Source organism: Polaribacter litorisediminis, from assembly GCF_019968605.1.
GTDB classification, from domain to species: Bacteria; Bacteroidota; Bacteroidia; order Flavobacteriales; family Flavobacteriaceae; genus Polaribacter; species Polaribacter litorisediminis.
On sequence record NZ_CP082966.1, the window covers coordinates 1,179,383 to 1,237,053 of the forward strand.

Here is a 57,671-nt window from a genome sequence, read left to right on the forward strand (position 1 = left end):
TGCAGTGGATGCTTTGTTATCCGGAAAAAAGATACAGAAAACCGAAACTAGAGCAATAGGCTGTTCTATTAAAGTGATCTAATGGTATGCTATTTATTTCAATTTTTTTGCAAATATAAAACCCCAATTTTTTAATTTGGGGTTTTATATTTTATTACGTTTAATTTAAAAATTTAACCATATATTTTGGTATACAAATCTTGGTATATCTTCTTAATAACTGCTCGTTTCATTTTCATGGTTGGGGTTAAATGTCCGCCATCTATAGACCATTCATCTGGAGTTAATTCAAAACGTTTAATTTGTTCCCATTTTCCAAATTGAAGATTACAATCGTTTATTGCTTCTTGAATTTTTGCAATTACTTTTTCGTTAGTTGTTAAATCTTTATTTGAACTAAAAGCAATGTCATGATCTTTTGCCCAATCTCTTAAATATTCAAAATTTGGCTGAATAATAGCTGCAGGCATTTTTTCATTCTCACCAACGACCATTACTTGTTCTATAAATAAAGATTGTTTTAGTTCTCCTTCTAGTAAAGGTGGAATTACATATTTACCTCCAGAAGTTTTAAACATTTCTTTGGTTCTACCCGTAATTTTTAGGAAGCCATCTTTATCCAATTCCCCTTTATCTCCGGTATGAAAATAACCATCTTTGATAACTTCGGCTGTTTTTTTAGCATCTTTATAGTAACCTTGCATTACATTAGGTCCTTTTACTAAAATCTCTCCATTATCTGCAATTTTCACTTCAACATTACTAATAACTCGACCAACAGTTCCCACTCTAAATCCTCTTTTACCATTTTGTTCAACAAAATTTACAGAAGTTACTGGCGATGTTTCCGTTAAACCATAACCTTCCATAATGGGCATTCCTGCTGCTGCAAAAATTCGTGTTAACCTTTGCTGTAAAGCAGAAGCTCCAGAAACCATCAGTTTAAGTTCTCCTCCTAGAGCAGCTTGCCATTTAGAAAAAATAAGCTTCCGTGCTACACCTAGTTGCTTTTCATACCACCAACCATTTGCACCATAAGGTTCATATCGTAACCCCAAGTTTACAGCCCAGAAAAATAATTTCTTTTTTATTCCTGTTAGATCTTCTCCTTTTAAAATAATTTTGTCATAAATTTTTTCATACAAACGCGGAACAGCCGTCATCACATTTGGTTTAATGTCCTGAGCATTTTCGGTTAATTTATCAAGACCTTCAGCAAAGTAAATTTCTGTTCCACAATATTGATACAAATACAAAATCATACGTTCAAAAACATGACAAACAGGTAAGAAGCTTAACGCTTTATCTTTTCCTTTCTCTAAAGGAACACTTTCTTCACTTGTAATAACATTAGAAACAATGTTTCCATGAGATAACATTACTCCTTTTGGTTTTCCAGTAGTTCCGGAAGTATAAATTAAAGTAGCTAAATCTCCTGATTTTACAGCTTTTTTTCTAATTTCTACTTCCTTTTGATTCTGAGTATCTTTTCCTAATTCTAGAATTTCTTTCCAACTTTTTTCTCCAGCAATATCATCAAAAGTATAAATTCCTTTAAGTTTTGTGTTTCCTTTAATCTGGTTTAACTTTTCTATGATGGTAATGTCCGATACAAAACAATAAATAGCTTCAGAATGATTCAATACATATTCATAATCTTCTTTAGAAATTGTTGGGTAAATGGGCACTGTTTGTGCACCTGTTTGCAGCGCACCAATATCACAAATATTCCATTCTGTTCTATTGGTAGTAGAAATTATTGCAATTTTATCATTGGGTTGAATACCAAGTTTTAGCAAACCTCTACTTAATTGATTGGACTTATCTACATATTCTTGAGAAGAAATAGATTCCCATGTACCATTATATTTGGTTGTAAAAGCTTTTTTAAGGTTATACTTTTCTAATTGATAATATGGAAAGTCAAATAACCTCGTAATTTCTGTTGGCATATTGTCTGTTTTTGTGTTTGCAAAATAGTGAAATTACTTTAATTTCACAAATACTTATGAATAGACTTTATATTTTATGAATTAGATATTTATTGGTCTTATTTTTTGTGTTTTTCTTTAGATGGCTGTCTTTTTAATTTAATAACCACAACTGATTTTAAGCTTTCCTAGATCCTTATTAAAGTTTGATTTTCAATTGTTTTTTTAGGGATTTTTATAAATATTGTGGTGTAAGAATTTAGTAAAAAGATTTAGCTTAATTGACTGTTTTTTAAAAATAACATACTTTTTTGAACAAAAAAAAGGTTGATATAAAATCAACCTTGATGAAACCATGTGTAATTCCTTTTAGTCGAAATCTTTTAACAAATATTTATTAAAACTTCTACCATTTATTTTGGTGTATTTTGAATCGATGTCAAACCCGACTTTCATACCAGTGATATTAAAATTTCCAGAAACCTCCATGTACTTAATATTTAAATCTTCTTTAAAATTGGTATTTTCAAAAGAAACACCATCATTAAATTTGGTGTATTTAAATACAGCTGAATCTTCAAAAACGGCATCAGCAAAACTTACATATTTTTTAAAAGTAGCGTATTTAAAAGTGGAAATTTCAGTAAAACGAGTATTAGAAAACCCAATTTCTTTATCAAACTTGGCATATTTAAAGGTACTGTCATCCTCAAAATTAGTGCCAGTGAAGTCTGTATTTCTCTCAAAACGAGAGTACTTAAACATCGCTTTTCCCTCAAAATTACAGTTCTTAAAAATCACTTCATCTTTAAAACTAGCGGTAAAAGTATAACCAGAATCTTCATCCGGAATATATGCTAAAACATCATCTTTAAATGTGCAGTTTACAAAAGAAATTTTTTCTTCGATTAATTTTTTTATGGTATTACCGGAGTCTCCCATATTCCACCAGCTATTTTTTTTCTTTCTTGGTAATTTCTCTAAAGCCTCCTCCATAAACGTAAAATCGAGAATTCCAACAATTGTTGCATTCTTATAAGATACGGTTTTGCCTGCTTTTAGATCTTTCATGATATTGGAAGCTTCAATATTTTTTTGTGAATAAGATAGTGTTGAAGCAAAAATAAAAAAGAGTAGTGAAGTAATTTTAAGTTTCATTTTAGTAAGAGTTTATATGTTTTTATTTAAAGACAAAAGGAAAGTTAAAATGTGACAGTTAGAAACAGAAAAAGGCCAATTTAAAAAAATTAGCCTTTTGTATATTAATTATTAGTTTCCCCCAAAACCATGAATATAATTAACTGCGCAAATATACAAAATTTAATTAAAATTTAATTAAAACTTACTATGTTTTTAATTCGTTTAACATATAAATGACAACGCTATTTAAACTTCCTAGTAATTTTGTTACTAATTTTCTTAAGTCGCTTTGTTAAAAATTCCTTTTAATTTTAATTCCATTTCTAAAAAGGTTAAATACTTTAAAGAAGAGTGTCATCTTTCAGTATTATACCAATCAATATGGTCTTCAATCGGTTTATATAATTGAGTGTAAGAAATAAATTCTCCATAATTTAATCGAAAAGAATTCCTCGATGGGCTGCGTAGGGTTTCCGTTGAAATTGTCATTCCCGTGAAAACAGAAATCTAAATAATAGAATTTTGGTTTTTGACCTTTCTAGGTCAAAGCTTGTACTCAACTTGATTGAGTATGAAACGAGCGAAACATGCCTACCGTTAGAGTACCTTTATGGGGCTGCCTCGAGGATAGTTGGTTTCAAGAAATTCTTTATTTTGATGAAAAAAACCAGAAGTGTAATGATTTTGGATTTTATTTTTTACAAGAAAGCTTTTTAAACAATAACCATTAATTTCTTTAATGATGTAAAAATAAAAAGATCAAATAATTAAATTTGATCTTTTTAAACTTCATAGCAAATAATATAATTATTATTAATAACAATATCAAGCCCCCCAACTCAATGCAATTATATCTTAATTATAATACTGCAAATGTAATTGTGCTACAAATAAAAATGTTGTAAAAAAACGTAAAAATTTACTTTTTTAAGTATTTCTTTATTAACGGGTAATCCTGTTTAAAAAATGATTTGAAATCTTGATTCATAAACAATCTAAAATCTTTATAAAAATGAGAAGAATCATAATAGTTGTAATTATAGATTAAATCAGATAGTTCAATCTCATTAAAAAAGTATTTTCTCATTAAATTAAGAAAACGAAATTGTCTAATATACCTTCCTGGGGTTAAACCTACTATTTTTTTAAAATGTATTTCTAATGATTTTTGTGAAATCGATATTTCATTTACGATGTCTAATACAGTCAATAATCCATCTTTTTCTCTAATTAAGGAAATAGCGTGGTCAATTTGTTTCGTGTTTTTATCAATATGTAGCGGTATGTTAAAAAAAAACGAATTTAAATTAAGAATCAATTCATTAAAATCTTTAGATTCTTCGAAAATTGGTAAAAGTTTATGATGAAAAGTATTATTAATTTGTGCTAAAGGGGTGTGTATATTTTCTAATTCTGAAACATCAATATTTAATAATTTATGAAGCGCTGTTGGATGTAAATTAGCACCTATTGAAGTTGTAATAGAATTGGTTGTAAACTTAAATGACCTAAAGTATTGACCAGAAACCATTAGACCTTTTAACAATGTTTCATCACCATTAACAAAAACTTTTTGTGTGCCAGTTCCGATATAAAATATATGTGCTAATCCAATAGGTAAAATGGCGGATTTAAATGGGATATCTTCTTCATCAAAAGAAAGGTAAAAATATCCTTCAATTAAATGAGGTACTTCAGTGCCGGAAAAATATGTGTAATGCATAGCGAGCCAAATATAGCGCTGATATCATCTAATTAATTGTAAAAAATCGTAAATGATTCGTTTTCACCCTTTATTATTAAGAACTTTAGATCATAAACATTTTGTGATTTACTCGCTAAAATTGCTCTTTAAATTTTTATTAGGTAAATAATTACATGTGGAGTTTAATAACTCAGAAACACAAATATTTTGTTGAAATCGCTATTTGCTGCTCCGAAAAACATTTTTATTAGAAAACTGTAACAAACAGAAAACCTGCTTGTCTTTATAACAGTTCTCAATATCTTTGAAACAAGATGCTATGCATACACACTAACTTAAAACAACATTATTATGAAATTTAAAAGTATTATTTTCTTGATGTCTTTACTCTTTTTAAATAGTAACCTAAATGCACAAAAAACAATAAAGTTAGAGGCAGACTTTGATAAAATCATTGTAAGTCCGCACATAGAGGTGATTTTTAAGAAAGGAGACAAACCAGCTATTGAAATTATGGATATAAATATACCCATTGAAAAGTTTCATTATGAATTAAACAAAGGTACATTACAAGTATATTTGGAAGGTGCCAAAACCTACACTAAAAACAAAAAAATAGTCCTTAGAGAAACTGAAAGAAAGGTGCCTTTATATAAGGGTACGGTGGCTAAGATAATTATGACGTATACAGATGTAAAAATATTTTCTTTAAGAGGTGAAGAAAAAATTATGTTTCAAACGCCTTTAATTCATAGAGAATGTGTTCTACGTATTTACGGAAAATCTGAAGTTACCATGAATACTATTAAGTTGGATGGATTAGATGTTTCAATTTATGGTGATAGTTTTTTAAATTTAGAAAAAGGTAGTATAAAAAAGCTAAAAGTAACCGCCTATGGAGCAAGTAAAGTAATGGCTTCGGATGTTATTACAGAAGAAATAAAATTAACAGCTTATGGAGATGGAATCTTTAAATTTAATGTGTCTGACAGAATTAAAGTAAGCTCTTATGGTGAAGCCACAGTTTTATATAAAGGTGATGCTACATTAAAAAAAGGAATTGTGATAGGAGAATCGACCATAAAAAAGATGATGTAGATTCTAAAAGATTGCTGGTCAAAGCAGCATTTTTTGGAGAGATTTCGCCATAGTATATCTTTTTGTATAAAAATCAAAAAGAATAAACATTTGATTTTTTGACCATAATTTAAACTAAAAATAAACCTCACAGATTTTGAAATTTGTGAGGTTTTTTAGAGGAATAATGTTACTCTTTTTTGTCTATCCAATTTTTTGCATTTACAAAAGCTTCTAACCATGGAGAAACTTCGTCTTTTCGTCCTGCAGGATAATTTGCCCAATTCCATTGAAAAGTAGAACGTTCTATATGGGGCATGGTTACTAAATGTCGACCAGTGGCATCACATAGCATTGCTGTATTAAAGTCGGAACCGTTAGGGTTGTTAGGATAGCCTTCAAAACCGTATTTTGCAACAATATGATAGTTTTCCTCGGTTTCTGGTAAATTAAACTTTCCTTCTCCGTGAGAAATCCAAACCCCCAATTCTGTTCCTGCTAAAGAAGAAAGCATTACGGAATTATTTTCTTGAATTTTTACCGAGGTAAATGAACTTTCATGCTTTTTAGAATCATTATGAATCAATTTACCATGCACTTTATGTTTTGGGTTGATTAAATCTAATTCCATCCACAATTGTGCACCATTACAAATACCAACAGATAAAGTATCTTCTCTTTTAAAGAAGTTTTTTAGTGCTTTTTTTGCTTTTGCATTGTATAAAAATGCACCTGCCCAGCCTTTTGCAGAGCCTAATACATCAGAATTAGAAAAACCACCAACAGCACCAATAAACTGAATATCTTCAAGTGTTTCACGTCCAGAAATTAAATCGGTCATGTGCACATCTTTCACGTCAAAACCAGCTAAATACATGGCATTTGCCATTTCACGTTCAGAATTTGAACCTTTTTCGCGGATAATAGCTGCTTTAGGACGAGGTTGTTTCTTATCATTGGTAATCACAGGAAGTTTACCTGTAAAATTTTCTGGAAATTTATAAGTTAAAGGTTGCTTTTTATAATTATCAAATCGGTCTTGTGCCAAACCATTTGCAGTTTGTTTTTGATCTAATAAAAAAGAAGTTTTATACCAAACATCTCTCATTTCAGCAACATTAAAAGAGAAGTTATCTTCATTATTTTTAATGTTTACCGTTCCTGAATTGTTGGCAGTACCAATAGTAAAAAACTCAATATTATTTTCTGATAAAATAGTTTCTACAGCAGCATCTGCTTGAAAAACAATTCCTGAATTTTCAGCAAACAACACTTTTATAGTATCTTCCTCGTTTAGAGAGGTGATGTTAAAATCTGCACCTAAACCTACATCTGCAAAACACATTTCTAACAAAGTAGTAATCAAACCCCCAGAAGCAACATCATGTCCTGCAGTAATTTTATCAGCTTTAATTAATTCCTGAATGGTATTAAAAGTATTCTTTACAAAGTCACTATTTTTTACATCGGGCGCTTCATTTCCAATGGCATTTAAAACTTGATTGAAAGAGCTTCCTCCTAATTTAAAATTGTCTTGAGAAATGTTAATATAATAGATGTTTCCGCAATCAATTTGTAAAAGAGGTTCTACAACTTTAGAAATTGCATTGCAATTTCCGGCTGCAGAAATAATGACCGTTCCAGGAGCTATTACTTCATCATCTTTGTATTTCTGTTTCATGGATAAAGAATCTTTTCCTGTCGGAACATTGATTCCTAAACGCATCGAAAACTCTGAAACTGCTTTTACAGCGTTATATAAACGAGCATCTTCACCTTCATTTTTACAAGGCCACATCCAATTTGCAGACAAAGAAACACTCTTTAAATTGTCCTTTAAAGGTGCCCAAATTAAGTTTGTCAAAGATTCTGTAATCGCATTTCTACTTCCTGCTGCTGAATTAATTAAACCAGCAATAGGAGCGTGGCCAATAGAAGTTGCAACGCCTTCTTTGCCATGATAATCTAGCGCCATGACGCCAACATTGTTCAACGGAATTTGTAAAGGTCCAACACATTGTTGTTTGGCAACTTTTCCGCCAACACATCGATCTACTTTATTTGTTAACCAATCTTTACACGCCACAGCTTCTAACTGTAAAACTTGTTCTAAATAGATTTTTAAATTTTTGGTTTTATACCGTGGGTTTTTATAATTTCTTACCACCGTTTTGTCGGTCATTACCGTTTTTGGGGAGGAACCAAACATGTCTTCTAGCGCTAAATCCATTGGTTTTTTGCCTGAAGATTTAGATTCAAAAGTAAAACGGTTATCTCCTGTAACTTCACCCACATCATAAATAGGAGAACGTTCTCTATCAGCAATTTTATGCAAAGTTTCTAAATGCTTTTCAGCAATGACTAAGCCCATTCTTTCTTGAGATTCGTTCCCAATAATTTCTTTTGCTGATAAGGTTGGGTCTCCGACAGGTAATTTATCCAAATCAATTTTTCCTCCTGTATCTTCTACTAATTCAGATAAACAATTTAAATGACCACCAGCACCATGATCGTGAATAGAGACAATAAAGTTTTCGTCACTTTCTACCATGCCACGCACTGCATTTGCGGCACGTTTTTGCATTTCTGGATTAGAACGTTGTACTGCGTTTAATTCGATTCCAGAAGCAAATTCACCCGTATCTGAGGATGAAACTGCTGCGCCACCCATTCCGATTCTATAATTTTCTCCACCTAGAATCACAATTTTATCGCCTTCTTTCGGAGTATCTTTTAATGCTTGTGAGGCTTTTCCATAGCCAATTCCGCCAGCTTGCATAATCACCTTATCATATCCTAATTTTCTAGGTTTTGAAGCACTGGAAGCAGCGTTTTCTTCATGCTCAAAGGTAAGTACAGAACCTGCAATTAAGGGTTGACCAAATTTGTTTCCAAAATCAGAAGCTCCGTTGGATGCTTTTATTAAAATATCCATTGGTGTTTGATACAGCCAATCTCTAGCTTCAAATTTATTTTCCCAATATCTTGTGTTTTTAACAGCATCGATAGCAGCTTCTAAACGAGAGTAAGAAGTCATATAAACCGCTGTTCCGGCCAAAGGCAAAGAACCTTTTCCGCCTGCTAATCGGTCTCTAATTTCTCCTCCAGAACCTGTTGCAGCGCCATTAAAAGGTTCTACAGTGGTTGGAAAATTGTGTGTTTCTGCTTTTAAAGAAATGACAGATTCAAATTCTTTTGTTTCGTAAAAGTCGGGTTTGTCTGCTGTTTTAGGAGCAAACTGTACTACGTTAGGTCCTTTAATGAAGGCAACATTATCTTTATATGCTGATACAATATCGTTTGGAAATTGTTTTGAAGTTTCTTTGATCATTTTAAATAGGGAAGTAGGTTGCTCTTCGCCATCAATCACAAAAGTTCCGTTAAAGATTTTATGTCTACAGTGTTCTGAATTTACTTGACTGAATCCAAATACTTCAGAATCTGTTAATTTTCTTCCTATTTTAGTTGCTACGCTTTCTAGGTATTGCACTTCTTCATCACTCAAAGACAAACCTTCTTGTTGGTTGTAAGCAGCAATGTCATCAATATTTAAAATAGCTTCTGGCTGCATATTGATTGTAAATGATTCTTGATGTAAACCCTTAAATTTCTCGGAAATCATAGGATCAAAATCTGTAAAATCTTCAGAAACAGCTTTAAATTCCTCAATTCTGATGATGTCTTTAATCCCCATATTCTGAGTAATTTCAACAGCATTTGTGCTCCAAGGAGTAATCATTGCGGCTCTTGGTCCGACAAAATTGGCTTTAATAGATACATCTTCTATTTTTGGTTGATTCCCAAATAACCAAGTCAATTTATCAGTCGTAGTTTTTGTTAATTTCTTAGTTGTTTGAACAGCAAATATTTTACTTTTTATATCTCCGAAAAAATGAATCATTATCGTGTTTTTGGTATGTTGTTGTAAAATGCAAATTTACTTTTTTTCAATTGAATACGAATAATTAATTTAGGTGAAGTTAAGGAGTTATTCACTTGTTTATGAACCCCAAAAAAAAGACTACCTCATAAAGGCAGTCTTTTTTAATATATTATTTAAAAAAATCTATTAATTTTTAATCAATTTTTGAGTTATTGATTTTTGATCAATTTTTAACTTTACAAAATACACACCTTTTGATAAATTAGAGATGTCAATACTATTTTTATTGGCAGTTACAAGAGTAGTTTTTACGACTTTTCCTAAAGTATTGTAGATTGTAACATTGGTATTTGATGTTGTTTTGATCGTTATAAAATTTCCATTTGTTGGGTTTGGATACATTTTAAAAGTGTCTAAAAGATTATTTTCTGTACTTAAACTACTCGTAAAAAAACCAATTCCGTCAAATTTATCAGCATCAAAGAATGTCCATTCTGCTTGTTCATTATAAGTTGTACTTGGTCCAGTTACATTGGCATTTCTTCTTAGGGTAATATTTTGTATAAAGTTATATGAACTTCCTTGATTCACTTCACCAACCACATCAATTAAAACATCATTTTTAAACAAACCAATTGGGTCATTTCCATTAAAGTTTAAAGGAGAACCAAATCGATTAGGGTTGGTATCAATATTTGGTGGTCCTACTAAATCAGATTCAGCAACTAGAATAGGGTCTGCAGCATCAATATGTGTAATTACAAATACATCACCTGGAATAATAGTATTAACGGATCCGTTTGAGATATCAAAAACATCTACCCAAGGGCCACTACCATCAGATTGTTTTTTAATAGAATAGCCAGCTAAACTAACTGTACTTCCTGTTAGATTTACAATTTCTAAGGCTTTATTATTACCTGTTGCAGGTTCTACATATTCAGAGAAAAATAATTCTGATGCAACACCTGAACTAGCCACTGTAGTTGCATTCACTGTTGCTGATTGCGCTGATGAATTACCAGCCGCATCTTTAGCAATTACGTATGCACTATAACTTGTACCAACTACTAAGCCTGTAAAAGTATGTGTTAAATTAATCGTGTTTGTATTTAAACTTCCATCTAAATATACATCATATGAAGCTACTTCTGAATTATCTGTTGCAGCTGACCAACTAATAGTAAAAGCGGTATCAGAAATATTATTAACGACTATTTCTGCAGGTGTAGTAGGTGCTTCTGTATCTTCTAATGTAGTAACTTCTAGCGGAGTACTTAAAGCAGATTGGTTATTTGCAATATCTTTTGCTAAAACTGTAATGGTGTATGTTGTATTAGAAGATAAACCACTTATGGTTACAGTGGTATTCGAAGTTTGTTCTGTTAAAACTCCATCAACATAAACATTGTATCCTGTAACAGCTTCATTATCATCAGAGGCAGTCCAAGAAACTGTAAAATTGGTTATATTGACACTACTTGCAACTAAATTAGTTGGTGCTGTTGGTGCTTCCGTATCGCTACTTGTATAAATTCCCCAAAGATCTTGGGCAGAATCTCCACCCCAAATTCTTGTTGCTAAATAAGGGTTGTCTATAAACGGATTTCTATTTCCTTGAGCGTACGTATTGTTTGTATTTTCATGAAAAGGGTTTCTTTGTTTTTCAAAGTCAGATACTGGGTCTTCTATATTCCAAACTAGAAATAAATCAATCATTTCATCTGGAGTAAATTGAGTGCTACCAACCCCAACGGCAGTAGGCAAACAAACGGATCCGTAGCGAACATACATATACATCATCATTCTTGCAACATCACCTTTCCATTCATCACCAGGATACCAAGCAGCAGTATTTGGTCCATCTAAACCATCATGAAAATCGACTGTTGAAAAACCAGAGTTTCCAGTGCCTCTACCAAATTTTCTATTATTTCTTGAAGAATTTCTACCTGGGTCAGAAGGTCTTAAATGATGCGCATCTGCACCAGGACCCGTAGTTCCCAGATTCGGATTTCCTAAAGATCTCGCAAAAACATGTTCTCTATTCCAATCGCTATTTCCACCACCATTATTATTAATACCTCTTTCTCTATCATTGTCTATACTGCCATCAGAGCCATTTTCATAGCCGTAGATTAATAGTATTTCAGAAGAATTTGTTGGGTTAACATCGGTAACTTTAGATGCCTCCCAAACTCCTGGAGTATATACTAAAAAATTAGTGTGTGTTGCAGTAATTTTAGTTGCTAAGGCGTCTTTTAAAGCAATTCCGGTTAGCGTTAAGTCTACATCATTATAATACGTTTCTTGTGAAAAAGTAACGGTAAATGAAAGTAAAGTAATTGTAAGTGTAAGTAATTTTTTAATCATAATATTATTGTTTTTTTTCTAAAAGAGCCATATAAAATCCGTCGAAACCAGAAATATGAGCAAATACTTTTTTATCAGAAACAAAAGTAAAATCTTTTCCGGATTCTGATGTTAAGAAAGTGTGAACTTGCTCTTGATTTTCTGAAGGTAAAATAGAGCAGGTTGCATACACCATTTTTCCACCAGGTTTTACGATTTTAGCATAGCTTTGTAAAATTTCTTGTTGTACTTTTTTGATATTCTCAATAAATTCGGGTTGCAGCTTCCATTTAGAATCCGGGTTTCTTCGGATAACACCCAAGCCAGAACAAGGAGCATCAATTAAAACTCTATCTGCTTTGCCATATAGCTTTTTAATCGGTTTTGTAGAATCGATCACACGCATGTCTATATTATGTGCTTTATTTCTTTTAGCCCTTACTTTTAATTTTCGGAGTTTACTTTCGTAAATATCCATGGCAATAATTTGACCTTTATTTTCCATTAAAGATGCTAAATGCAGCGTTTTTCCGCCCGCACCAGCACAGGTATCTACCACTTTCATTCCTGGTTTTACATCTAAATAGGCTGCCACCAATTGAGAAGAAGCATCTTGTACTTCAAAAAAACCGTTATGAAAAGCTTCTGTTTTAAAAACATTCGCTCTTTCTGGCAATACTAAAGCATCTGGGTGATGCGGCACAAATTCGGTTGCTACGCCTTCTGCTTTTAATTTTTTTTGGAGTATCTCTTTAGAAATATTTAATGTATTTGTTCTTAAAATTACACTCGCTTGTTCGTTTAAAGCGGCTATTTCTTTGGTCCATAGTGCTTCACCTAATTCAGAAAGGCACATTTCATCCATCCAATCAGGAATGGATTCTCGGTATTTTCTGGTTTTAGAAAGTTCGGCAAAACGACCTTTAATTCTTCGTTCAGGAACGTCTCCAATCTGATTCCAATCTGGTAATGCAATTCCACGTAAAATACACCAAACAGAGAACAATCTCCAAATATTATCTCGGTCATAAGGTGCTTTTACTTCTGCAATTTCTGCATATAAACGATTCCAACGAACAATATCATAAATGGTTTCTGCCACAAATTTTCGATCTCTTGCTCCCCAACGTTTATCCCTTTTAAGCGCTTTTTCTACTGCTTTGTCTGCGTAAACGCCCTCGTTAAATATATCTCTAATGCTGTCTATGACAGCAAAGGTTAAATTTCTATGTAATCTCATTTTTTTGTTTGATAATAATTTGCAAATGTACGAGAAATAAAAGAAGATTTACGTTAAATATATAGCACAAAAAAAGTCCTACCTAAGCAGGACTAAAGATTTTGGAGTGTCTACCTTTGATGTGACTATTTTTTAGAGTCCCTAAATATTTATACATTAGATTATGGCAAAAAAACGTGATAACGAGTTTAAGGTTATGCTAGTAGAACTATTAAAATCTGGAAGTAAACCAAAGGAACTAGGAGAGGAATATGGTTTAAACCCAGGTATGATTAGTCGCTGGAAACGAGAGTTTGCAGCAAGGTCTGGTGATTTTTCTAAAAAGAAAGTACTATCTGCAGAAGCGCAAGAATTAAAAGCCTTAAAAAAGGAATTTAGGGTATTGAACCCCTTTAGAAATGGAATTAAAATTAAAAGGAATTTTTAACAAAGCGGCCTAAGAAAATTAGTCACAAAATTACTAGGAAGTCCACCTGTTATTATTCAGTGAAACAGATACAGAAGCTACGGTAACCTTATCAGACATTACAGGAAAGGTAATTTATAGAGGCAAAGCACAATTAACAGCGGGTAAAAACGAATTAGAGTTTGACTTTAAAGTGAAAACAGGTGTCATAGTATTACAAGTAAACAGTGCTGAAGTAAATTACGGAACTTCTAAAGTTGTTTTTAGATAGTAGAATTCATAAAGAAGGAATAGAATTTATATCAATTAGAATTTATTAATGATATTTAAAGTCTCTTATAATCAATGATTATAAGGGACTTTTTTAATTTATTTAATACCAGTTCTGTTTTCAAATTACTGAAAAATAAAATGATGATTTTTTTCTTTCAAATAGCGACTACTACGACAAAAAATTTACTCCGAATTTAGTATTTTCGTTCTTTATATTCATAGCAAATTGATTTTAAACAAACCCATTACATATATTCCTGGCATTAGTGGGCAAAGAGCGGGTCTTATATATTCTGAATTAGGTATAAAAACATGCAACGATTTACTCAATTTTTTTCCGTTTCGGTATATCGATAAAACACAATTTTATCAAATTAAAGATTTACAACCCAGTGCTTCCGAAGTTCAGATTGTTGGAAAAATAACACGAGTAAATGAGATCGCACAAAAAAGAGGAAGTAGGTTAGTAGCTACTTTTCAAGATGCTACCGGAACGATGGAGTTGGTTTGGTTTCGGGGTCAAAAATGGATTAAAGATTCCTTAAAAGTAAATGAACCTTATGTGGTGTATGGAAAATTAAATCATTACAACGGTAGTTTTAGCATTCCACACCCAGAAATGGAGTTGGTGAAGGAATATAAAAAAAAGTTGCAGTCTAAAATGCAACCGGTTTATCCATCCACAGAAAAATTAACAAACTCTGGTGTCTCCAATAAATTGATGCAGGGCTATGTTCTAAAGTTACTGCAAATCGTTTATGATACCATTCAAGAAAGTCTATCCCCAGAAATTATAGGCGATTTTAGTTTGATGCCTAAAAAAGAAGCTTTATTAAATGTTCATTTTCCGAAAAGTCAAGAGAATTTGGCGAAAGCTCAATACCGTTTAAAATTTGAAGAATTATTCTTTATTCAATTGCAGTTGGTAAGAAAAAAGCTCATCAACAAAACAAAAATAAAAGGGTTTATCTTTGAAAATGTAGGTGCTATTTTTAATGAATTTTATGCGGATAAATTACCTTTTAATTTAACGAATGCTCAAAAAAGAGTGTTAAAAGAAATCAGAAAAGACGTGGCATCGGGAGCGCATATGAATCGTCTTTTGCAGGGCGATGTGGGTTCTGGAAAAACAATCGTTGCTCTATTATCGATGCTCTTAGCTATTGATAATGGTTTTCAAGCTACAATCATGGCACCCACAGAAATTTTAGCAAATCAACATTATATCGCCGTTTCAGAACTTTTACAAGGCATGAATATTAAGGTTGATATTTTAACGGGGTCAGTAAGAGCAAAGAAAAGAAGAGAAATTCATGCTCATTTAGAAGACGGAACTTTACATATTTTAATTGGCACACATGCTTTATTAGAAGATAAAGTACAATTTAATAATTTAGGAATTGCAATTATTGATGAACAACACAGATTTGGAGTAGCGCAACGCTCCAAACTTTGGATGAAAAATAAGATGCCACCACATATTTTGGTCATGACGGCTACACCAATACCAAGAACATTAGCAATGTCCGTCTATGGCGATTTAGATATTTCTGTGATCGATGAATTGCCTCCTGGAAGAAAAGAAGTTAAAACAGTGCATCGCTTTGATAGCAATCGCTTGTCTGTTTTTAAATTTATGAGAGATGAAATCGCTAAAGGCAGACAAATTTATATTGTTTATCCATTAATTCAAGAATCTGAAGCTATGGATTATAAGGATTTAATGGATGGTTATGAAAGTGTTTCTAGAGAGTTTCCAACGCCTAAATATCAAATAAGTATTGTGCACGGGCAGATGAAACCTGCCGATAAAGAGCATGAAATGCAACGTTTTGTAAAGCATGAAACTCAAATTATGGTGGCAACAACTGTTATTGAAGTGGGGGTTAATGTACCTAATGCAAGTGTTATGATTATTGAAAGTTCAGAACGTTTTGGACTTTCTCAATTACATCAATTACGCGGAAGAGTTGGGCGAGGAGCAGACCAAAGTTATTGTATTTTATTATCGAGTTTTAAATTATCCGCAGAAGCAAAAACGCGTTTAAAAACCATGGTAGAAACTACAGACGGATTTAAAATAGCCGAAGTAGATTTAAAACTTCGGGGACCCGGAAATTTAATGGGAACACAACAAAGTGGTGTTTTAAATTTAAAAATTGCCGATGTGGTTAAAGATTCTAAAATTTTAGTTGCTGCCAGAAATACGGCAATCTCAGTTTTACAAGAGGATGCTAATTTATCCAAACCAGAAAATATAAACATTAAAAACACGTTCATCCAAATCTCTAAAAGTTCAAAAATTTGGAGTAATATTAGTTGAAGATTAAGATTTAATAACATGTTTGTGTTCGGTTATTTACCAGGTTAAATACTAAGTTTAACAAATAGAAAATCTGAGGGAATTTTTGAAAGTAAGCTCGAAGCATTGCAATTAATTATACACGTCTTAAGTTATCCTTTCGTTATTTTCTATCTTATAGATATGAGTTTGTCTTTATAATCTTTTTTTTGAGGTCAAATTACATTCCCAATTTTTTTTATTTACCCAGCAAATAGAAATCAATTTTGGTATAATTAAAATATTTATATTATTGGTTAAGTCATACTTGTTGTGTCGTGGATCACTGTAATTTAGGTTTTTAATTTTTTAAATAAAGGTAATAAATTATTTTGCTCCAGTTATGTTGTATCTTGCCCAATCAATCTTTCAACGGATCGTAATATTTCCGTTAACGAATACATTAACAAACCAATCATTAAGATGACTTTTATTAAAAATCGTATTTATTGTAGACTTTTCAATCTAACATTTCTAATTGCTATATTTTTTTCAGTTACATCATGTGAATTAGAAGACTCCAATATCTCATCATCAGACCTAGAAGTTTATGTTTCTGGCACCTTATCTGGAAACCCAAGAAGTGGTCTTAGAGTTACAGTGTTTGGTTCAAGGAGTGATGCAAAGGATGAAGTTAATGCAGTTACTTTAACCCAAATTACTGATAATAATGGATTGGTTTTTTTTAAAAACCTAGATTCTGGATTTAGTTATTGGGTTAGGGTAGATGCAATATTGATACGTAATATTATAAGTACAGATAATCTTGATGAAGGATTTAACGAAATGAGTATTAAAATTCTATAATCCCTCAATTTAATTAAGAGTAAATTTGCTTAGTGAATTAGTGTCTTTTATCAAATTACAAAATAATTTGTCATTATTCTATAGTTGGTGATTACTTATAAAGTATCACTAGAAACTAAAACGCGTTTAAAAACCATGGTAGAAACTACAGACGGATTTAAAATTGCAGAAGTAGATTTAAAATTAAGGGGACCTGGCAATTTAATGGGAACACAACAAAGTGGTGTTTTAAATTTAAAAATTGCCGATGTGGTTAAAGATTCTAAAATTTTAGTTGCTGCCAGAAATACGGCAATCTCAGTTTTACAAGAGGATGCTAATTTATCCAAACCAGAAAATATAAACATTAAAAACACGTTCATCCAAATCTCCAAAAGTTCAAAAATTTGGAGTACTATTAGTTGATCGCAATTTTATAAACTCAATTTATTCTAATTTTCATGATACTCTTAAGGCATCGCCAATTAAAAGATACTTTTAAAATACAAGCGTTCGTCTTATGACATATTTAGTGGACTCTTGTCTGCTATTAAAAGCTATTAATAGGTAAACAATATTGCGCCAATAGAGAAACCAGCAGAAGTTCCGATCAAAAAGCAAGTTTGACCTCTTTTTAGTTTTTTTTGTTGAATCGCATCATGAAGCGCCATCGGAATGGAAGCAGCAATACAATTGCCATTTTTATAAAGATTGTCTATAATTTGTGCTTTAGGAAATAACTTTGCTCTTTTCATCATTGCTAAACCCGCTCGAGAAGCTTGATGCGGAATGACTAGATCTATATCTTCCATGGAGCTGTCTATATCGCTAAAAAAAGTGTTTACAAATGGTGAAATTTTATATTTGGCAAGCTTTAGCAGTTTTTTACCATCCATTTTAAAAGAATATAAGGCTTTGTCATGTGGTAAATCTTCATAAAAATGAACACTGCCACCACCTCTAATAATCGAATAATAAGCACCTTCCGAGAATGTTTTTTGCTGGCTTTTCAACACAGTAGAGTTGCCTGTTGGATCGTATGCTAGAACAGCGGCAGCAGCGCCATCACCAAATAAGGTAACCGTTTCCCAGTTTGTCGGGTCTAAGCCTTTTGAAGCAATCTCTGAAGAAACAATTAGGATTCGTTTATAAATTTTCCCGTCTAAAATTCTAGAGGCAATCTCCATCGCGGTTACAAAACTTAAACAAGTGCTATCAATGTCTATGGCAGGGAAATCAAAATCATCACCACGTGTTAGCGCATGTTTTATGATACTGGCTTGGTTGGGCAAAGGATAGTCATAAGTGCCTCCTGCAGAAATTAGCATGTCAATATTTTCTAAGGAAATACCTGCCGCTTTCATGGCATCTTCCGCTGCCCGAGCGCCCATATATCCGTTGGTTTCATCGGTTACATGATGCCGATTCTGTACCCCAGAATATTTTAGACTCCAGCCTAGCGGGATGCCGTTTTTAGTTTCTATTTCTCCTGAAGAGACTACTTTTGGCAGATAAACACCGGTTCCTTCAATTTTAACTTTTAGTCCACTCATTTTGTATTCTTCTAAATTTATTGCCTTGTGAATAATTTTTTTTGAAAGCACGCTGAATTTCAACCTCATAAATTCCTTGTGCTTTTAAAAACATTTGCAGTTTATTTTTTGCCAATTCGTAGTAGGCACTTTCTCCTATAAACAGTTCTAGTAAGGACTCGTTTTTTTGCACAACCGTGTAATTTGTAATAAGCGCATGAGCGCCAATTATTTCTCGTCTTATGAAATCTGGATATACTTTTATTTGTTTATTTTGGTAGGATGTAAAAGAGAGAACATCATCAGATCTGCCTTCAATTTTATGTATTACTTGAAATTTACTTCCACAAGCGCAAGCAGATTTTTCATGTAAAATATCATTGAGTTCATAGCGAATGATGGGTTGCGTGGTTCGGAACAGATCTGTAATAATGGGATGAAAACGTTTTTTTTCTGCATCAATATATTTTTTTTCAATGATAAGAAAGTCTTCATTAAAGTGCAGATGGCCATATTGGCAGGTGGTAGCAAGCATCCCCTCGGTGCATTGATACACCTGATGTATTTTTTGACGAAAAACACTTTGTAGGTATTCAGCATCTTCAGGTTCTAATACTTCGGCTACAGAAATAACTTTTAGGGGTGTAATCGATAAGCTACCGTTTTCTATAAAAGAAGCAAGTTCCATGAGCACACTAGGTTGTGCAACCAAAATGGTAGGCTGCAAATTATGTAACTGAGGTATGTAAAGCTGTAATTGTTTTAAAATGTCAAAAAACTCAAAATGTATTCGTTTTGATTTTACGGAGCTGTATAAATTACTATTTGCTCTTAGAAAGAAAGCGATGTTCGTTTTTTTTGTTGAGATTCCAATGACCCGATCAAGAACACAAGCTACCCAATAGGCACGCTCTTTCTGACTGGCCATAAATATACTTCTATTACCGCTGGTGCCCGATGATAAACCCACTGTAATACCCTTTATGGTAGGTGAAAAATTACGTAAATGTTCTGCTTTAGAGGCTACATCCATGGCTTCTTTTAAAGAGATGCCTTGGGTGTTTATCTCATTAAAATTTGCCATAAATTTTGCTTTATTCATGATGGGGTAGTTTTCCAAAGGGATTTTTTTGAGAACTTTTTCTTTATAAAAAGGAGATTTTAATAGATTTTGTTGCATTTTTTTCCACCGTTTTTGTTGCAATTTATGCGGCTTATTTGCAAACAACCATTTGCTTATTCTTATCCGAATTAGTGCAAATAAAATTTGAGTTTTAAAGGTCATTCATGTTGATTTTTGATTGCACCAATGGGTTTGTAGTTTTCTCACAATGGGTGGGAACAATAATGGTTTCTGGGTGGTTAAGATGATAATCTGTAATCTTTTTTAAGCTTGATTTAAATTGCTTCCATGAATAAAAGAATAGCCGAACCATGGATGAGGGAAGTACCCCTTTTTTATAAGATTCTTGCAACCAACAACTATCCGCAATTAAAAAATAAGAGCGTTTAGCGGTAGCTACTAACAACCCAATTTGCCCAGCAGCATGACCGGTTAAAGGAACTGTTATAAGATGTCCATCTCCAAATACATCGAAGCATTCTCCTAAGATTGGCAATTTAACCTTAGTCTTGTCATTAACCAATGAAATCCTTTCCATAAAATTATCTGGGACTAATTCCTTAAGAATTCCTTTCGTAAAGCCAAGAATTTTAGGAATTTTATTGAATTGCTCTACTGCTTCTTGGGAGGCATGAAAGGTGGCATTCGGAAAATCTTTAAGACCTCCGATATGATCGGCATGAAAATGACTTATCACAATATGTTTGATACTTTCTGAAGCAATTCCAGCCGCTTTCAATTGCGCTTGTACTTCTTCATTCGCTGTAATGAAAACTTTTGTTATTTGTGCATAAATTTTATCAGGATAGTGTTTTGTTGCTTTGTAAAACCGCTTAGAATATCCGGTGTCATACAAAATATAGCCTTCATTTGGGTGTTCAATCAAGCCCCACAATGCATTAAAAACAATGTCTTTTTTGCGCCCTCCAGAAATGGCATGATGCTCTTTAGACAAACAATATCCTGCGTAACCTAAATACATTTTACTATTGTTCATCTTGCTGGGTCCATTTTACGAATTCATGAATGGCTTCTTTGGTTGTTACTTTTGGTTCATACCCCAATAAGTTTTTTGCTTTTGAAATATCTAAGGTCATAGAGATAGCTAAAGTTCCTACGCCATATTGTGTTAATGTGGGCTCGGAACTGTTTGTTATCCTTGATTTTAATTCTAGCAGTTTAGCAAGTGTTTTTACGATTTTAAAAGGTACTTTTTTAACGGGTGGCTTTTTGCCTAATTGTTGCAGTACATCACGGATGACTTTCCATAGCATTATTGGTTTTCCGTTTGTGATATGATAGATTTCATTCACAGCAGCACCTTTAGCTTTAACGGCTAATACAATTGCATTTGCGGCATTCTCTACTGAAGTAAGGTCTGCCATGTTCTTACCATTTCCAATGATTTTTAACTTTCCTTCGGTATTCGCTTTTATCAGCCTTGGCATGATTACCGTATCGCCTCGGCCAATAAGTGCTCGAGGTCTTAAAATTATAAAAGGTATACCAGAATCGATTAAAAGTAATTCGGCTTTTCGCTTGGTTTTTGCATATTCATTGACAAATTTTTTAGGCAGTGGATCTTCTTCTTTTACATTAAAAGCATCTTTATATTCGAAATACAGACTCGGTGTTGAAATAAAAATAAAGCGCTTAACTCCATGTTTTTTTGCATTTTCAATCAAATTTATTTGTGTCTTTACATTGGCACTTTCAAATTGCTTTTTATCACCCCATGGTGATGATAGTGCAGCAGCATGAATAACGCAATCAATTTTCTCAAAGAGTTCATCAACGAAAGATTTGTTTTCTAAATCACCCAAAACATACGTTACTTTTTCATGCCGAATAGTATGGGTTGGTTTTAAAGTTCTGCCCGATGCAGTGATGTGTTTTATGGTCGGATCTTGAACCAAAACCTCTAAGGTTCGCCAACCTAAAAAACCAGTGGCTCCTGTGAGTAATATATGCATAGTTTTAGATATAAAGTTCTAAATCTTTTTCGATTACACTCCATGCTTCTCCGGCGAGCATTCTGTCTATGTATGGTCTCATAAGATCTAAATAGGTGTTTTTAATTTTGGGAGATTGAAAAAGAAGGTTATTGTTAAATTGATGTTTGATTGCTTTTTTATCTTGACGAAGCGCCAACAGAAATAAAGGACTTACTATCCAAACTTTAAGCCATGGCGGAACCCATCTTTTGCTTGCAGTAATTTGAGAAAAGAAATAGTTTTCGTTGCCTTTTCCAGGCACAATGATAAAACGATTGGTCATTTCTAAACCTTTCTTTGAATAGAATTCAAGATCAATGATATTGCCATCAGACAGTCTGCCATAACTATGGGTAATAAATCGGCCAAACATAGTTCCTATAATACCTGATTGGTGCGATTCTTCGGTATATTTTATTTCTACCCCGTGAGGTATAGCCCGCACTTCCGCAGTTGTTTTATGGGGTTTAGCAGCACTTCTTATAAGTCCGTTGTGCAGAAATGAAGTGTGCATAGGATCTAAAAAATTTTCTAAAATATCGGCAGTTTTACCAATAATGATGGTCTGGTAAGAAAATATTTTTCTATCGGGTAATGGCTTAGATTTCAAATAAAAAGGGCTGTTATGAGCCAAACAAACCCAAAGTAATCCATTGTGCTCATGAGTACTATAGGTTGTAAGAATGCAGGTTTTTTCTTTGTATTGTTTTTTTAGTCCTGGTATGTTTGTAACGTTCCCCGTGTAATCAAACTGCCAACCATGATAACCACACTGCAATTTTCCTCGAACGATTTTGCCTTTCGATAAAGGGTAATTTCTATGCGGACAGCAGTCTTTCTGTGCAATCCATCCTTGTTCTCCTTTATACACAACAATAGGTTGCTCAAAGAACATAAAACACTTAGGTTTTGCACTCAATTTTTTTAGAATTGCAATCGGGTACCATTGGGGTTGTGTATTCATAGAACTCTTTTGTATCCTTATAATTTATACTTTTTAATGAGGGGAACGCCAATTTTATTAGAAATAAATTGTAAAACTTTCCAAGGTAAACGTCTTTTTAAAGGTAAGTGCTTTAGATAAATAGCTGAATATTCGATCGAAGCTTGCCCACCTCTCATTCTTTTAAAACTGGGAGCACCCGAACTTAAATTCAGTAAAAGTCCTTGATCGAACTTATTCAAAAGAGCCAACTGTGCTGCATGAATATATAAACCCTCTTTTTGGGGAGCACTAACATCATACCCAACAATGGGAGAGGTGATGGTTTTATCAAGTGTAAATTGCCCTGAAAATGCTTTCAATATTTTGTTTTTGTCGATGTAGCCATGAAAATTAATAATTCCTGTTTGATGAACTTCTTTAAAATATTTTAATGTGAGTTGCGGATTTAATACAGAATATTTTTTTAAGTACAAGTCGCGATAGAGTTCAAGTGCTTGGGGAAGGTAAGCTTTCATTTCTTGATGATTGATAAAATGCAGCCCTTTTTTCTCAATTAGCTTGTTATCATGTTTATTATTGCGATGCTTAAGCCAAGCTTTTTTGGTAAGATCGAAAATATACACTTGTCTGCTACCCACGTTTTCATACTTATTTTTTTGAAATAATTGTAATAAGTGTCTGTGCTGATAGTCATTTAAGGATCTAAAAATAATAGCGTGTTGAGGGTATTGGGTTTTTATAAAAGATGTGATTTCGGCAATTTCTTTCCCGTTCCATTCTGGATATGGGTTGGTAGTCATGAGAAAATTATTCACATGCACATTTTTGTTGAGCATGCCTCTTTTTAACCAACCTGAGATTGCATTGACAAGAAGAATTAAAATAGCACGTACTGTTTTATGATTGATGTTCCATTTAATTTCTTCTTTGGCATAGGCTGTATAAGCGGCGTAAGGTGCACAAACAAAAGAGTTCTCCCATTCTGTATGGTTTATGGTAACAGGGAAAAACACTTCTTTACCCACGCGAAGTACTCTATATTCTGTGCGTACGTTTTCAATGAGCAATTGCGAATTGTGTGCAATCATTTTACTGAAATCACGTACTATGCCCGTTAATTCTTCTTGTTTAGCCCATCTAATCTTCATGCCCGTTCCATTCAATATCATAAGTAGTTGCTTGTGTTAAACTAATACCTTTTGATAATTTAATATAGATTAATTCTAGCACACTAATAAGTTGTAAAAAAGAAGGTACAGGGTCTTGCCAACTAAAAATAACTCCTTTGGCACTTTGAACTTTTTTGGAAAGAAATACGAATGGTTTTGTAAACAAAAGAACACTTGTTAACATGTAATCATTTTTGTCTGTGATTGTGTTTACAACATCATTATAAAAGGAACCAGCTAAACTGTGACGCAATAAATGAGCTCCACTAGTACCTCTGGGGTTGCACTCTAGAAACCAAAAGGTGTTATCAGAAATAATGACATCAAAACTTAGTTGACCGCTGTATAGGTAATACTCGCCAAATTTCTTAATTTTTTCTTTTAGTTGGCTGTTTTCAAAATGTTCAAAGTAAATAGCCGCTCCTTTTTTTACTCGGTATAAAGGTACATAGCAAGAATAGCCTTTTAATTTTCCAGAATCCCAAATAGTGTAAACGCAGACCTCTATTCCGGTTACTTTTTTTTGAGCAATCCAATTTTCAGGATCATTTATGGTATTAGAATGTATCAAAGTGTTTAAAATTGTACTACTTGCAAAACGCGAATATTTGGGTTTAAAAACATAGGTATCACTTTGCGACCAATTTGAAAATTTCTCTAAGGAAATGGTTTCTGGTATGGTTAAAAAGTCTTTGAATTCTCTTGCAAAAGTTTCCTTATTATGCAATAAATTCATAAGTTTTATATCAGATGTCCACACTTTACAATTCCAATTATTCTTATGTTTGGCAATGTAAAATACTTCTTCACAGCAAGGTATTATATCCGTAATTGAGTATTTTATGATTAGTTTTGAAATGGTTTCCACAAATTCCATTGTGTTTTGTCTCGCCTTTGGGAGTCGCTCAAAGTGTGCAATACTATTTGACCAACGACCAATTGGAAATCTTAGAGAATCTGCAAGGATTACTTTTAAACCTTGCGCATGAAAGCTGCGAGACAGTTCTAAAGCGATGGGAGCTCTAGCGCCTAAAATCAGAAAAATAGGTGCTTTCAAATTGAATGTTTTTTGTTGAAAAAACTATTTAGTTGTTTTTAGCTATGTGGGCTTCAAAGTAGTAAAATGATTTTTTTATTTGATGGAAAGATACTGAATTATTCCTAGTAAAAATGAAATCAATTATGAATGAATATATCTCATGTTAAGGTTTAAAACAGGTCGAAGGCAAAATTGAATCTTTTTGTATTACTTTTGTGAAACTTCTGGAATGATTTCTTTCCTACGCTAAATTTCTCTTTTTATAGAAGTATACAGGGATAGGAATGGTTATTGTATAAAATTCAAAATTTAAAAAATGACTTTTTTAGACAAACAAAATTTGTAAAAACTTTTAGCTAATGTAGTTATAAGGAAACTGCATTCGCAAGTAACTTGTTTTCTAAAACTAAGTTTGGTTTACAAAAAGCCTTTTTTCATATGTTTTGAAATGTCAACAACCACAAAAAGTTTATCAGCTAATTACATGGGAGCTCGCTTTGGAATTTGTTTTGTTTTAATTTCTAACAAAAACCATGCAATGCTGAATCGGTAAATTATCAATGTTTTTGTCGAGTTTAAAACCAGCAGCCTTCATTTCTTTTATGGCTTGTTTTTCAGACATTTTATGAATTTCTTTAATAGGAATTAAAGGGTCTTCACTTCTATATTCAATTAAATATATTTTTCCTGTTTTCTTTAGAGATTTTTTTATCGATAAAACCATTTCTTTCGGAAAATTAAATTCGTGATACACGTCAACCATTAAAACTTTATCAAATTTATTTTCAGGAAGATTTACGCTTTTTTCATCACCCAAAACAAGTTCGATGTTTTTGTTCGTTTCATATTTTTTATTGATTAGCATTGCTTGTAACATTTCTGGTTGAATGTCTACCGCATAAATGGTTCCTTTGTTAGCAATAGGAGCCATCTTAAAAGTATGATACCCAGAACCTGCACCAATATCAGCAATGACATCTGTTGGTTTGATCTCCATATTTTTAATAAGTTTCGAGGTGTTTTCTTCTTTTTCTCTATTAGATCGCTCTAACCAATTGATTCCTTGATACCCCATTACATAGGCAATTTCTCGTCCTAAATACCATTTGCCAATACCGTTTTGATCTCCTTTTTTAAACGTATATGTTTTTTGATTAAGGGCAGTGCTATTTTGAGATTTACAAGAAGTAGTCGTAAAAATTAAAAGTAGAACGATTTTAAAAATATAGGATTTTATCATACCGATAAAAGTAGCAATAGTTTTCTGATTTATAAAATTCTATAGTTCGTTAAAATTTAAATTCTAAATGGTTTAATCGAAAAGAATTCCTCGATGCTCTGCTTCGGGGTTTCCGTTGAAATTGTCATTCCCGTGAAAACGGGAATCTAAATAATAGAATTTTTTTTTTGACCTTTTTAGGTCAAAGCTTGTGCTCAACTTGATTGCGTATAAAACGAACGAAACCTACCTCTATGGCTCTGCTTCGAGTATAGTTCGTTTCAAGAAATTATTTATTTCAACAACCAAGGAATTTACTCGTTTTTTTATAAATTAAGACAGCTGAATTTAGTTTACAAAATGTGTATTGTATTTAAACAATTACTATAGCTAGTCATGACGAAGCCTTTTTTGAGAATATTTTATATTGCGAAATTTCATTTTTAAGAATACGTTTTTAGAAAAATGTATTTTTAAATATCTTAAAATCAATACCTTGCTTTTCTATTTTTATTTATTCTAAATAAGTTTTGTTAAAATTACTTTTGTGTTCTATCTTTGTGGCGAAATACGAACATTATTTATAATTAATCTTAATAAAAATGAAAAAAGTAATTTTAGCCTTTGCAATTGTAGCTTCATTAATGTCTTGCAGTTCTTCAGATAATCCTTTAATTGTGGAAGTTCCAAATACCTACTCCTTTTCAAGAAACGGAAGCTCTACCATAGCGTTTCCTGATCAAACTACAGAAATACAGATGGGAGATGAACTAGCAGCAGCTTTATTAAATCCATTAACAACAGTGTCAGATTTAGATGGAATGTTTACAAACTCAGGTAACAAATTTTCTGATGCCACATTAAATGCATCTTCTAAGAGCATAAGAAGTAAAACAGCCGCATCAAAAGATTTTTTTGAAATGAATTCTTCGGATGCAATTCAAATTAAAGCCGATTTTGATACATGGATTACTGCTCAAGCAGAAGAAGTTTTTCCGAATTGGAATAACAACGCTGCACAAGGAGTCGCAGGACAACTTCAAGAAGCTGGTGGTGGTCCGATAAGATGGGTGAATGCAAAAGGCTTAGAATATGATCAAGCAATAGTTAAAGGACTAATTGGCGCTTTAATGGTTGATCAGATTCTAAATAATTACTTAAGCACTAGTGTTTTAGATGCCGGTAATAATATAAACGATAATACTAATGATGTTTTAGTTCCTGGTGAAAATTATACCAATATGGAGCATGCGTGGGATAGCGCTTTTGGTTATGTATATGGTAATGAGCAAGATATTACAGCGCCAGTTTTAAATGTAGATCAATATTTAAATAAATATGTAAACAGATTAAAAGGAGACCCTGATTTCGCAATGATACCAGACGAAATTTATGAGGCTTTTAAGTTGGGTAGGGCTGCAATTGTAAACAAAGATTACATGGCTAGAGATGCACAAATACAAATTTTAAGAGAAAAAATATCTGAAATTATAGGGATAAGAGCTGTCTATTATTTACAAGTTGCCAAGGCTACTTTAGCGAATGATAAAGGATCTGCTTTTCATGATTTAGCCGAAGGTTTTGGTTTTATTTATAGTTTACAGTTTACAAGAAAACCTAATTCTACGGAACCATACTTCACAAAATCAGAAGTAGACGGTTTTATAAATACCTTAATGCAAGGCGACGGTTTTTGGGATATCACCACAACAACTTTAGATGAAATGTCAGAGACAATTGCTGCTAAATTCAATTTTACAGTAGCACAAGCTGGTAGCTAATTTTAACAATTATTGTGGCAAAAAGGATTTTTAATTGATCGCTTTTTGTTACTTTTGTATCTTTATTTAGAATAAATAAAAACTATAAAATGAAAAGATTTCTATTATTTTTTTTAACAATATGCCTGATATATGCGTGTACTTCATCAGGAGAAGAAGACCCACTAACTGCAGATAATTTCGATAGAAAAGTAATGTTAACCCATATTGCAGACAATATTATTGTTCCTTCTTATGAGGATTTTGCTAGCAAAATGGAGTCATTAAATTCAGTTGGAACAGCATTTTCTAACAATCCGACACAGACCACTTTAGAAGATTTAAGAGGTTCTTGGTTAGAAGCTTACAAATCATGGCAACATATAGAAATGTTCAATATTGGTAGCGCAGAAGAATTAGGTTTTAATTTCTTTATGAATATTTATCCGCTTACGGTTTCAGATGTTGAACAAAATATTACGAATGGAACTTATGATTTAAATAGTCCAAACAATCATGATGCACAAGGTTTTCCTGCTTTAGATTATTTGTTATTTGGTTTAGGAACTGGAGATGAAGAAATTTTATCAAAATATACAACAGCTACAAATAGCAACAATTACAAAAATTATTTGACTGATGTTTTACAACAAATGAATACACTTACTAAAGAGGTTGTTGCGCAGTTTAAAGCTAATAGAGATACTTTTGTAAACAGTACAGAAAATACTGCTACCAGTTCAGTAAATAAATTGATTAATGACTACATTTTTTATTACGAAAAAGGATTAAGAAGAAATAAAATAGGAATTCCTGCAGGATTCTTTTCTAACACTCCTTTTCCTGATAAAGTAGAAGCGTATTTTAGAAAAGATATTTCCAAAATTTTGGCTTTAGAGGCGCTAACAGCAGTGCAAGATGTATTTGTTGGTTATTATTCAGGAACTGCTAATGCCAATAGAAGTGGTTTTAAAGACTATTTAATTGCACTAAATAGAGAAGATTTGGCAACTGCCATTGAAAACCAATTTGAAGTAGCCAAAACACAAATCAATATTTTAAATGACGATTTTTCAGCTCAAATTATATCAGATAATTCGCAAATGCTGAAAACACGTGATGAATTACAAAAAGCAGTCATTTTATTAAAAGTGGATATGTTACAAGCATTTAATATTAGTGTGGATTATGTTGATGCAGATGGCGATTAAAACAAACATTATTTTATAAAAAAATAAACTTGAACATTTATTGAGCAATTGCTAAAATGTTCAGGTTTTTATTTTAATGATACTACTAAAAAAATATCTAAACCAACAAACAAATGCTGCTCCTTTAGCAGTTTTTCGCATATGTTTTGGTTTGATGATGTTCATGAGTATCATCCGTTTTTGGACAAATGGTTGGATTGAAAAACTATATATTGCGCCAAAATTTCATTTTTCGTATGATGGTTTTGAGTGGGTAAAACCTTTAGGAATTTACACCTATCTATTATTTATAATTTGTGGTTTAGCAGCTTTGTGTATTGCAATCGGGTATAAATACAGAATGGCAATACTCATTTTTTTTCTGTCATTTACCTATATAGAATTGATGGATAAAACCACCTATTTAAACCATTATTATTTTATATCGATTGTAAGTTTTTTATTGATTTTTTTACCCGCAAATAAGTATTTTTCTTTGGATGCTTATCAACAGAAAAAAGAATATTTGAACATTCCAAAATGGACAATAGATAGCATAAAACTCCTTTTAGGAATTGTCTATTTTTATGCGGGTTTGGCAAAACTGAATTCTGATTGGTTGTTGAGAGCTCAACCACTAAAAATTTGGCTGCCATCAAAATATGACATTCCATTTATTGGACAAAACCTAATACAACAAGAATGGTTTCATTTTGCCATGAGTTGGGGTGGAATGTTGTACGATTTAACAATTCCGTTTTTATTACTCTACAAACGAACACGTGTTTTTGCTTTTATTTTAGTGGTGTTTTTCCACGTATTTACGAGAGTTTTATTCCCTATTGGGATGTTTCCTTTTATTATGATTATCGCAACTTTAATCTTTTTTGATGCCAATTTTCATCAGAAAATAATTGATTTTATTAAAAAATATATCCTGAATGTCAGTTCGAGTGATTTAGAGGCACGAAAAGTTGTATCGAGAACTCCTATTGAAGTTAAAAAAAACGACCATTTCATAACAATCAAAAGAAAAATAACACTAGCAATTATTGCTATTTTTTTTACGGTTCAAATCTTAGTACCTTTCAGATATCTACTATATTCAGGCGAATTATTTTGGACAGAAGAAGGGTATCGTTTTTCTTGGCGTGTAATGTTAATGGAAAAAGCAGGTAGTACCAACTTTAAAATCGTTGATAAAAAAACAGGAAGTTTTTTTATGGTCGATAATACTGATTTTTTAACCTCATTTCAAGAAAAACAAATGAGTTTTCAACCTGATTTTATTTTAGAATATGCCCATTATTTAGGCGATCATTTTAAAAGTCAAGGGCATCAAAATATTGGAGTGTTTGCAGAAAGTTATGTGGCTTTAAATGGGCGATTAAGTACAAAGTTTATAGACTCAACTATTGATTTATATCAGGAAAAAGAATCATATCAGCATAAAGAATGGATCATTCCGTTTTCATCAACAATAAAAATTAAAGGAATTTAGAAGCATGAAATTTAGGATATTCGTTGTTATTTTTAGTCTGTTTCAAACTGTAATTTACAGCCAGTATCAAGTATCTGGAAAGGTGGTTTCTGAGAAAAATACAGGAATTGATAAGGTAGAAATTTATAATGAATCTGGTGGTTTGTTGGCAAAGACAAATGTGTCTGGAGAATTTCAATTCAATACTAATTTAGAAACATTACTCTTAGTTGTTTATACTGAAAATTATAAGGTTAAAAACGTTGTGTTATCCTCAGAAAATTATCAAAATACAACCATTGTTTTAAACTCTTTTACAGAAGAATTATCAGAAATACAAATAAGATCCAGAAAAGAAAAAGTCTTCGAATTAAAACGCTTAAAAGATGTTGAAGGTACTGCAATTTATGCAGGAAAAAAGACAGAAGTAGTTTTGGTAAATCAATCAGCAGCAGCGTTATCTACCAATAATGCACGTCAAATTTTTAATCAAGTGGCTGGTTTAAACATTTATCAAAATGATGATGCAGGTTTGCAGTTAAATATTGGGGGTAGAGGCTTAGATCCTAACAGAACTGCCAATTTTAATACGCGTCAAAATGGCTACGACATTAGCGCAGATGTTTTGGGGTATCCAGAAAGTTATTATACTCCAGCATCAGAAGGTTTAGACGAAATTCAAGTAATTCGTGGTGCAGCATCCTTGCAATACGGAACGCAGTTTGGTGGTTTAGTAAATTTTATCACTAAAAAGCCGACCGAAGATTTCAAGATTACGTTTAGAAATACGGCGGGTAATTTTGGTTTATTTACCAACTTTACAAGTATCAGTGATACAGAGGGTAAGTTTAGCTATTATGCCTATATCAATTATAAAAAAGGAGACGGTTTTAGACCGAATTCTGAATTTGAATCCAAAAATGCTTTTGCATATTTAGGATATCAAATGAATGATAAAAGCAAATTATCTGCAGAATTTACAGGTTTAAAATATTTGGCGCAACAAGCAGGAGGTTTAACCGATCAAATGTTTGCAGAAAACCCGTATCAAAGTAATAGGGCAAGAAACTGGTTTCAAGTAAACTGGTTTTTGTACAATATAAAATGGGAACATCAATTTTCTGAGGATACCAATTTTTCGTTTAATTTCTTTGGATTAGATGCCTCAAGAGATGCTTTAGGTTTTAGAACCAATAGAGTAAATCAGGTAGATGCAAATAGCGAAAGAGATTTAATTAAAGGTACCTTTAAAAATTACGGTTTTGAATCTCGATTGGTAAGCAAGTATACTTTTTTTGATATAAAATCAACGTTTTTAATCGGTTCTAAATTCTACAAAGCCAATAACACTAATATGCAAGGCCCAGGTTCTGATGGTTTTGATGCTGATTTTGAATTAAGAATAAACGAATTTCCCAATTATTCAAGACAATCAGATAGTAGATTCCCAAATTTAAATGCAGCACTTTTTGGAGAGAATATTTTTTACATCAATGATAAAATTTCTATAACACCCGGTTTTAGATTGGAATATATCAACACAAAAAGAGATGAAATTATCAAAGACATTATTACGGATGCAGCAGGCAATGTCATTAATGAAAATAGGAGGGATGAGCAAGATACCAATGAGCGAACCTTTGTTTTATTAGGATTAGGAAGTAGTTACAAACTAAGTAAATCAACAGAGTTTTATGGAAATATTTCTCAAAATTATCGTTCCGTAACTTTTTCAGATATTAGCACCGCAAACCCTGCTTTTGAAATTTCTGAAGATATTACCGATGAAAAAGGATTTACAATAGATGCAGGAATACGAGGGAATTACAATAATTTTTTCTCCTATGATGCCAATGTTTTTGGGTTGTTTTATAACGATAGAATTAATATTTATACCCGATCAGATGGCAAAGCAGAAAGAGACAATATTGGAGATGCACGAATTTTAGGAATTGAGAGCTTAATCGATTTTAATATCAAAAAATTATTTACAAATAGCTCAGAATATGTTTTAAATTATTTTATCAATTCTTCTTTTATCACATCCGAGTATACAAAATCAGACATTAATGGGGTGGTTGGGAATGAAGTAGAGTTTATTCCGAATATCAACATTAAAACAGGAGCAAGATTTGGCTATAAAAACTTTTTAGCAAGTATTCAATATACCTATTTATCGCGTCAGTTTTCTGATGCAACAAATGCAGTTGGAGGAAGCATCAGTGGTGTTACAGGAGAAATACCAGCCTACGATATTTTAGATTTTTCTGCATCTTATAAATACAAATTTTTAAAATTAGAGGCGGGTGTCAATAATATTTTAGATACTAGTTATTTTACGAGAAGAGCAACGGGGTATCCAGGTCCAGGAATTATACCTTCTGCTCCTAGAAATTTTTATAGTACACTTCAAATCAGTATTTAAAACAATTTTAAATAGTTAAAATTTAAAAAATTACTTTTAGAAAACCAAGTTAATGTCTAACTTTACGTCATAAACTGTAAACAATGCTAAGCAAAATAGATATTCAAAATAAATTAGAACGTCAAAGAGAAAAAACTTTTAGTGCTGAGGTATTATTAGCATCATTTAAAAAAATATTAGAAAATGATGAAGTTCAAAGGGCAGAAACGCTAACAAAGTTGAATGCCTCAAGCAATGAAGTTGTAAATAATTTTAATATTGATAAAATAGATAGTAGCGCTATTTTTCATATTTCTCAGATCAAAAGTATTTGTGCAAACTACAGGTTACGTTTTTTAAGTTCAAAACATTTTAAAGAGCAATATCCTGCAGAGGCCATTAGCAAGATTCACGAGGTTGAAAAAATACACGATACTACCTTAGGTGGCTTTAAAATTATTGCACCTTTAGAAGCGTTTAAGTTAAAAAAAGCAGATGATCCTTTATTATTTGCTCCTATGGGAAATGGCTACTATTATTTGATACACAAATGGGGTACAGACTTGCATCCGCTTAGAAAATTAAAATATTGGTCTTTTAAAAATGTCGAAAATTTATTAGTAGTACTTACAATTATGAGTATTGTTTTTACTGCTTTAACACATCCTTTTTTCCTACCAAAAGAACCTTCATTTGGTTATTTATTAATGTTGTTTATGTTTTATTTTAAAGGAGTAGTGGCTATGTTTTTTATGTTTTTTGGAGGTTCAGGTAAAAATTTTAGCGAATATTCTTGGCAAAGTCAATATGATAAAATTAGCTAAGTTTTAAAAGTGATATTCCCTAGACTCGCAAATGCTTTAAATTCTTCATGATATTTAAAGCATTTGTTCGTTATATTTTATAATGTATTCTAAACGTTATTTTATTTAAAATTACGATAATAAGTGTAATGGATTCCTAGATTGAATTATATTTTTCATCAATTAAATGAGTAATATTCCCAAAAATCAATTATTAGTCTTAAATTTGTTCGCAATTATATCTTAATTGCACCATGATAGCACACAATCAAAAAATTATAGGAGAAGGTTTAACGTATGATGACGTTCTTTTAGTCCCAGCCTTTTCTCAAGTACTACCTAGAGAAGTAAGTATTCAAACAAAATTTACAAGAAATATCACTATCAACGTGCCAATAGCCTCTGCAGCTATGGATACAGTTACAGAAGCTGCATTGGCAATCGCTATGGCGAGAGAAGGTGGTATTGGTGTTTTGCACAAAAATATGTCGATTGAGCAACAAGCGCAAGAAGTAAGAAAAGTAAAGCGTGCAGAAAGCGGGATGATTATAGACCCTGTTACACTGCCTTTAACAGCGGTTGTTTTAGATGCGAAAAGAAACATGAAAGAGCATAGTATTGGTGGTATTCCTATTGTTGATGATCAAGGAATTCTTAAAGGAATTGTAACCAATAGAGATTTGCGTTTTGAGCATGACAATAGCAGACCGATTACAGAGGTTATGACGCATAAAAATTTAATTACAGCTGCGGTAGGTACTTCATTAAAAGGAGCAGAAGCAATTCTTCAAAAAAATAAAATAGAAAAATTATTAATTGTTGATGATGCCTATAAGTTAAAGGGATTAATCACTTTTAGAGATATTACAAAGGTTACTCAAAAACCAATTGCCAATAAAGATACTTTTGGTAGATTAAGAGTTGCTGCAGCTTTAGGAGTTACAAATGATGCTGTTGAAAGAGCAGAAGCATTGGTAAACGCAGGGGTAGATGCTGTGATTATAGACACTGCTCATGGGCACACCGAAGGCGTTGTAAAGGTTTTAAAAGCTGTAAAAGCAAAATTCCCAGATTTAGATGTAGTGGTTGGTAATATTGCCACACCAGAAGCGGCAAGATTTTTAGTGGATGCGGGTGCTGATGCCGTTAAAGTAGGAATTGGTCCAGGTTCTATTTGTACCACCAGAGTGGTAGCAGGAGTCGGTTTTCCACAATTTTCTGCGGTTTTAGAAGTAGCACATGCTATTAAAGGTAGTGGAGTTCCTGTAATTGCAGATGGTGGAATTCGGTATACAGGCGATATTCCGAAAGCCATTGCAGCGGGTGCAGATTGTGTAATGCTCGGATCATTATTAGCAGGTACAAAAGAATCTCCAGGCGAAACTATTATTTACGAAGGAAGAAAATTCAAATCATACCGAGGTATGGGGTCTGTAGAAGCGATGAAAAAAGGCTCTAAAGACCGTTATTTTCAGGATGTTGAAGATGATATTAAAAAGCTAGTTCCAGAAGGAATTGTAGGACGCGTGCCTTATAAAGGAGATTTAGATGAAAGTATTCACCAGTTTATTGGAGGATTGCGAGCGGGAATGGGCTATTGCGGTGCAAAAGATATTGAGACTTTAAAGGAAACAGGTAAATTTGTAAGAATTACTGCAAGTGGTATTAATGAAAGCCATCCTCATGATGTGGCCATTACAAAAGAATCACCTAATTACAGCAGAAGATAATTTTCTAACACAATTAGCGAAAGCCTAGCGCATACCAAATAGAATGGACGATCAAAATTTTATAAATTTCAAGAAGAAAAGAGATTTAGGCGCGATGCTTTCTGATACTTTTCAGTTTTTAAATACAGAATGGAAACCCTTTTTTGGGGCTATTTTAAAAACAGCAATCATACCTATTTTAATTGCTATTTGCGCGATAATGTATTATATGATTTCTTCAGTATCTTTAATGAGTAGTCTTTCTGAAGATACTAATTACGATGTATTTAATCTTAATTTTTCAGATTTATTAGTGCCTATTTTAGCATTTATATCGTCTTATATTATTGCATATGCCTTAATTACGATTACGGCTCTAGGGTATATAAAATCATACATAGAGCATAAAGGAGATGTAAATTATCAAGAGGTACAAAATGAAATCCAGCAAAAATTTTGGACTTATGCTAGGCTATTTTTTACAGTGGGTGTCATCGTGTTTTTTGGCGCCTTATTTTGTGTTTTACCAGGTATCTATTTAGGAGTTGTTTTATCGGTATCTTTTTGCTTGGTTATTTTTCAGAATAAAGGTGTTTTTGATGCTATCGGTGATTCTTTTAGTTTTATAAAAAACCATTGGTGGGAAACTTTCGGAATTTTAATTGTGGTGCAACTAATTGTTATGGCCGTGGGCGTAGTCGTAGATTTACCAGCTAGTTTATATCAGACAGCAGATTTAGCATCAATTTTTAATGGTGAAGACAATATTGATGTATTAAGTTCATTTTCAGACCCTATATATCTCGGGTTTCTTGCAATTTCTTATTTTGTTAGATTCATTTTATATATTGTATCCATTGTCATTTCTGTTTTTATTTATTTTGATATTAAAGAACAAAAAAATCCGTCAACAGATATTATTGACGAAATTGGCGTGAATTAGAGTGTTTTTTTCTTTTATTTTAATTGGAATCTATAGGAGGTTGCTTTTGTTACTGGTTGTATCAAGGCAAAATTCAGCCACATATTTTAGCACTTATGTTTTTTTCTAGTGCGAAAAACCAACTACAAAAAACCAAAAGTGCTGTTTTTTGCCATCGCTTAGATAATGACTAACTTTGACAAAAAAGAAAAACTATGAGCCTATTTCAAAATTCTGTGTTAAACAAATATTTGAAAGGACTAGCGCCTGAAAAAGTTGAGAAAGCATACCAAACATTTACCAATCATTTTCATAACAAAACCATACAAGAAAACATCCGTAATTCGAAAGAAGAACAATATCAGGGTGAATTTTTAATTGACATTTTTGTAAATGTTTTAGGCTATACCAAAAACCCAACCCCAAACTTTAACCTTACCACCGAATTAAAAAATATAAAAGGCTCTAAAAAAACAGACGGAGCAATCCTTAAAGGCGCAAAAGCCCTAGGGGTTATTGAATTGAAAGGAACCAATACAACCGATTTAAGCAAAGTAGAAACCCAAGCATTTGGATATAAAAACAACCAACCAGGTTGTAATTACGTTATTACTTCCAACTTTGAGAAATTACGTTTTTACATTGACAACGCGGTAGATTTTGAGGAATTCAATCTCTTTCAACTCACAAAAGAACGTTTTAATATACTGTGGCTTTGCCTATCATCAGAATATCTTTTAAAAGACATTCCTAAAAAAATTAAGGATGAGTCGTTAACGCAAGAGGAAAACGTTACTAAAAAATTATACAAAGATTACGCTTCATTCAGAAACGAAATTTTTGATGCAATCCAAAAAGAAAATCCTCAATACGACAAACTAACTTTATTCAAGAAAACACAAAAACTACTTGACCGTTTTCTATTTATCTTTTTTGCAGAAGATAGATTGTTATTACCACCAAACTCAATTCGTTCTATTGTAAATCAATGGACAGATTTACGAGATAAATATGATGAGTATTTCCCATTATACGACCGATTTAAAAAGTACTTCGGCTATATGAATACAGGACACAAAGGGCAACAACACGACATTTTTGCGTACAATGGTGGTTTGTTTGCACCCGATGATATTTTAGACAATATCATTATCAATGACGATTTACTCCACAAACACACCGTTAATTTAAGTAATTACGATTTTGAAAGCGAAGTAAGTGTAAACATTCTCGGTCATATTTTTGAACATTCGTTAAACGATATTGACGAAATTCAAGCAGAAATACAAGGCATTACAACCGACCAAAGCAAAACCAAACGGAAAAAAGATGGCGTTTTTTACACCCCAAAATACATTACCAAATACATTGTAGACAATACCGTAGGCAAGCTCTGTGAAGAAAAGAAAACCGAACTAGACATACAAGAAGCCGAATACGAAAAAGAACGCAAAGGAAGAAAAAAAGCTACGCTAAAAATACTTACTCAAAAATTAGAGAATTACAGAAAATGGTTGCTACAAATTACCATTTGTGATCCTGCCTGTGGCTCAGGTGCATTTTTAATCCAAGCCCTAGATTTTCTTATTAAAGAACATCAATACATTGACGAACTACAAGCCAAACTTTTTGGTGATGCAATGGTATTAAGCGAAGTTGAAAACTCAATTTTAGAACACAATTTATTTGGGGTAGATATTAACGATGAAAGTGTAGAAATTGCCAAACTTTCGCTTTGGTTGCGTACCGCCCAAAAAGGCAGAAAACTAACAGCTTTAAACAATAACATTAAATGTGGCAATAGTTTAATTGACGACCCAACTGTTGCAGGAGACAAAGCCTTTCATTGGCAAAACGAATTTAAAGAAGTATTTGCCAAAGGAGGTTTTGATGTGATTATTGGGAATCCGCCTTATGTAAGGCAAGAACTGTTCAAAGACATAAAACCTTATTTACAAGAAAACTACAAATGTTATAATAGTGTTGCCGATTTATATACTTATTTTATTGAACAAGGAATTAATTTAATGAATAAAAAAGGTTTATTCTCATTTATCCTACCAAATAAATTTTTAAAGGCAACTTATGGTAAAACCGTACGAAAGTTAATTAAAGAACAGTCCAATTTAGAATTATTATTAGATTTTGATGATTACCCAGTTTTTGCTGATGCTACAACTTATCCAATTATCTATGTGCTAAATAAAAAATCAGAATTGAAAGAAGATTCCTTTCTGTATGCTGAAATTAATAAAAGGGATAACACGGTTGACCCAATTAATTTATTAGAATCAAGAAAACACAAAGTACCTTTTGCTTCTTTAACAGAGGATATGTGGAACTTCATTGATGTGAATTCATTTGAAATTTTAAATAAACTAGAAGATAATTCTAAAGAATTAGGAACAGTTGTTAATAAAAAAATATATCGAGGTATAACAACAGGTAGGAATGAAGCATTTGTAATCGATAGTCAAATACGTCAAGAATTGATTTCTAAACACAATAAAAATTCAGAAATAATAAAGGTTTTAGCAACGGGTAAAGAAGTCAAAAGAAATACTTTTGATTTTCAAGATAAATACTTGTTATTTACTGGTTTTGATAATGATATTCCAAATGAATATCCAGATATCCAAAAAGAACTTGATAAATATAAAGAAGCCCTTATTAAAAGATATGACCAAGGAGAAAATTATTGGAACTTAAGAGCTTGTGCATATTATGAAGAAATGCAACAACCAAAAATAATTTACCCAAGAATTAATAATAGAGGTAATTTTTATTTGGATGAAAAAGGGGAGGTGTTTTTATTAGATAATAATTTCTTTATTTCAACGGACTCAAAAGCATTTTTAGCACTTTTGAACTCAAAACTTGTGTATTTCTACCTCAAGAATGTTTGTACAACTCTACAAGGCGGATTTTATGATTTTAGAAGGGATAAAATCAAAACAATCCCTATCAACAACAATTTCGAATTAATAGATAATAAATTATCAGTAGTATCTGATATATTAATTGATTTAACTAGTAAATTTAATAAAACTGAAGCCAATTTTGTTTCATTATTCGAATCAAAATTTAGTATCGCAAAACCCTCAAAAAAACTTCAAAACTGGCACGACTTAGAATTTGGTGATTTTTTAAAAGAATTGAAAAAACAAAAAGTACAATTAAGTTTATCCGAAGAAGCAGAATGGATGCAATATTTTAATGAGCAAAAAGAAAAAGCGCAAACACTAAAAGCTACAATCAATAAAACAGACAATGAAATCGACCAAATGGTGTATCAATTATATGGTTTATCAGAAGAAGAAATAAAAATTGTTGAAGAAGCTACCGCATAAGCCATTTAGTGGTTGCTATTGCCATGGTTTCTCCATATTTTAACATTTACTGACATATCTGCGCATTTTTATCATTTTATTTTTAAATAATTTTTTTTCGTTTACTTTGAGTTATAACAAGGAGTATCGCTTAATTTCTTGTATTTTAAACGGGTGAATTATCAAGTTTACGATAGTTTTTTATTTTTCGGCAGGATTTTCGCTGATATATAGGTTATGTTTAAATTAAAATATGGTCTGGATAAGAATTATGCAAAACATATTTTTAAAAATGAAATAGTATCTTATGAATGTAGTAAAAGAGCACAACACAGTAAAAGTAAATTACACAGGTAAATTAGCTGACGGACAAGTTTTTGACACTTCTGAAGGTAAAGAACCGATTGAGTTCACTTTGGGGCAAGGACAAATTATTCCTGGTTTTGAGAAAGGACTGATTGATATGAAAGTAAAAGAGAAAAAAACAATTACCATTGCAAAGGAAGAAGCGTATGGAGATATAAATGCTGCTTTAATTCAAGAGGTGGAAAAAACAGCACTTCCGCAAGATATGACTCCAGAAGTTGGTATGGGTTTAGTTTCTAAATCTCCGGATGGTCAAGAAATGAATTTGGTAGTCGTTGAGGTAAAAGATGAAAGTATCGTCATCGATGGCAATCATCCTTTAGCAGGAAAAGACCTAATTTTTGACCTTGAAGTTGTAGAAATTATATAACTACCGAATTAAAAATAATAGTTATTTTTTTAAATTAAAAAGCAACCTTTGTGATTCGTTCATAAAGGTTGCTTTTTTACTTGCATTTAGCAGATTAAGTTTTATCCTAAATGATGTTTCTTATTGCATCAAAATTGTCAACATATCATCAAAAACTTGTTGTTGTATTTCTCTATCTTTTTGAGTAACATTTTCACGCCCTTCTAATCTCGTTACCACGTGAAGTTGTGAGTCTAACATTTCAACATTGATAGGGGTTCCGTCAGAGTTCTTTAATCCTTTATAGATTAAAACAGCACTCACAGCATCCGCAGTATCATCTTTTATAGATTTATAAACCTTCATGTTGGTATTTGTTGGAAGTAGATATCCTTTTTGTAAATCTTTACGAACTTTATCAATTAAATCTAACAATTCGTTTAAGGTTTCTTGGGGTCTAAAACGATAATAATACAAATCTTCTACGGCGGTATTGGTACTTTCAAAATATCCTAACATGGGGCCAACCAAGCCCACAAGCGTAAGAAGTTTATCCGAAGGAATTACGATTGGATCAATTAGAAAGATGTTTTTCATGCCATTTTCGCCGATTTTCCCTTCCTTAATTAAATCTAACACCAAAGGACATGCGGTAGACGAACCAGCAAAGTTAATGTTTGTATATCCTTTACTCCGAAGTGCATTGTATTCTGCCAAAATAGGGTTTTGCCAATCTTTCCAAGTAGATTCTTTGAAGGCTTCGTACGTGCGCCCATGACCACCCAAAAGCACTTGTGAAATTAAAATATTGGCATTGATTGTACTATACTCTCTAAATTCATCCCATTCAAAAGTCGAAGCGGAGTACCCATGAACCGTAATAAGAACTGGGGTGTTTTTTTGAATTTCAGTCGGATTTTCAACGGATAGAGACACCAAGTAATCCTCAGGATTATAGAGCGATGGATCAAAAATTTGATCGCCATCTAGCATTGTTTCATTGTTAATTTCTGGCGCTTCTGAACAGGCAGCAAAGAACAGCACAAAAAGGACTGTAAGTTTGAAATATGATTTTTTGTAATTCATCTTATTTTTATTTAAATAGGGTATAATATAGGCTTAATTGATAAAAAACAGGAAATAAAGTTCCTGGACCGGCAGAGCCAGTTCCTGTGTTTAAATTATAACCAGTGCTTATTTGTAAGGTAATTGGGGCATCAAACTGATACGAAAATCCAGCATCTAAAGAGAGTAGTAATGCTGTGTTTGGTAATACATCAAAAATTTCAGATTCGTAATCGGCATAGAAAAACCCTGTGTTTAATCGGCCGAAAGGCTGTAATTTTTTCTGATGACGAAAAAAATATCCTGCATTGATCAAAAAGTTATCTTGTTTAATGGCGTTACTACCCATAGCGCTTCCAAATCGAGAGGAGACATAACTAAGCCCTAAATGAAGTCTATTTTTTAAGATTTTAGGACTTGTAAAATCTACTGTCAAACCATTTTCCCAATATAATTTTTGAGTTTTTTGAACCCTGACGCCTACTTTAAATTCTCCAAGCCAATCATTTTGTGTTTTTCTGTTTTGGCTTTGAATGCACATAAAAGAGGTGATAAAAAGAAGGAATAAGTAATGTTTTTTTTTCATACTAATAATTTTGTAATTTAAATTAATTGGGTCGTTGGGTTGGGGTAAAAAGTTTTAAATACTCTCTATACCATTGATAAAAAACAAGTGCTGTACCATTTATCATTTTAAATTACTGAAGTAAAATGTACCTTTTCCTTTTCTATTTCAACTAAAAAAAGACAGTACTTAAGTCGATGCTTTAATTTGATATAAAGAAAAAAACCATCATTTTCTTTTAGAAGAATTTTGAAATAACAACGGGAATTACCTTTTTTTTATTTTTAGAAAGATACATCATTTGGTCAATATAGTTTTAACTAAAAGGAAAATTATAGTATATTTTAATCAAGACCATCAATTAAACTATTTCTTCAATAGTTTCTATAATGAGCGCGCAACCATGTACTAATTCTTTATCAGAAATGGTTAGGGGAGGTGTTATGCGCATTGCTTTTCCTTCAAATAATAAAAAGAACAAAATGAGGCCTTTATCAAGGCACTTCAAGATAATTTTGCTAGCTAATTCAGGCGAATCAACAATAGCACTTAACATCAAACCTTTTCCTCTAATTTCCTTAATAACAGGATGTTGTAGATGTTTTCTAATTATTTTTTCTTTTCGTAAACTTTCAGAAAGATAATTTTTATCAAGGATTTCTGTTACAGTTGCGAGTGCAGCAGCAGCAATTACAGGATGGCCTGCAAAGGTAGAAATATGGCCCAATTTCGGATTATTTTGCAACAAACTCATGTGCTTATAAGAAGCAATAAAAGCACCAATTGGCATTCCTCCACCTAAACCTTTGCCTGTGATAATCATATCAGGAACTACATTGTAATTTTCAAATCCCCAGAAAGTTCCTGTTCTGCCAATTCCTGTTTGAATTTCATCCAAAATTAGTAAGGCTCCAACTTCTTCACAGCGTTTTTTTACTTTTGATAAATAATGATCTTGAGGTTGTATAAAACCTGCGCCACCTTGAATGGTTTCTAGAATAACGGCAGCCGTTTTTGTGGTTATCTTTTGAAGACAATACTCACAATTAAAGGCAATAAATTTAATACCAGGAATTAAAGGTCTAAAAGCCGCGTTTTGTCGTTCCACTCCAGAAACACTCATAGCACCTTGAGTATTACCATGATAAGAATTTTTAGCAGCAATAATTTCTGATCTGTTCGTAACTCTTTTCGCTAATTTTAAAGCGCCTTCTGTGGCTTCTGTTCCAGAGTTTGTAATGTAAACAGCTGTTGAATTTCCGGGTAGGGTAGTCGCTAATAATTTGCAAAGTGCTACTTGAGGTTGCTGAATAAACTCGCCATACACCATAACATGAGTATAACTATCAACCTGATTTTTTATAGCTTCAGAAACTTTTGGATGATTATGCCCCAAACTATTTGCGGAAACACCTGCAACAAAATCTAAATATTTTTTGCCTTTTGTGTCATAAATATAACTTCCTTTTGCATGTGAGATTTCTATAGCAAGTGGATGAGGTGAAGTTTGAGCTTGATATGTATAAAAATCTTCTTTCAAGTTATTGCCCTATTTTAGAAACTGAAGATTTATTTTTCTTGTTTTTAATTTTCTTTGGGTCTGAAATTAAAACTGGTTTTTCTAAGGTCTTCTTTTTTGTAGGAAGTTTCTTTTGATTTGTGTCTCTTATAAAAATATCTTCCATTTTTTTAGGTTGCTCATCTTCGCGCCAAATAAAGCCCTTTAATTTTTTGATGTCTTCTGGCAATAAAGAAGGCGGATATGTTTTACCATCCGTAGCTTTTAAATATTTTATGGATGTGATAATACCATTTTCAAAAGTGAATTCGATATCACTAGAAATTTCTTTAGTAATCGTTTCTAAAATCTGTGTTTCTTCATTTCTGTTGAAATAGACCGATTCTGCATTTCCTTTTACCAATAAAGTTTTTAATTTGTTGTTTTCAAATTTACCCAACATATTACGACCTTTAATTTGATTAAAATCGTTTTCTGATAAGGAATCTTTAGAGATAATAAAAGCATTATTAAACACTTTAAGAGAATCTAGTTTTTCAGTTGCTACATTAGATTGTAAGTAAATGCTATCGCCTGTAATCTGATTGCTGTCAGACCAAATTACAGGATCTCTATACATTTTGGTATAACCTGTTGCTTGATTGGTGTGAATAGAATCGCATTTTCCTTGCAAATCTGATTTGAATATTTTTACGTTATGGTAGGTTCTGACGATTCTTTTATTCGGTTTTCCTGTTACTAAAAGCGTATCACCATGAATAAACATAGAGTCCTTTTCGATAATAGAAATGGCAACTGCCTTTTTAATAATGTACAAAGAATCTTTTAATTCGAACAATTCTGCATAATTTCCTTTTGTAATAAAATTCTGAACAGTGTCGATAACCTTAATATTGTTAGTTGCCGAGGCAAAACCAATATTTTTATTGTAATATAAGCTATCACCCTCAATGGTTCTTTCTTTTAAAAAAAGTTTGGCATTTTTGGTAAAATGAGAAATATTTGTTTTTGTATTGTAAAAACCTTTTTCGCAATAAATTTTATTTTCGTTTTCCGTATTTGTAATTGTCGATGGCCCATATAAATAGGTAACACCAGAAGTTGTGTAATAGTCTAAATGGTTAGACGCCAATTTATGTTCAGGGTTTACAACAGTTACTCTTGTAGTGGCTATAAATTTTTTATTTTCTAAGTAGTAGTTTCCATATTTACTTTTTAACGTATTTGTGGTATCTTTTATAGTTGCATAACTTTTATAATATAACTTCTGATTGATTCTGTCAAATTGCAAAGTATCTGTAGTAAGGGTCATGGTTGGGTCTTTTAAAACCACATTACCCCAAGAGAGCGCTTGCTTTGCATTGGCATCATAATCTGCGTAATCACTAGTTTGCGTAATGGTATCTCCTTGTTTTATGAGAACGTTTCCTATAGCTTTAAAAAAATTTTGCTTTTTGTAATAAAGTGCTTGTTGGCAAGTGAGTATAATTCCATCTTGGGTCATTTTTACTTTACCTAAAAGCATTGTAGCTCCGGGGTATTTTTCTTCATCAGTATCTTGCTGTTCAGCATAATATTCTAATTTTTTTTTCTCTTGAGAAAAAGAAATTAGGGACGAAAAAATGATTAACAAAAAAAATATTCTTTTCAAGATGCTTGTTTTGCTACAAAAATAAAGAAAAGAATATTTCAAGTGTCTTAATATTAAGGTAAAACTATCTATTAATAGTTTGTTTTCTATCTGGACCCACAGAAACTATTTTTACAGGCACTCCTGTTTCTTTTTCAATAAAAGTAACATAGTCTAGTAAGTTTTGCGGCAATTGATCTGCAGCAGTCATTTTTGTTAAATCTTCGTTCCAACCTTTAAATTCGGTATAATTTACAGAAACGTTTTCAGGCTCAATATTATAGGGTAAGTGTGTAATTTTTTTTCCTTTATAATTGTAAGAAGTACAAACTTTTAGAGTGTTAAAACCAGAAAGTACATCTCCTTTCATCATCATTAGTTGCGTGACTCCATTTACATCTACAGCATATTTTAGGGCTACTAAATCTAACCATCCACAACGCCTTGGTCTTCCGGTAGTTGCTCCAAATTCGTGACCAACACTCGCCATTGTTTCTCCATCTTTGTCAAACAATTCTGTAGGAAAAGGACCTGAACCCACCCGAGTCGTGTAGGCTTTAAAGATGCCGAAAACATCGCCAATTCTATTTGGTGCAACGCCTAAACCCGTACAGGCACCTGCTGCAGTTGTGTTAGAAGAAGTTACAAAAGGATAGGTTCCGAAATCAATATCTAACAAAGAACCTTGAGCGCCTTCAGCTAAAATTGTTTTTTTATTTTTAATTGCTTGATTTAAAAACTCTTCGCTATCAATAAATTCTAATGTTTTTAATTTCTCAATTCCTTTTCTAAATTCAGCTTCTAATTCAGTTAAATTGTACTCAACCTGAACATCAAAAAACGCTAACATTTTGATATGCTTTTCTGTCAAAGCATCATATTTTTCTTTCCAGTTTTCTAACTCTAAATCTCCAACACGCATTCCGTTTCTACCTGTTTTGTCCATATAAGTTGGACCAATTCCTTTTAATGTAGAACCAATTTTTGCTTTTCCTTTAGAAGTTTCAGAAGCTGCATCTAGCAATCTATGTGTTGGTAAAATTAAATGTGCTTTTCTAGAAATTAATAACCTAGAAGTATAATTAATAGTATGCTTGTCTAAGTTTTCTAGTTCTTTTTTAAAGATTACAGGGTCTATTACAACACCATTTCCAACGACATTTAAAGCTGTTTTATGAAAAATACCTGAAGGAATTGTGTGTAAAACATGTTTAAAACCATCAAAAATTAAGGTATGTCCGGCATTTGGACCTCCTTGAAAACGTGCAATAATATCATAATTCTTGGTTAAAACATCTACAATTTTACCTTTTCCTTCATCTCCCCATTGCAATCCTAGTAATAAATCTACAGCCATCCGTTGTATTAATTTGTTGTTTTTTTGTTTGGTATTTTAGCAAGGTAGTGTGCTTCCTTGTTTATGATTTTTTCTTTGTAGTTCCGTAAAAATAAAGTGAATGACTGTGAATGTCTATATCAAAAATATCTTCTATCGTTTTTTTGATTACCTGAATTCTAGGGTCACAGAATTCTTTTACATCACCTGTATCTGAAAAAATAACATGATCATGATTTTTATCAAAATAACTTTTTTCATAACGCGCCATCGATTGACCATCAAATTGATGTTTTCGAACCAAATTACAGTCAATTAACAAATCTATGGTATTATATAAAGTAGCTCTGCTTACGCGATAATTTTTGTTTTTCATTTTAACATATAAAGATTCTATATCAAAATGTTCTTCAGATTCATAAATTTCTTGAAGTATAGCGTAGCGTTCAGGTGTTTTTCTGTGCTTATTTTCTCGTAAGTAGGCGGTAAAAACTTTTTTAACTACTTCTTGATTTTCAAGAGAATTACTCATGATTTTAAATTTTTACAAAGAGCAAATTTAATGTTATTTCTGAATAAATATGTGTTTTTTACAAAATGATATTTACATTTTGTTAACACGTTCTACCTTTTTTACACCTTCTACTTTTTGAATTCGCTTTATTAACTTATTTAATTGTGTAATATTTTTTACACTTAACGATAATTTACCTTCAAAAACACCTTCATCACCAGAAATATTTATGCTGTGAATAAAGACCCCCACATTACTTGAAATTATACGAGTTACATTATTTACAATGCCACTATTATCTACCCCGCTAATGTACAAAACTATTTTAAAATCTTGCTTTGTAGAATCAATCCATTTAGCAAGCATTACTCGATAAGCATAATTAGATTGCAAGGAAATTGCATTTGGACAATTTCTTTTATGCACTTTAATACCATCATTGATGGTTAAAAAACCAAAAACTTTATCTCCCGGAATCGGATTACAACATTTAGAGAGTTTGTAATCTAATTTTTCTTCTTCTTTACCAAAAACTAAAGCATCGTATTTATTGGTAATTTCTTCAGTATTTTCTGCAGTCTCTTTTTTAGACGGACTTCTTCTTAATTTGGTTTTAAAGAAATTTAAAATAGTACTATTTCGTTGTGATACAAATGCCTTTAATTGCGTGTTGTCTATTGCACCATTGCCAAACCTATAAAACAAATCGAAACTTGTTCTTAATTTAAAATAAACGACTAATTCATTTATTGATTTTTCGTTAAAAGGAATTTTTAAATGACGTAATTTTCTAATCAGAATTCCTTTTCCTTCTTCGGCAATTAGTTTTTCTTCGTCTTTTAAAGCAGCTCTAATTTTGGTTTTTGCCCGAGCTGTAATTACAAAATCTAACCATCTAGAGTTCGGTTTGTTTGTAGAGCTGGTAATTACTTCTATTTGATCTCCACTTTTTAACGTGTAACTTAAAGGAACTAGTTTACCATTTACTTTTGCACCACGACACTTTAAACCCACGTCTGTATGAATTGAAAACGCAAAATCTAATGCAGAAGCATCTTTTGGTAAGGATTTTAATTCACCTTTTGGTGTAAATACATAAATTTCTTTTGCATATAAATTTAGTTTAAAATCTTCCACAAAATCTACAGCATTAATGCTATGATTTTCTAAGGTTTCTTTTAGTTTATTTAACCAACCCTCTAAACCACTTTCGTTTTCATCGCCTTGTTTGTATTTAAAGTGCGCTGCATAGCCTTTCTCTGCAATTTCATTCATGCGTTCTGAACGAATTTGAACCTCTACCCATTGTGCATCTGGACCCACAACGGTAATATGTAAAGCTTCATAACCCGTAGATTTTGGTTGCGAAATCCAATCTCGTAAACGTGCAGGGTTGGGGCGAAAGTTATCAGTTACGATGGAATAAATTTTCCAAGCATCGTGTTTTTCGTCTTCTGAAATAGGTTTGAAAATAATTCGAATTGCATATTTATCAAAGACTTCATCAAACGTTACATTTTGCTTTAACATTTTTCTTTTGATAGAGTAAATGGATTTAAATCTACCTTTTATTTCAAAAGAAAACTTTTCTTTATCTAAGTCACTTTTCAGTGTATTAGTAAAACGTTCTAAGTAATTTTGCTGTTCTTCTTTGCTTGCTTTTAATTTTGCAACAATGCTATTATAAACTTCAGGCTCTGTATATTTTAATCCTAAATCTTCTAATTCCGTTTTAATATTATACAAACCTAATCTATGCGCTAAAGGAGCATAAATATATAAAGTTTCTGAAGCAATTTTTACTTGTTTATGACTAGGCATGGCATCCATAGTTTGCATGTTGTGCAACCTGTCTGCAATCTTTATTAGAATAACTCTTACATCATCATGCAAGGTTAAGAGCATTTTTCTGAAATTTTCTGCTTGTATAGAAGCGTCTTGTTCTTTGTTTAGACGCGATATTTTGGTTAATCCGTTTACAATTCTTGCAATCGTTTCGCCAAATAAATGCTCCATATCGTCAATGGTATAGTCTGTATCTTCTACAACATCATGCAAAAGTGCCGCCGCAATAGAAGTAGCTCCTAAACCAATTTCCATTGCTACAATTTTTGCTACAGCAATAGGGTGATAAATATAAGGTTCTCCCGTTTTTCTGCGCTGATTATAATGGGCATCTACAGCAACTTCAAAAGCCTTTCTAATAAGTTCTTTATCTTCTTTTGATAAAACTTCATAGGTACCTTTTAACAAATCTTTGTAACGATTTGCAATTTCCTTATTTTCCTCTTCTATACTTACGTTGTATGGCATAGTTACAATCTGAAATTTGTTTTAAATGTAAAGTGAATTTATGAATAACTATTTTAATAACCAAGGGTTAAGGATTGTAAATTTGATGTACAATCATTAAAATTATAGAAGTTAAAAATAAATATGTTAAAAAAAGAAGCTATTTACAAAGATTATATTAAAACTTAACTTTTTACAGTAGTGTTTCTTTTGATGAAAATAAATCAATAACCTTCATGGATTTTTAATTTAATCAATTCACAACACTAGTTATCTCTTAAACGATTGGATTACTTGGTTGATTTGGTAAAGTAAAAAACAATATATTTTTTTTATTATTTTTCAAGATTCAACAGTCTCTTTAATAAAGTAGGATGTGAATAATGTACAAAAACATAAGCAGGATGCGGCGTTAAATTACTCAAACTATTTCTTGATAATTTCTTAAGTGAAGTTATTAGTGGTTTGGCAGCATAGGTTTCTTTTGCGAAATTATCTGCTTGATATTCAAACTTACGAGACATGAAATTCATGAATAATCCTGTAATTTCTGAGATTGGCGTGTATAAAATTCCAAATGCAATTAAACCAATATGAAAACTGGGTGTTGTTACTCCTAAAGCTTCTGATAATATTGATGAATTGATAAAAAGGGATAAAAGAAACAAAGTGAAGCCTGTGAGTAGGATAGAGGAAACCAAGTTGAAAATGATGTGTTTTTTCTTGTAGTGCCCAACTTCATGCGCTAAAACAGCTACAATTTCGTCGGTTTCTAAATCATTTATTAAGGTATCAAAAAGTGTAATTCTTTTTTGAGAACCAAAACCAGAAAAATAAGCATTTGCCTTCGTAGAACGTTTTGACCCATCTATGACAAAAATATTATGAACAATAAAACCTACTTTTTTAGCATATTTTTCAATGGCGAATTTAAGCTCACCATCTTCTAAGGGCGTTTGTTTATTAAATAGGGGTACAATTAACTTTGCATAAAACATATTCATAAACAAAGAGAAAACGGCGACAAGAACCCATGCATATATCCAAAAATTTGTACCTGCAAATTGATAAAACCAAATGATGAGTGACAAAATACCTCCTCCTAAAATTATCAACATGAACCAGCCTTTTAGTTTATCTAACCAAAATATTGTTTTGGTAGACTTGTTAAAACCGAATTTCTCTTCAATGACAAAGGTTTTGTAATAAGAGAAAGGTGTTGTTAAAAGATCTGAGCCCAACATGATCATCCCAAAGAAAATTAATGCGATTAAAATGGGATGATCTGTATAACTTCTTGCAAAATCATCTACATGTTTAAAACCATCAGCTAAAAAGAATCCTAAGGTTAAAAGAATTGAAAACGTAGCTGTTAGGTTAGAAAATTTAGCGTTCGTTTTTTTGTATGCTTGAGATTTTTTGTATGCTGCCTCATCATAAACATCTGCTAATTTTTCAGGAATTTTATCGTCGAAATGTTTTGCGTTAAGTGTATCTAAAATTTGATCAATAATAAAATTGATAATAATGATTGCAATTAAGATATAAAATAGCGTATTTGGTTGCATTTATTTTGGATTATATTCATAAAAATCATGACTGGCAACTTGTAAAAATATGGTAAGAGGGTTGAATTTTCTGCGATTTTATAGGGATTTAAAAGAATCAGAATACGTATAAATAGTTCAAAAATAGAAACTACCTTAACTTAAAATATCACTAAAAATTTGTGGTTTATTTTTCATGTTTATTGCTGGCAAACATAGCAGCACCAATAATGCCAGCATTATTTCTAAATTCAGCCACTTTTATTTTTACGTCTGTTTCTAAATATTCTTTGAAACCATCATATCTCTTGCTAATTCCGCCGCCTAATATAATTAAACTTGGTGAGAATACTATTCTCGTATAATTTAATAGTACATCTAATCTTAATGCCCATTCTTTTAGGGTTAAGTTTTCATGCTTTCTAACAGAATCTGCTGTATAAAATTCAATGATTTTACCATCAGAATGTAACATTTTACCCAATTCTAAATTCGGAATTAATTTCCCATTATAAAAAAGTCCAGATCCTATTCCTGTGCCTATTGTAATGACAATCGTAACCCCTTTTTCTTTTTTACCTGCGCCCAAACTTACTTCTGCAACTCCGGCTAAATCAGCATCATTACTGACATAAAAAGGCAATTTACATTTCTTCTTAAATAATTTATCAACTTTTACATTGAGCCACTTTTCACTTAAATTCCCAGAATGTATGCATTTTCCATCAACGATGGTTGTTGGGAAGCTACAACCAACCGCTTTTTTCCATTGAAAATGGTCTATCATTTCTTGTACAATGTTTGCTACAGCTTCTGGAGTTGCAGGTTTTGGAGTGCTAATTCTGTGTCTTTCAGAAATTAATTCACCCGTTTTAGTATCTACAATTGCGGCTTTAATTCCCGACCCGCCAATGTCTATTCCTAGTGCTTTCATGTATTTATATTTTAAATTGTCTTTGTCTTTTTGCTTCAAAAATTACAATGGCAGCGGCAACAGATACGTTCATAGAATCTATTTTTCCTTGCATCGGTATGTTGATGTTTTGTGTTGCTCTTGTTCTCCAAATTTCAGATAAACCAGTAGCTTCAGTTCCTACTACGATCGCCGAAGGTTTTGTATAAATTTCTTTATGATATTCGTTGGAGTTTTGCAAAGTTGTGGCAAAAATATGAATTTTTTCCTTTTCTAAAAAAGCAATAATTTCTTCCGAAGTTCCAACAGCAATTTGATTGGTAAAAACACAACCGACACTAGAGCGTATAATATTGGCATTGTATACATCACTTTTAGGATTCGCAATAAAAACAGCGTCTACATTTGCTGCATCTGCAGTTCTTAACAAAGCGCCAATATTTCCTGGTTTTTCAATGCCTTCTGCTATTAAGATTAATGGATTTTTGTTTTTAAAATAAATGTTTTTTAAAGTAAAATCTTTGGCTTTTACTACCGCAATCATACCTTCTGTAGAATCCCTATAGGCTAACTTTTGATAAACTTCTTTAGAAACAAGGGTTCTGTTGATATTTTTATTGAAGAAGTGTAAAATTTCATTTTCTGAGATTAAATCTGTAAGAAAAAGGATGTTTTCAATTTCATAATTAGCTGCCATCGCTAAAGTGATTTCGCGTTTTCCTTCTATTAAAAATAACCCTTGCTTTTTACGTTCGCGAGATTTTTCTTGCAGCTTTATAAGGTTTTTGATATATGAATTGTGAATACTTGTAATTTCTTTCATTATTACAAATATACCTATTTGTAGGTATTGTAGACACTTCAATTATTTAGAATATTTGTAAAACAATAGAAAGTAAACATTGCTTTCAATTTATTTGGATTTAATTTAGAAGTTAGTCATGTAAAAGGGGAAAATTGTTCGTTTGAAAAAGAAAAATTAGTATAATTGAACATCGCAAGAATGACTGTTTTCAAAAAAAAGGCTCGCAATTGCGAGCCTTTTTTAGGTATTTTTATTTTTAAATAAAAAGCGCAAGAAAGACATTACTTTTTTGTTCCTTACAATTTATACAATTTATCTAGATTTATATTTCTCGGCATACCGTTTCCAAAGAGTTGTTTGGTGCGTTTCTAAACTAATATCTCTACCTTGAATATATGCTTTTGTTAAAATATTACCACGCATTTCTAAAGCATCTCCTTCAGAAATAAATAAAGTAGCATCTTTACCGACTTCTAAAGAGCCCACCATAGCATCAATTCCTAAAATTTTAGCAGTATTTAAAGTAATTAACTGCAAAGCAACTTCTTTATCTAAACCAAAGGCAGCAAAAGTACCTGCATAAAAAGGAAGATTTCTTGTGTTCATACGTTCCATTTGTCCGTCCATTCCTAGACTAACCAGTACACCTTTTTCTGTTAATGTTTTTGCAATAGTGTATGTAGCATCATAGGCATCATCTTCACTGTCTGGATTTCTATGAGGTCTTGGTAAAATTACAGGAATGTTGTGTTTTACCAATAAATCTGTTACTTTATCTGCGCCCTCTGCATCTACAATTACTAAATTATCGATCCCTAAATCTATGGCAATCGTAATAGCATCCGTAATTTCTTTTGGTCCGTCTACATGAATGTACAATTTTTTAGAACCATCAAATAAACCTTTAGTGGCTTCGTAAGGCAAATGTTTCTTTTCTTTCATTCCGGCTAAATAATTTTTAGCATTCAAAAAATAAGATTTTATTCTGTCTATATTCTCTGGATATTTAGTGTCTGTTTTTAACCCAGGATCTTCTCCTAGCCACCATCTTCCTCGTGTAAAACTATTGGGCCAATTCATATGAATACCATCATCTGTTTTCATAGCAGCATCCTCCCAATTCCAAGCATCTAATTGAACAATAGAAGACGTTCCAGAAATGGTACCTCCTTTGGGTCTAATTTGTGCCATTAAAACACCATTTGGTCTCATCGATTCTACAACTTTACTCTCTGCATTGTAAGCGATTAAGCTTCTAATGTGAGGGTTGTTTAGCCCAATTTCTCTTTGGTCATCACTAGCTTTAACGGCATCAATTTCTACTAAGCCTAAAGTAGAGTTGGCTGCAATAAAACCAGGATATACGTGCTTCCCTTTGGCATTAATTACGTTTCCTTGTCTTGCAATTTTAGCCATTGCACTACCAACAAAGGTTATTTTACCCTCATGAAACATAATAAGTGAGTTTTCAATCACTTTTCCATTTCCTAAATGTGCGGTTGCACCTTCAATTGAAACTGCCGTGCGCTGTTTATCAGCCGGAGTTTGTTGTGCGATACTGTTTCCTATACAAAAGAAAAACAGCAAACTATATAGTATATTTTTCATTATTTCTTAGTTTTTAAGTTCTTCTAAAGTATCACATTGAAAGTTTCTATCACCTCTTTTTATAGGCGCTTTGGTTTTACCACCGTTCATTTTTTCTTTCAACATCATGTTAATTAATTTGCTTTTTTCTTCTTTAATCATGGAGCGCTTTTTAGCATCTTCTTTCACATCAAAAAAGACTTTTCCTTCTATAATTGTTTTTTCTACTTTAGCATAAATAGACATCGGGTGATTGCTCCATAAAACAACATCGGCATCTTTACCCACTTTTATACTACCAACTCTATCATCAATATGTAAAAGTTTAGCAGGATTTATGGTAACCGTTTTCCAAGCCTCTAACTCAGACATACCGCCATATTTAATGGTTTTTGCAGCTTCTTGATTTAAACGTCTAGACATTTCTCTATCATCAGAATTAATAGCAACGGTAACGCCAGCATTGTGCATAATTGCTGCGTTAAAAGGAATGGCATCATTTACTTCGTATTTATAAGCCCACCAATCTGAAAAAGTTGAACCACCAACACCATGTGCTGCCATTTTATCAGCTACTTTATATCCTTCTAAAATATGTGTAAACGTATTGATTCTAAAATCGAATTTTTCTGCAACTTTCATTAACATATTAATTTCTGATTGCACATAGGAATGACAAGATATAAAACGTTCTCCATTTAAAATTTCAACCAATGTTTCCATTTCAGCATCTTTTCTATAAGGATTACCGCTTTTCTTTAAAACTTCATATTCTCTAGCTCTTGTAAAATAGTCTGTAAACATTTGTTCAACACCCATTCTTGTTTGAGGAAAACGAGTTCCGTTTGCGCTTCTAGATTGTTTTACATTTTCACCCAAAGCAAATTTTATGAATTTTGGTGAATTACTATAAATCATATTTTCTGCATTTTCTCCCCATTTTAGTTTTAGAATTGCAGAGCGGCCGCCAATAGGATTTGCAGAACCATGTAAAATTTGTGCAGTAGTTGTTCCTCCAGAAATATTTCTATAAATATTAATATCAGTAGGATCTACAACATCTTCAATAGTAACTTCTGCGGATGAATTTTGAGCACCTTCATTAATCGCAGAAGCTGCAATATGCGAGTGCTCATCAATAATACCAGCGGTTAAATGTTTTCCTGTACCATCAATTTCTGTGGCTTTTCGATCTTTTAAATTTTTACCAATTTCTGTTATTTTTCCATCCTTTAATAACACGTCTGTATTTTCTAAAATACCAGCATCTTCACTAGTCCAAACCGTTACATTTTTTATTAAAATGGTCTCTGTTTTTGGTTGTGTGTAATTCCCAAAACCAATATTCGGATAACTTACGGGCAAGACTGTTATTGCGTTCTCTTGCTCTTTTTCCTTTTTCGATTTTTCTTTTGTATCCTTTTTAACTACTTTTTTACTAGCCGACCAAGAAGTTTCATTGGCTTCCGTATCATACGCTGTTCCTTGCATTGCATTGGATGCGTTGATTACTTTACCCATCATTCTGGTATAACCACTTTCTTCATTTAAGGTCATAGAAATCCAATCATCTTTAAAAGAGAAGGATGCTTTTACTTTTTTGTCACCTAACTCAATAGCGCCAGTTTGTTTTGCTCCTTTGCCAGAAATTGTTAACGTGTAATTTTTATTATTAACGTACAGCATGTAAGTGCCTGTAATATCTTTGATATTCATATCATTGATGGTGTTTTTAGCACCTTGCACCCAATTTTCGAATAGGGTAGTTTTAGCATCAAAAATATCACCCGAAGTAATGATAAAGTTTGCATAACTGCCCGTTTTTAAGTTTCCAATGGAATTGTTCCCTATAATTTGAGCAGGAATTGTGGTTAATGCAGCTAATGCTTTTTCTTTATCAAAACCGAACTTAATTGCTTTTTGTAGGTTTTTATGAAAAGATTTTACAGATTTCAATTTGTGAGTGGTCAAAGCAAAATTAACGCCGTTTTCAGAAAGGACGCTTAAATTTGATGGTTCTTGGTTCCACATACGCATATCTCTTAAAGAAATTTTTTGCGCTAAAAGCGGATCAGAAACATCATAGGCATTGCTAAAATTAATCGGAATTATAAAATTAGCATTGGTTGCTTTGATATCGCTTACACGTTCATATTCATCACCGCTACCAACGATGGTATATTGAATTGAAAATTCATCGCCAATTTTATCTGCTCGTAATGCGTCTAAATGATTCCCTGTTTCAAAAATTTGAGTCAAATTTTTATTTCCATTTAAGGCCTCTAAAGCCATATCTTTATTTTTCATGTTGCCTTTTGCATACCAGTCCGCATCATTGTAAACCTGTCGTAACAATGCCATTGCACCCATTCTTGATTGTGGATATGCTTGTCTCGATTGTACGCTTTTACTAAACGATAAATATTGCCCGGATTTTGTGTCTAAAATTCTATATGCATTTGATACATTCGGATTTAAGGCAACTAATAATCCATTACCTCGAATAATTCCGTCTTGTAAATGCGTATTCACTGCACCAAATCCTGCGTCAATGAACTCTTTTGCTTTTTTGTTATCAAAATCAAAAGCATCGATAGGATTTTCATCAGGTCTTATGTGATCATTCCAATAATAACCTTCACGAGAAGCTTCGTACTGTGTTCCTCTTGAATTACTAGAAGCTCTTTTAGGTTTAGCAATACCAAAATCTGTATAAATGTCTATAAATGAAGGATATATTGTTTTGCCTTCTAGATCGGTTGTTTTTGTTCCTTTCGGAATTTTTACTGATTTACCAATACTTACAACTTTACCGTCTTTAATCAGTAACGTTCCTTTTTTAATAATTTCTGTAGGAGTTACATAAATTTTTGCATTTGTAAATGCAAAAGTGGTGCTCTCGGTTGTTTTTACTCCCGAGTCTGTAGGGAAATAATCTTGCGCTTGCACAATGGTGAGCGACAAGAAAAAAAGTAAGAAAAATAGTTTTTTCATGTAGTTAGATTTGTTTAGAATTAATGCTAAATTTATTGATAAGCAGGTTATAAATTGTTAAATGAAACTAATTTAACAAAATTTTAAGAAAATTAAATTTCTTTGGAAGCTTCAAAATAAGAGATCAATAAATCAACTACGTAATCATAAGAGTCAACGCCTTTTGCTTGCTTGTTGGCTTTTAAATAGACATGATACCCTTTTTTAATTAGAGGTTCAAAAGGGTTTTTATACTGTTGCCAAAAATCATAACTTGCATTAAAATCTGCTATAATTCCTTTGTTTAGAGTTTGCCAGAGTTCTTTGGATTTTTCGCTGTCTCGTTTTCTAATTTCCGAAATGCAATACCCAAAAGCCATTCTATAACTTGCATATTTAAAATACAAATCGTCCTTATAATTGGCAGCTAAAAAGCCCACAAAATTTGCTTCGTTTT

Annotated in this window: 40 protein-coding genes and 3 pseudogenes (2 of these 43 running past the window's edge); 16 read left to right on the forward strand and 27 right to left on the reverse strand. The window is 32.2% G+C overall.

The window, feature by feature from the left end; genetic code table 11:
• A protein-coding gene (locus tag K8354_RS05105; RefSeq protein WP_223445948.1) for a thioredoxin family protein crosses the window boundary here: on the forward strand, positions 1-82 show its 3' portion. Its footprint begins 527 nt before the window's first position; only the last 82 of its 609 coding nucleotides appear in the window; its start codon lies beyond the left edge, outside the window; its stop codon occupies positions 80-82.
• A 91-nt stretch (positions 83-173) separates the two neighbouring features.
• Here K8354_RS05105 and K8354_RS05110 read toward each other — a convergent pair whose 3' ends face one another.
• The 3 genes from K8354_RS05110 to K8354_RS05120 all read right to left on the reverse strand — a co-directional run bounded on the left by K8354_RS05110 (position 174) and on the right by K8354_RS05120 (position 4,794).
• Complete coding sequence (locus tag K8354_RS05110; protein WP_223445950.1) at positions 174-1,952, reverse strand: AMP-dependent synthetase/ligase; 1,779 nt, start codon at positions 1,950-1,952, stop codon at positions 174-176.
• 348 nt (positions 1,953-2,300) lie between these two features.
• Positions 2,301-3,089 (reverse strand): pentapeptide repeat-containing protein, encoded by a 789-nt coding sequence (locus K8354_RS05115; RefSeq protein WP_223445952.1) that lies wholly within the window; start codon positions 3,087-3,089, stop codon positions 2,301-2,303.
• A 901-nt stretch (positions 3,090-3,990) separates the two neighbouring features.
• Positions 3,991-4,794, reverse strand: coding sequence for a helix-turn-helix transcriptional regulator (locus K8354_RS05120; protein WP_223445954.1), 804 nt, complete (start codon positions 4,792-4,794; stop codon positions 3,991-3,993).
• Between the two features lie 333 nt (positions 4,795-5,127).
• Between K8354_RS05120 and K8354_RS05125 the strand changes: the two genes are divergently transcribed.
• The gene (locus tag K8354_RS05125; RefSeq protein ID WP_223445956.1) at positions 5,128-5,874 is read left to right on the forward strand and encodes a GIN domain-containing protein; all 747 of its coding nucleotides are present in this window, start codon (positions 5,128-5,130) and stop codon (positions 5,872-5,874) included.
• Positions 5,875-6,043: 169 nt separating this feature from the next.
• Here K8354_RS05125 and purL read toward each other — a convergent pair whose 3' ends face one another.
• The 3 genes from purL to K8354_RS05140 all read right to left on the reverse strand — a co-directional run bounded on the left by purL (position 6,044) and on the right by K8354_RS05140 (position 13,328).
• Entirely contained in the window at positions 6,044-9,754 is a 3,711-nt protein-coding gene (purL, locus tag K8354_RS05130; protein WP_223445958.1) for a phosphoribosylformylglycinamidine synthase, read from the reverse strand.
• Positions 9,755-9,922: 168 nt separating this feature from the next.
• Positions 9,923-12,109, reverse strand: a complete 2,187-nt coding sequence (locus K8354_RS05135; RefSeq protein ID WP_223445960.1) for an endonuclease — start codon at positions 12,107-12,109, stop codon at positions 9,923-9,925.
• 4 nt (positions 12,110-12,113) lie between these two features.
• On the reverse strand, positions 12,114-13,328 hold the full coding sequence (locus K8354_RS05140) for an RsmB/NOP family class I SAM-dependent RNA methyltransferase (RefSeq protein WP_223445962.1): 1,215 nt from the start codon (positions 13,326-13,328) through the stop codon (positions 12,114-12,116).
• A 163-nt stretch (positions 13,329-13,491) separates the two neighbouring features.
• Between K8354_RS05140 and K8354_RS05145 the strand changes: the two are divergent.
• The 4 genes and pseudogenes from K8354_RS05145 to K8354_RS05160 all read left to right on the forward strand — a co-directional run.
• Positions 13,492-13,737, forward strand: a pseudogene (locus K8354_RS05145) (transposase); the annotation flags it as partial.
• Between the two features lie 496 nt (positions 13,738-14,233).
• Positions 14,234-16,330, forward strand: a complete 2,097-nt coding sequence (recG, locus tag K8354_RS05150) for an ATP-dependent DNA helicase RecG (protein ID WP_223445964.1) — start codon at positions 14,234-14,236, stop codon at positions 16,328-16,330.
• A gap of 441 nt (positions 16,331-16,771) precedes the next feature.
• Complete coding sequence (locus K8354_RS05155) at positions 16,772-17,155, forward strand: hypothetical protein (RefSeq protein WP_223445966.1); 384 nt, start codon at positions 16,772-16,774, stop codon at positions 17,153-17,155.
• A gap of 84 nt (positions 17,156-17,239) precedes the next feature.
• A pseudogene (locus tag K8354_RS05160) lies at positions 17,240-17,560 on the forward strand (ATP-dependent DNA helicase RecG); the annotation flags it as partial.
• 134 nt (positions 17,561-17,694) lie between these two features.
• On the opposite strand, the gene K8354_RS05165 reads toward K8354_RS05160, so the two are convergent.
• From K8354_RS05165 to K8354_RS05195, 7 genes are read right to left on the reverse strand one after another with little or no spacing between them, the layout of a single operon-like run.
• Positions 17,695-18,687 carry a 3-oxoacyl-[acyl-carrier-protein] synthase III C-terminal domain-containing protein gene (locus K8354_RS05165; protein ID WP_223445968.1) on the reverse strand — a complete coding sequence of 331 codons (993 nt, stop codon included), beginning with the start codon at positions 18,685-18,687 and terminating at the stop codon, positions 17,695-17,697.
• On the reverse strand, positions 18,668-19,951 hold the full coding sequence (locus tag K8354_RS05170) for a F390 synthetase-related protein (RefSeq protein ID WP_223445971.1): 1,284 nt from the start codon (positions 19,949-19,951) through the stop codon (positions 18,668-18,670). Before K8354_RS05170 ends, K8354_RS05165 begins: the two co-directional genes overlap by 20 nt.
• Positions 19,941-20,786, reverse strand: a complete 846-nt coding sequence (locus K8354_RS05175; RefSeq protein WP_223445974.1) for an MBL fold metallo-hydrolase — start codon at positions 20,784-20,786, stop codon at positions 19,941-19,943. Before K8354_RS05175 ends, K8354_RS05170 begins: the two co-directional genes overlap by 11 nt.
• On the reverse strand, positions 20,776-21,762 hold the full coding sequence (locus K8354_RS05180) for an NAD-dependent epimerase/dehydratase family protein (RefSeq protein WP_223445976.1): 987 nt from the start codon (positions 21,760-21,762) through the stop codon (positions 20,776-20,778). Before K8354_RS05180 ends, K8354_RS05175 begins: the two co-directional genes overlap by 11 nt.
• 4 nt (positions 21,763-21,766) lie before the next feature.
• A complete protein-coding gene (locus K8354_RS05185; RefSeq protein ID WP_223445978.1) occupies positions 21,767-22,747 on the reverse strand; it encodes a Rieske 2Fe-2S domain-containing protein in 981 nt (326 codons plus the stop codon).
• A 17-nt stretch (positions 22,748-22,764) separates the two neighbouring features.
• Entirely contained in the window at positions 22,765-23,877 is a 1,113-nt protein-coding gene (locus K8354_RS05190; protein ID WP_223445980.1) for a hypothetical protein, read from the reverse strand.
• On the reverse strand, positions 23,867-24,955 hold the full coding sequence (locus K8354_RS05195; protein WP_223445982.1) for an ATP-grasp domain-containing protein: 1,089 nt from the start codon (positions 24,953-24,955) through the stop codon (positions 23,867-23,869). The genes K8354_RS05190 and K8354_RS05195 overlap by 11 nt, the downstream gene beginning before the upstream one ends.
• Before the next feature lie 342 nt (positions 24,956-25,297).
• Between K8354_RS05195 and K8354_RS05200 the strand changes: the two are divergent.
• A pseudogene (locus K8354_RS05200) lies at positions 25,298-25,442 on the forward strand (IS1595 family transposase); the annotation flags it as partial.
• Positions 25,443-25,451: 9 nt separating this feature from the next.
• Here the strand turns inward: K8354_RS05200 and K8354_RS05205 are convergent.
• Positions 25,452-26,177: a class I SAM-dependent methyltransferase gene (locus tag K8354_RS05205; RefSeq protein ID WP_223445985.1), complete on the reverse strand. Its 726-nt coding sequence runs from the start codon at positions 26,175-26,177 to the stop codon at positions 25,452-25,454.
• A gap of 581 nt (positions 26,178-26,758) precedes the next feature.
• On the opposite strand from K8354_RS05205, the gene K8354_RS05210 reads away from it, so the two are divergent.
• The 9 genes from K8354_RS05210 (at position 26,759) to K8354_RS05250 (ending at position 40,489) form a co-directional block, all read left to right on the forward strand.
• Complete coding sequence (locus K8354_RS05210; RefSeq protein WP_223445987.1) at positions 26,759-27,937, forward strand: DUF4856 domain-containing protein; 1,179 nt, start codon at positions 26,759-26,761, stop codon at positions 27,935-27,937.
• 89 nt (positions 27,938-28,026) lie between these two features.
• Positions 28,027-29,127 (forward strand): imelysin family protein, encoded by a 1,101-nt coding sequence (locus K8354_RS05215; protein ID WP_223445989.1) that lies wholly within the window; start codon positions 28,027-28,029, stop codon positions 29,125-29,127.
• A 76-nt stretch (positions 29,128-29,203) separates the two neighbouring features.
• Positions 29,204-30,607, forward strand: coding sequence for an HTTM domain-containing protein (locus tag K8354_RS05220; protein ID WP_223445991.1), 1,404 nt, complete (start codon positions 29,204-29,206; stop codon positions 30,605-30,607).
• A 4-nt stretch (positions 30,608-30,611) separates the two neighbouring features.
• Positions 30,612-33,011 carry a TonB-dependent receptor family protein gene (locus K8354_RS05225; protein ID WP_223445993.1) on the forward strand — a complete coding sequence of 800 codons (2,400 nt, stop codon included), beginning with the start codon at positions 30,612-30,614 and terminating at the stop codon, positions 33,009-33,011.
• Between the two features lie 83 nt (positions 33,012-33,094).
• Positions 33,095-33,814 carry a hypothetical protein gene (locus K8354_RS05230; RefSeq protein ID WP_223445995.1) on the forward strand — a complete coding sequence of 240 codons (720 nt, stop codon included), beginning with the start codon at positions 33,095-33,097 and terminating at the stop codon, positions 33,812-33,814.
• Between the two features lie 233 nt (positions 33,815-34,047).
• Positions 34,048-35,523, forward strand: coding sequence for an IMP dehydrogenase (gene guaB, locus K8354_RS05235; RefSeq protein WP_223445997.1), 1,476 nt, complete (start codon positions 34,048-34,050; stop codon positions 35,521-35,523).
• Positions 35,524-35,566: 43 nt separating this feature from the next.
• A complete protein-coding gene (locus tag K8354_RS05240; RefSeq protein WP_223446000.1) occupies positions 35,567-36,445 on the forward strand; it encodes a hypothetical protein in 879 nt (292 codons plus the stop codon).
• Between the two features lie 194 nt (positions 36,446-36,639).
• On the forward strand, positions 36,640-39,774 hold the full coding sequence (locus K8354_RS05245) for an Eco57I restriction-modification methylase domain-containing protein (protein WP_223446002.1): 3,135 nt from the start codon (positions 36,640-36,642) through the stop codon (positions 39,772-39,774).
• A gap of 286 nt (positions 39,775-40,060) precedes the next feature.
• A complete protein-coding gene (locus K8354_RS05250; protein WP_223446005.1) occupies positions 40,061-40,489 on the forward strand; it encodes an FKBP-type peptidyl-prolyl cis-trans isomerase in 429 nt (142 codons plus the stop codon).
• A gap of 120 nt (positions 40,490-40,609) precedes the next feature.
• On the opposite strand, the gene K8354_RS05255 is transcribed toward K8354_RS05250, so the two are convergent.
• From K8354_RS05255 to K8354_RS05315, 13 genes are all read right to left on the reverse strand, one after another.
• Positions 40,610-41,554 (reverse strand): alpha/beta hydrolase, encoded by a 945-nt coding sequence (locus K8354_RS05255; RefSeq protein ID WP_223446007.1) that lies wholly within the window; start codon positions 41,552-41,554, stop codon positions 40,610-40,612.
• Positions 41,555-41,561: 7 nt separating this feature from the next.
• Entirely contained in the window at positions 41,562-42,119 is a 558-nt protein-coding gene (locus tag K8354_RS05260) for a hypothetical protein (RefSeq protein WP_223446009.1), read from the reverse strand.
• A gap of 340 nt (positions 42,120-42,459) precedes the next feature.
• Positions 42,460-43,638 carry an aspartate aminotransferase family protein gene (locus K8354_RS05265; RefSeq protein WP_223446011.1) on the reverse strand — a complete coding sequence of 393 codons (1,179 nt, stop codon included), beginning with the start codon at positions 43,636-43,638 and terminating at the stop codon, positions 42,460-42,462.
• A 1-nt stretch (position 43,639) separates the two neighbouring features.
• Positions 43,640-45,268 carry an OstA-like protein gene (locus tag K8354_RS05270; protein WP_223446013.1) on the reverse strand — a complete coding sequence of 543 codons (1,629 nt, stop codon included), beginning with the start codon at positions 45,266-45,268 and terminating at the stop codon, positions 43,640-43,642.
• Between the two features lie 64 nt (positions 45,269-45,332).
• Positions 45,333-46,604 (reverse strand): adenylosuccinate synthase, encoded by a 1,272-nt coding sequence (locus K8354_RS05275; RefSeq protein ID WP_223446015.1) that lies wholly within the window; start codon positions 46,602-46,604, stop codon positions 45,333-45,335.
• Between the two features lie 61 nt (positions 46,605-46,665).
• Positions 46,666-47,115 (reverse strand): Fur family transcriptional regulator, encoded by a 450-nt coding sequence (locus K8354_RS05280; protein ID WP_223446018.1) that lies wholly within the window; start codon positions 47,113-47,115, stop codon positions 46,666-46,668.
• A 72-nt stretch (positions 47,116-47,187) separates the two neighbouring features.
• Positions 47,188-49,410: a RelA/SpoT family protein gene (locus K8354_RS05285; protein WP_223446020.1), complete on the reverse strand. Its 2,223-nt coding sequence runs from the start codon at positions 49,408-49,410 to the stop codon at positions 47,188-47,190.
• 314 nt (positions 49,411-49,724) lie between these two features.
• On the reverse strand, positions 49,725-50,957 hold the full coding sequence (locus K8354_RS05290) for a M48 family metallopeptidase (RefSeq protein WP_223446022.1): 1,233 nt from the start codon (positions 50,955-50,957) through the stop codon (positions 49,725-49,727).
• A gap of 166 nt (positions 50,958-51,123) precedes the next feature.
• Positions 51,124-51,870 carry a polyphosphate--glucose phosphotransferase gene (gene ppgK, locus K8354_RS05295; RefSeq protein WP_223446024.1) on the reverse strand — a complete coding sequence of 249 codons (747 nt, stop codon included), beginning with the start codon at positions 51,868-51,870 and terminating at the stop codon, positions 51,124-51,126.
• Positions 51,871-51,874: 4 nt separating this feature from the next.
• Positions 51,875-52,672, reverse strand: a complete 798-nt coding sequence (locus K8354_RS05300; protein ID WP_223446026.1) for a TrmH family RNA methyltransferase — start codon at positions 52,670-52,672, stop codon at positions 51,875-51,877.
• 294 nt (positions 52,673-52,966) lie between these two features.
• Entirely contained in the window at positions 52,967-54,262 is a 1,296-nt protein-coding gene (locus tag K8354_RS05305; RefSeq protein WP_223446028.1) for an amidohydrolase family protein, read from the reverse strand.
• Between the two features lie 6 nt (positions 54,263-54,268).
• Entirely contained in the window at positions 54,269-57,235 is a 2,967-nt protein-coding gene (locus K8354_RS05310; protein WP_223446031.1) for an amidohydrolase family protein, read from the reverse strand.
• Between the two features lie 92 nt (positions 57,236-57,327).
• Positions 57,328-57,671, reverse strand: partial view of a DUF3810 domain-containing protein gene (locus K8354_RS05315; protein ID WP_223446033.1) — the 3' end only. The gene runs 676 nt beyond the window's last position; the window shows 344 of its 1,020 coding nt (coding positions 677-1,020); its start codon lies beyond the right edge, outside the window; its stop codon occupies positions 57,328-57,330.

Bases quoted from the DNA above. Each gene is read 5' to 3' on its own strand.
- K8354_RS05110 (WP_223445950.1), bottom strand. From the start codon at position 1,952: ATGCCAACAGAAATTACGAGGTTATTTGACTTTCCATATTATCAATTA.
- K8354_RS05115 (WP_223445952.1), bottom strand. From the start codon at position 3,089: ATGAAACTTAAAATTACTTCACTACTCTTTTTTATTTTTGCTTCAACA.
- K8354_RS05120 (WP_223445954.1), bottom strand. From the start codon at position 4,794: ATGCATTACACATATTTTTCCGGCACTGAAGTACCTCATTTAATTGAA.
- K8354_RS05125 (WP_223445956.1), top strand. From the start codon at position 5,128: ATGAAATTTAAAAGTATTATTTTCTTGATGTCTTTACTCTTTTTAAAT.
- purL (WP_223445958.1), bottom strand. From the start codon at position 9,754: ATGATTCATTTTTTCGGAGATATAAAAAGTAAAATATTTGCTGTTCAA.
- K8354_RS05135 (WP_223445960.1), bottom strand. From the start codon at position 12,109: ATGATTAAAAAATTACTTACACTTACAATTACTTTACTTTCATTTACC.
- K8354_RS05140 (WP_223445962.1), bottom strand. From the start codon at position 13,328: ATGAGATTACATAGAAATTTAACCTTTGCTGTCATAGACAGCATTAGA.
- K8354_RS05155 (WP_223445966.1), top strand. From the start codon at position 16,772: ATGACTTTTATTAAAAATCGTATTTATTGTAGACTTTTCAATCTAACA.
- K8354_RS05165 (WP_223445968.1), bottom strand. From the start codon at position 18,687: ATGAGTGGACTAAAAGTTAAAATTGAAGGAACCGGTGTTTATCTGCCA.
- K8354_RS05170 (WP_223445971.1), bottom strand. From the start codon at position 19,951: ATGACCTTTAAAACTCAAATTTTATTTGCACTAATTCGGATAAGAATA.
- K8354_RS05175 (WP_223445974.1), bottom strand. From the start codon at position 20,786: ATGAACAATAGTAAAATGTATTTAGGTTACGCAGGATATTGTTTGTCT.
- K8354_RS05180 (WP_223445976.1), bottom strand. From the start codon at position 21,762: ATGCATATATTACTCACAGGAGCCACTGGTTTTTTAGGTTGGCGAACC.
- K8354_RS05185 (WP_223445978.1), bottom strand. From the start codon at position 22,747: ATGAATACACAACCCCAATGGTACCCGATTGCAATTCTAAAAAAATTG.
- K8354_RS05190 (WP_223445980.1), bottom strand. From the start codon at position 23,877: ATGAAGATTAGATGGGCTAAACAAGAAGAATTAACGGGCATAGTACGT.
- K8354_RS05205 (WP_223445985.1), bottom strand. From the start codon at position 26,177: ATGATAAAATCCTATATTTTTAAAATCGTTCTACTTTTAATTTTTACG.
- K8354_RS05210 (WP_223445987.1), top strand. From the start codon at position 26,759: ATGAAAAAAGTAATTTTAGCCTTTGCAATTGTAGCTTCATTAATGTCT.
- K8354_RS05215 (WP_223445989.1), top strand. From the start codon at position 28,027: ATGAAAAGATTTCTATTATTTTTTTTAACAATATGCCTGATATATGCG.
- K8354_RS05220 (WP_223445991.1), top strand. From the start codon at position 29,204: ATGATACTACTAAAAAAATATCTAAACCAACAAACAAATGCTGCTCCT.
- K8354_RS05225 (WP_223445993.1), top strand. From the start codon at position 30,612: ATGAAATTTAGGATATTCGTTGTTATTTTTAGTCTGTTTCAAACTGTA.
- K8354_RS05230 (WP_223445995.1), top strand. From the start codon at position 33,095: ATGCTAAGCAAAATAGATATTCAAAATAAATTAGAACGTCAAAGAGAA.
- guaB (WP_223445997.1), top strand. From the start codon at position 34,048: ATGATAGCACACAATCAAAAAATTATAGGAGAAGGTTTAACGTATGAT.
- K8354_RS05240 (WP_223446000.1), top strand. From the start codon at position 35,567: ATGGACGATCAAAATTTTATAAATTTCAAGAAGAAAAGAGATTTAGGC.
- K8354_RS05245 (WP_223446002.1), top strand. From the start codon at position 36,640: ATGAGCCTATTTCAAAATTCTGTGTTAAACAAATATTTGAAAGGACTA.
- K8354_RS05250 (WP_223446005.1), top strand. From the start codon at position 40,061: ATGAATGTAGTAAAAGAGCACAACACAGTAAAAGTAAATTACACAGGT.
- K8354_RS05255 (WP_223446007.1), bottom strand. From the start codon at position 41,554: ATGAATTACAAAAAATCATATTTCAAACTTACAGTCCTTTTTGTGCTG.
- K8354_RS05260 (WP_223446009.1), bottom strand. From the start codon at position 42,119: ATGAAAAAAAAACATTACTTATTCCTTCTTTTTATCACCTCTTTTATG.
- K8354_RS05275 (WP_223446015.1), bottom strand. From the start codon at position 46,604: ATGGCTGTAGATTTATTACTAGGATTGCAATGGGGAGATGAAGGAAAA.
- K8354_RS05280 (WP_223446018.1), bottom strand. From the start codon at position 47,115: ATGAGTAATTCTCTTGAAAATCAAGAAGTAGTTAAAAAAGTTTTTACC.
- K8354_RS05285 (WP_223446020.1), bottom strand. From the start codon at position 49,410: ATGCCATACAACGTAAGTATAGAAGAGGAAAATAAGGAAATTGCAAAT.
- K8354_RS05290 (WP_223446022.1), bottom strand. From the start codon at position 50,957: ATGCAACCAAATACGCTATTTTATATCTTAATTGCAATCATTATTATC.
- ppgK (WP_223446024.1), bottom strand. From the start codon at position 51,870: ATGAAAGCACTAGGAATAGACATTGGCGGGTCGGGAATTAAAGCCGCA.
- K8354_RS05300 (WP_223446026.1), bottom strand. From the start codon at position 52,672: ATGAAAGAAATTACAAGTATTCACAATTCATATATCAAAAACCTTATA.
- K8354_RS05305 (WP_223446028.1), bottom strand. From the start codon at position 54,262: ATGAAAAATATACTATATAGTTTGCTGTTTTTCTTTTGTATAGGAAAC.
- K8354_RS05310 (WP_223446031.1), bottom strand. From the start codon at position 57,235: ATGAAAAAACTATTTTTCTTACTTTTTTTCTTGTCGCTCACCATTGTG.